Consider the following 57671-nt stretch of genomic DNA (forward strand, 5'->3'; position numbering starts at 1 on the left):
CCGGTGACCGTTGCCCGGTGCGCAGCCGGTTCCCGCAAGAGCGATGGGCGGATTATGGGAGAGACGCGGGAGGGTGGGGATAAGTAGGGTGGAGGTGTCTGCTTAGAGGCGTGATTTGTCCACCATTCAATCAGAAACCTCATGGGACCCACACCCCCCTCTGGCCTGCCGGCCATCTCCCCCTCAGGTGGGGAGATCACCCGATTGCCATGCTTTCATCCAGTACTGCGGATACGGAGGCGGCTATAAGCTTGAAGCTGCCGATCTCCCCCCTTGAGGGGGAGATGGCCGGCAGGCCAGAGGGGGGTGCCTGGCGAGGAAAGCGACCCGCAAAGCGTACCAGCCCGCCCCACATAGGAGAAGGTGGCCGAGCGCAGCGAAGTCGCGGATGAGGGGTTTCGAGTGCTCCCTCACCAGTCCATCACTACCTTGCCTGCGCTGCCGTTCCGCATCGCCTCGAAGCCGCTGATGTAGTCATCGATGCCGATGCGGTGCGTGATCAACCCGGACACATCGAGCGGGCCCTGCACAAGCGCGATCATCTTGTACCAGGTCTCGAACATCTCGCGGCCATAGATGCCCTTGAGGTGCAGCATCTTGAAGATGACCTTGTTCCAGTCGATCTCGAAGCCGGTCGGGGCAATGCCAAGGATGGCGATCTTGCCGCCATTGTTCATGGTGTCGATCATGTCCCGGAATGCAGGCGCAGCGCCCGACATTTCCAACCCGACGTCGAAGCCTTCCGTCATGCCGAGCGACGGCATGACGTCCCTCAGCTTTTCCCTGGAAGCATCCACGACATGTTGGACGCCAAGCTTGCGGGCCAGTTCGAGGCGCACCGGGTTGATGTCGGTGATCACTACCTTGCGCGCACCCACGCACTGCGCCACCAGCGCGCCCATGATGCCGATCGGGCCGGCACCCGTCACCAGCACGTCCTCGCCGACGAGGTCGAAGGAAAGCGCGGTATGGACCGCATTGCCGAGCGGATCGAAGATCGCCGCGATCTCATCGGGCACATCGTCGGGGATCGGAACGACATTGTGCTGCGGAATGGCGAGGTATTCGCCGAACGCTCCCGGCCGGTTGACGCCGACGCCGAGTGTATTGCGGCACAGATGCCCCCTGCCCGCGCGGCAGTTGCGGCAATGGCCACATACGATGTGGCCTTCGCCCGACACGCGCTGTCCGATCTTGTATTCGGTTACGGCGGCGCCGAAATCCGCCACCGTGCCGACGAACTCGTGTCCGGTCACCATCGGCACCGGCACCGTTTTCTGCGCCCACTGGTCCCAGTTGTAGATGTGCACATCGGTGCCGCAGATCGCGGTTTTCTTCACCTTGATCAGAACGTCGTTCGGTCCGATTTCCGGCACCGGAACCTGTTCCATCCAGATGCCCGGTTCGGCCTTTGCCTTCACCAGCGCCCGCATCATGTTCGACATTTTCTTGGTCCTGCAAGTTGTTGAATTGGATCAGGCAATCACGCCAAGTTCACGGCCGACCGCTGCGAACGCCTCGACGGCACGATCGATATCGGCACTCGAATGCGCGGCGGACATCTGTGTGCGGATACGTGCCTGCCCCTTCGGCACGACCGGGAACGAGAAGCCAATGACATAGATGCCGCGCTTCAGCATCCGCGCCGCCATTTCCTGCGCAAGGGCGGCGTCGCCGAGCATCACCGGGATAATGGGGTGATCTGCACCGGCCAGCGTGAAGCCAAGCTTGCCCATCGAAGAACGGAAGCGGGCAGCGTTGTCGTAGAGCTTGCGGCGCAGGCCATCGCCCTCGGCAACCAGATCCAGCACACGGATCGAAGCGGCGGCAATGGCCGGCATCAGCGTGTTCGAGAAAAGGTAAGGCCGCGAGCGTTGCCGCAACCAGTCCACCACCTGCCGCTTGCCGGATGTATAACCGCCCGATGCCCCACCAAGCGCCTTGCCTAGCGTGCCGGTGATGATGTCCACCCTGCCCTCGACGCCGCAATGCTCCGCCGATCCGCGCCCATTCCTGCCGACAAAGCCGACGGCATGGCTGTCGTCGACCACAACCATTGCGCCATACTTCTCGGCGAGGTCGCAAACGCCTTTCAGGTTGGCGATGATGCCATCCATCGAGAATACGCCGTCCGTGGCGATCAGCTTGAAGCGGCTGCCCTCGGCCTTATTCAGCTCTTCTTCAAGGGCTGCCATGTCGTTGTTGGCATAGCGGAACCGTCTGGCCTTCGACAGGCGCACGCCATCGATGATCGAGGCATGATTGAGTGCGTCGGAGATGACGGCGTCTTCTTCGCCGAGCAGCGTTTCGAACAGGCCGCCATTGGCATCGAAGCAGGAGCCGTAGAGGATCGTATCCTCCATGCCGAGAAAGCTGGAAATGCGCGCTTCCAGTTGCTTGTGTTCTTCCTGCGTGCCGCAGATGAAACGCACCGAGGCCATGCCGTATCCGTATCGATCCAGCGCCTTGGTTGCAGCCGACCGCAGTTCGGGGCTGTCAGCCAGACCCAGGTAGTTGTTCGCGCAGAAGTTCAGGACCTTCTCGGCACCTACCTCGATTTCCGCCGATTGCATCGAGGTGATGACCCGCTCGGACTTGTAGAGTCCCGCCGCTTTCAAAGCCTCAAGCTCACCATCGAGATGGGAAAGGAATGCTGCTGTCATGATCTTATCCTGATTGACGTCACGACTGTCGCGCCGCCCAAATGAAAAATCCACTCGAAATGCGCCTGCAGGAAGCGGCGAAAGCGACGTGGAACTCTGCCCTTGCAGTAGGCTTCAACGAACGATTTGGCAAACAAATGAAAAGTGAATCGACCGCGGAAAGCAGGCGATAACCATTCCGTCAGCTTCTGGTTACGTTTGGCCTGCAAACGCTGCGGTTTCTCGTCCTGTTAACCTCTTTTCTGCGAGGGTGCCGACTAGTGGAATCCGTGTGATTGAAAGCGTTCCGGAGCATGTCGCAGCAGCCAGTCCAAGCCGTCTCAGGCAGGCTCGTCTTCCTCATCAAAAGCGCATACTGGATCGCCCTGCTGATCATAGCGGCAATGGCGCTTGCTTCGTTCATCCTGCTGCAGCAGATGATGACCGCGCAGCAGCACGACAAGGCGTTGCTCGATATCGTCTCGACGCAAAAGACGCTGTCACAGCGCATCGTTTTCCTTGCTGGCGCTGCCGAGACATCGAGCCGTGACAAGCAGCCGGCGCTCGTTGCATCTCTCAAGGACGCAACCAACCTGTTCGAAGCCAACTACGATCTCCTGCTCGCCCAGACCGGGGTGAACCAGGAGGCCACGGCTCGCATCAATCCTGGCTCAATCGAAGACGTGCTGTTTTCGAAGCCGTTTCACCTCGACTACTTCACCGTCAGTCTTACCGCGAATGGCCGCCGCTTGGTCTCAGCCTTCGAGACAGTCCTGAACATCGGCCCTGCTGGCCAGGGCTACAAGGGCGGGAATGGCAACGTCCCGCTCGACGCTTCGGTCGCCAATGCCACCCTGTCCGGCTATGCGGAACTTGGCAAGCGCCTTGGCGAACAGGCCAATGTCCGTTCGCAGAACCTGCTCGACCTGCACCGCAAGCTCTTCTTCGCCACGCTCGGCGTGTTGGTCATGGTGGCGCTGTTCATCTTCCGGCCGATGTCCAACGCAATCCTGCGCAAGACGCACGAACTCGTCGATGCGCGCAATTCGATGGCGTTCATCGCCGTCCATGATGGGCTGACGGGTCTGCATAATCGCAGCTTCCTGACCGACCACTTCGATACCCTCATCAAGGGAGCCAAACGTCGGCGCGAACGCATCGCCGTTATCCAGTTCGATCTCGATCGCTTCAAGCAGATCAACGACACGCTCGGACATGCTGCGGGTGATTACGTTCTTGTGGTGACTGCGCAGCGCATGCGCGACTCCTGCCGCGCTTCCGATCTGTGCGTGCGTCTTGGTGGCGACGAGTTCGTCATGGTGCTGAATGGCGCTGGTACGACGCAGGACATCGACATGTTGGCGACGCGCATCCTCGCCAATATCAACGAGCCGGTGGTCTTCCAGGGCGTGACTATCTTCCCCGGCGCCAGCGCCGGTATTGCCGTCTACCCGGTCGACGCGGACAACGCGCAGGATCTCATGGTCCATGCCGATCTGGCGCTTTATTGTGCCAAGAAACAAGGCGGGGGCGCCTTTTCCTTCTTTTCGGAGGAATTGCGGCGTGAACTCGAAAACCGCAAGCAGCTCGAACAGGACATCCGCGTCGCCATCGCCGAAAAGGCGTTCCAGGTTTATTTCCAGCCGCAGGTTTCACTCACCGATGGCCGCATCACCGGCGTGGAAGCGCTGGTGCGCTGGCAGCACCCGACGCGCGGCATGATCTCGCCCGGCGAGTTCATCCCGATCGCCGAAAAATGCGGCTACATGTCCGGCGTCGGCCGCATCGTCATCACCAAGGCGATCAGCGAGGCCGCGGAGTGGTATCGGGCAGGCATTGCCTTTGGTCGCCTCGCCGTCAACGTGTCAGGCGGAGAGCTGCGGGAAATCGACTTCGATGCTTTCCTGTTCGACACGCTTGAACGCGCCGGGCTGCCGCCGCAAAAGCTGTCTCTGGAGATCGTAGAATCCGTCATTCTCGACGACGAAAAGACAGGTATTGCCGCAAAGCTGCGCCATATCCGTGCTGCCGGCGTGCATCTTGAACTCGATGATTTCGGTACTGGCTACGCTTCTCTCAGCCACGTCAACCCGAATGAGATCGACCGCCTCAAGATCGACCGACGGTTCGTGCAGCGCATCAACGAAAACGGCGACAACTCCAAGATCGTGCGCGCCATTACCGAACTGGCGCGCGGGCTTGGTATCTCCATCGTCGCCGAGGGTGCGGAAACGGAAGCCGAACTGAATTCACTGATGGCAATCGGTTGCGACCAGGTGCAGGGCTATTCCATCGCCTTCCCCATGCCCCAGGAGCAAGCGCGGAAATGGCTGGAATCCCGTCGGCAGGCTCCGCAAAAGCTCAAGGTCGTCCAGGGCCACATCGCATAGCGATCGGTAGGAATGAGCGTCGGGAACCTGTTGCGGTTGTCCTAGATGCGTATCCCGTAGCGAATTCCATCATAGATCGAGGCATGGATATTGCGCGATGCCACCGCGTCGCCGATGCGGAAAACGATGAAGCTGCTGTCGGGATTGCCGGTGGGGAAGATGTCTCCACCCGTGACAAGGCGCTCGTAATCGACGGCACCGAGGTTGCGCGACAAGGGCTTCAAGGCAAGATAGAGATCGTCCAACGGTGCTGTGCCGTGCTCGACAACAATCTGGTCGACGCGGCGCTCGGCACTCCAGCCTTCCGCGAAATCGGAGGCCAGCGTCGCAACCAACTGGTTTCCGTCGCGCCTCACCGCTCGCAGCCGCGTGTTGATGGTGATTGTAACGCCCTTCTCATGGAACGAGCGCATATAGGGGACATGGTTCATGCCACCCATTTCCGGCGCGAAGAAGCGTTCAGGCGATACGAGTTCCAGTTTTGAGCCCGCACCGGCGATCAGCTCGGCGGCACCCATGCCCTGGTGTCCACCATTGTCGTCGTAAAGCAGGACATTCTCCGCCGGCTTGATCGAGCCGGCCATGATATCCCAACTCGATGTGACAAGGTCATCGCCAGCGGCAAGCGGCGGATTTTGTGGCAAACCGCCGGTGGCAATCACAACGACATCCGGGGCAAGTGCCAGGACATCGTCAGCCTCAGCCCAGGTGTCGTAGCGGATTTCCACGCCGAGACGTTCAAGTTCAGCCAGCCGCCAATCGACTATTCCGATAAGCTCCTTCCGGCGCGGGTTTTGAGCGGCAAGACGTACCTGCCCCCCTGCCTGCCCGGATGCTTCCAGCACGACCACCTCGTGGCCGCGTTCGGCGGTTACACGAGCCGCTTCAAGACCGGCGGCGCCGGCCCCGACTACAACGATCTTCCGGCGTGGGCCGTCTGTCTTTAGAATGGTATGCGGGATGGATGCCTCGCGCCCCGTTGCGGCGTTGTGAACGCAAAGCGCTTCGCCACCTTCATAGATGCGATCAAGGCAATAGGTAGCGCCCACGCATGGTCTGATCTCGTGCTCGCGTCCTTCCATAACTTTGCGGATAATATGTGGGTCGGCGATATGCGCGCGGGTCATGCCGACCATATCAAGCTTGCCGTTCGCGATGGCATGCCGGGCCGTAGCGACATCAGAAATGCGAGCCGCGTGGAAGGTCGGGAACTTGGTCGCGGCCCGCACCTCCCCGGCAAAGTCGAGATGCGGCGAGGAGCGCATGCCGGTGACCGGGATAACCTTGGTCAGGGCCGCATCCGTCTCGATCGAACCACGAATAATGTTGAGGAAATCGACCTTGCCGGATTTGGCCAGTTGCTGCGCGATTTCCACGCCTTCCTGCCTCGAAAGGCCGGCTGCGAAATCTTCGTCGGCAACCAACCGGATGCCGACAACAAATTTCTCGCCGACAGCAGCGCGAACCGCATCCAGGACCATATCGGTAAAGCGCAGTCGGTTGTTCAGCGTGCCGCCGAATTGATCATCGCGGTGATTGGTGGCCGGTGACCAGAAGCCGTCCATTAAGTGGCCGTAGGCTTCGAATTCGATGCCATCGAGGCCTGCTGCCTGGCAGCGCTGAGCGGCTGAAGCATAATCCTTGACGATGCGCTCGATATCCCAATCTTCGATTGTCTTGGGGAATGCCCGATGCGCAGGCTCCCGCACTGGTGAAGCCGATAGTACGGGTAGCCAATCCGCCTTGTTCCATCCGGTGCGGCGACCAAGATGCGTGATCTGGATCATCACCTTGCAATCATGCTCGTGGCAGGCGTCGGCAAGTTCCGAGAGCCACGGGACGATTGCATCGTCGTAGACATGCAAATTGCCGAACGCGGCCGGGCTGTCGCGTGAAACGATGGCCGAGCCGGCGGTCATCGTCAGTGCCATTCCGCCCTTGGCTTTCTCTGCGTGATAGAGGCGATAGCGCTCCTTTGGCATACCGTCTTCGGAATAGGCCGGCTCGTGACTGGTCGACATGACGCGGTTCTTCAGCGTCAAGTGCTTGAGTTGATAAGGCTGGAGGAGCGGATCGTTGCTGGCCATCGTTTTCTCACTTTATGATCGATGCTGGCTGTGCCATCCCCTGCATGCCCCGAAACTTCAGAGCATCCTATGACAGAGAGCGAACACCTTACCCAACTCGGCGCCAGAGTCGTGGCGCCAGAGAACCCTGATCAGGCAGTCCTGGAAACTGTTCCATTCGCAAGAGGCGACGGCCCGCCTGCCATCGTGCGCTTCACCTGTCCGGAATTCACCTCGCTGTGCCCGGTCACCGGACAACCGGACTTCGCTCACATCGTCATCGACTACGCACCGGACACTTTGCTGGTGGAATCGAAGTCCCTGAAGCTGTTCATGGTTTCGTTTCGCAACCACGGTGCATTCCATGAGGAATGCACGGTCATGATCGGCAGGCGCATTGTCGCTGCCACCAAGCCGCTGTGGCTGCGCGTGGGCGGCTACTGGTTTCCGCGTGGCGGCATCCCTATCGATGTCTTCTGGCAGACAGGGACGCCGCCTGAAGGGGCTTGGCTGCCTGAAACGGGAGTGGCCCCGTATCGAGGCCGGGGGTAATTGAACAAGCCGGACGGAAATCGCGCCCGATGAAGCCCGGCTTACTCCGGTTGGCCCGAAACACATTCCAATTCGCTCAAGCGCCAGCCGTTGGTCTTTGAGGCGATATCGGAGATTTTCCACTTGCCGTCGATTTTCGTCAGTGACCACACCATTTCGCGGTCTGCACCCTCGCCATCCGGAAACAGGCTGAATGTGGCGGTGACCTCGGCGGCGTCTCCGTTCACGACCTCCGAAATCTTCAGTGTCTTTGTCAGTTGATCCTGATCGAAATCCTGGGCATCCAGCGCCGGATCGGCATCGATGCACGGAATTGCGTCGGCGCTTTCCAATGCCTTGTCGTTCTGCTCGAAAAGCTTCGTTACAGGTTCTATAAACCGGTCTCGATATTTGGCATCCGCCACGAACCTTTCGGAGGAATAAAAGAACTTCACTGCATCCGACGCTGGTCCGGCTACCGCTAACGCCGACATCGAAAGGAAGAAGGTGGCGGCGAGCAACGGCAGTTTCATCTTTATCCCCTCGATGATGAAGCAACTCCGTCAGTACCACGCGTCCTGCATCTCGGCTTTTTTGCGACCAATGAAATCCTTCAGCGCGTCATCAACAGCTTCATCAAGCGGTGGCGGCTCATAGTCGGCGAGAGCTTTTTTCCAGCGGCGATTGGCGCGCTTGGCTGCATCCTCCGAACCGGCCGCCTCCCATTTCTCGAATGGTTCGTTGTCGGCGATCTCCGAATCCCAGAACGCGGTCTCATAGTTCGCCAATGTGTGCGCGCTACCGAAGAAATGGCTGCCGGGCCCAACCTCGCGGAAGGCATCGAGCGCCAACTGGTTGTCATCGATCTTGACCCCATCGAGATAGGTGTGCAGCGCGCCGCAGAAATCGGCGTCCATTACGAACTTCTCGTAGGACATCGACAAAAGCCCATCGAGGAAGCCGGCCGAATGCAGGATGAAGTTGGCGCCGCAATGGACTGCTGCCAACATCGACATCGTACCCTCATTCATTGCGTGGGCATCCGGTAATTTCGATGTGGTGAAGTTGCCTGAGCACCGAAGCGGCAGGTTCAATCTACGGGCTAGTTGCCCAATCACCATCGAGCCTATTGCCGGTTCCGGGGTGCCGAATGTCGGCGAGCCCGAACGCAGCGACATCGACGACAGGAAGTTGCCGAAGATCACGGGCGCGCCGGGACGTTCCAATTGCGTCAGCGCACAGCCGGCCATTGTCTCGGCCAGGGATTGCGCGATGGCTCCTGCGTTCGTTACCGGTCCCATCGCACCACCAAGGATAAACGGGACGATCACCGCGGCCTGGTTGGAGCGCGCGTAGGCGCGCAGCGCCGTCGTCATCGTCGCGTCCCATACGAGCGGCGAGTTTACATTGACGTTGCCTAGAATGACGCAGTTACGGTCGACAAAATCGCGCCCGAAGACGATGCGCGCCATGTCGATCGAGTCTTCAGCCCGGCTTTCCGCGGTCACCGAGCCCATGAAAGCGCGGTCTGAATATTTGACATGGGCATAGACCATATCGAGATGGCGCTTGTTGACCGGTACGTCGACCGGCTCGCAGATCGTTCCCCCCGAATGATGGAGCCACGGAGACGACTGTGCCAATTTCACGAAATTTCGGAAATCCTCGATGGTGCCGTAGCGACGACCTTTGTCGATATCCATGACGAAAGGCGATCCATAGGCGGGCGAAAACACCACGTTCTTGCCGCCAATCTCGACTGAATTTGCCGGATTGCGCGCGTGCTGGGTGAAGCTGGCAGGCGCGGTCTTCAGAATTTCGCGTAGCATGCCCGGCTCGAACTTGACGAGCACACCGTCAATATCCGCCCCTGCGCGTTTCCAGTGCTCGAGCGCCGCCGGATCGTCGCGAAACTCAATGCCGATCTCAGCCAGAATACGGTCGGCGGTCTGCTCGATGCAAAGTAGATTTTCCTCCGACAGGACATCGTAAGTCGGAATGTTGCGGATTATGTAAGGCCGACCATGCCCTTGCTGGCCATGCGAGCGCATTTCCCTGCGGGCGCTGCGTCCGCTACGCTCACGTCGTGTGGGTTGTTCGGCTGTAGTTGCAGTTGAAGTGTTCATTTCGAGGCCGATCCTGAAGATACCCTCTCGTCATGCTAGTCAGATGAAAGTGGGTTGTAACGGTAGAAAATCATGATGGTTGCCATGAGCTTTTCTTATGCGAAGCCTCAGGACCCCTGCGCTGTTCGAGGTTGATGCTTCGCGAAATATCGAACCGTAGCCCGCGAAAAGCGCCATCCAAACGAAAAGGTACGGGGATTGGGCATTGGCTGTAGCCCGTACCGCTTCCATCATCCGCCAGAATCCCGCTATTGTCGCGCCATGCCAATCCATCAGCTATCCGAAACCATGATCAACCAGATCGCGGCTGGCGAGGTGATCGAGCGCCCGGCCAGCGTGGTGAAGGAACTGGTCGAGAACGCGCTTGATGCCCATGCCTCGCGTGTCGAGATCGTTACCGCCGGTGGGGGCCTGAATCTCATTCGGGTGACTGACGATGGCAACGGCATCCCGGAAAAAGAGTTGGCGTTGGCGGTGGCCAGACACTGCACGTCAAAACTGTCCGACGACATCCACGACATCCGCTCACTGGGCTTTCGGGGCGAAGCCCTCCCTTCGATCGGTTCGGTCGCAAGACTGACAATCCGCTCGCGAACCGCCAGCAGCGGCAATGCCGCCGAAATCGGCATCGAAGGTGGGCGTGTTGCAACGGTCAGGCCCGCGGCCGCCAACCGTGGCACGACGGTCGAGGTGCGGGACCTGTTCTACGCCACCCCTGCCCGGCTGAAGTTCATGAAGGGCGAGCGGGCCGAAACCGCCGCCACCAGTGACGTGATAAAGCGCATTGCCATTGCCTTTCCAGCCGTGCGCTTCACGCTGGCCGGCGCGGACCGCTCGACGCTGGAGCTTGCGGCCTCTGATAATAGCCCGGAGGGCAGTTTGCGGCGTATCGCGCAGGTGATGGGCGCCGATTTTCCTCAGAACTCGATTGTTGTCGACGCCGAACGCGAAGGGGTTCGCCTGCAAGGTCACGTTTCCATCCCGTCATTCACCCGGGCTAATGCATTGCAGCAATACGCTTATGTGAATGGGCGGCCGGTTCGCGACAAGCTGATAGCAGGCGCTATCCGGGGAGCCTTTGCCGATGTGCTGCCGCGGGACCGCCACGCCGTCACTGTGCTGTTCCTGACGCTCGATCCGGCCACCGTCGATGTCAATGTTCACCCTGCCAAGGCGGACGTGCGCTTCCGCGATCCGGGCCTGGTGCGGGGCCTGATCGTCGGCGCCATCCGCGAAGCTCTGGCGGGTGCCGGCATACGGGCCGCAACAACCGGGGCGGCCGGCATGATGGCTGCATTTCGACCAGGCGCGCCGGTGTATGATCGGGACGGTTCGACAAGTGGTCACCGAAGCTATGATCCAGCGTTTCGCTCGGGTTCGGCGAATTTCGACCCGGCCCGGTCACCCCAGCGGCCCCTGGATATGGAAATCCGAGGCGGCTTTGCGGAAAGTTCGCAAGCCAGTTTCGACGCGGGTGCACCCCTCAGTGCGGACGGTCGTGCGGGGCAAAGCGAAGCGCCGGAAGCGCTGCTCGGCACTCAGCTTGGTGCCGCTCGGGCACAGGTACACAAGAATTACATCGTGGCGCAGACCAGCGACTCGCTGGTTATCGTCGACCAGCATGCGGCGCATGAGCGGCTTGTCTATGAGGCATTGAAGAATGCGCTGCATTCGCGCCCCCTGCCCTCGCAAATGCTGCTTTTGCCCGAAATCGTCGATTTGCCGGAAGACGACGCCGAGCGGCTTGCGTTGCATAGCGAAACCCTTGCCCGTTTCGGACTAGGTATCGAGCGCTTCGGTCCGGGCGCGGTAGCTGTACGCGAGACACCCGCCATGCTGGGAGAAGTGGATACCCAGCAACTGGTGCGAGACCTTGCAGACGAGATCGCCGACAACAACACCACAGATATGCTGAAGGAACGCCTCCACTACATTGCGGCAACCATGGCCTGCCATGGCTCCGTGCGCTCGGGGCGTTTGTTGAAGCCGGACGAAATGAACGCTTTGCTGCGCCAAATGGAGGCAACGCCGGGTTCCGGTACCTGCAACCATGGCCGACCGACTTACATCGAACTCAAGCTTGCCGACATCGAGAGGTTGTTCGGCAGGCGTTGAGTCTAGCCGGTGTATTCCGGTCTGTTTCCAGCCAGCTAGCGCTTGAGGTTGACGATTGCCACTCCGCCCAAAGCAAGTACGCCACCTATGATGCCCAGCAGCGTCGGCACCTCGCCAAGCCAGAAGAAGCCGATCACCGTTGCCACCGGCGAGATGCAGTAGAGGAAGTTCGTTGCCCGGGCAGCCGGCAAGCGCGACAGCGCTGTTGCCCATGCGGCATAGGCGATCAAGCTGGGTACAATGGCGAGATAGATGACTGCGCCTAGCCCGGCGGTGTCTGCAACCCGCATCTCAGCCAGTCCATTCGGCAGGAACGGTGACAGGCACAATGCGCCAAGAACGATGTTCCATGCCGCGACGCTCAGCGGATGGTGCCGCGAAAACAAGGGCTTCTGGACAATCGTGTTGGTGGCCGAACATAGGGCCGCTCCGAGCACCAGCAGTGTACCGGTATTGAATTGGATACCGTCGCTTTCTCCCATCGCGATGATGCCAATTCCAGTAAATGAGACCAATGTGCCAGCCCAGGCGATCAGCGGAAACCGCTCGCCAAGGATCATCATTGCCATGATCGCGGTGAAGATCGGGCTGACATTGATGATGAAACTTGCCGCGCCCGCGGTTACGGTCTGCTCGCCGATGTTGAGCATGGCCGTGTAGAGCGCCACGAACACGACACCGCCGAAGGCAAATCGCCAGAACTCGTTCAACTTTGGCAGCGCGGGCCTGGCAATCGCAAGATAGGCCGCAGCCGGCACGGCAGCGATTGCAAAGCGCAGCGCGCCAAGTTCAAGCGGACCGAAGGCCTCCAGCCCTGCGCGGATCGCAGGAAATGCCGATGCCCAACCGACAACCGTGAGCGCAACGGCAATGCCCGCGATTGCATCCGTATCCCGACGGGAGTTCCGAGTTTCGGTCACCGAGTTCATCTCTTTTCCTTCCGATTCATGCTTTACAATGAGCACTGGTTTGCGCGTGTTGACAAACGAACAAATCAAGGATGAGCTGTGACTATGGATCACAGCTTGGATGCCATGTTGCCTTTGGAGACGCTACGCGCGTTCGATGCTGCGGCGCGTACCGGCAGCTTTTCGAACGCAGCCGAGAAATTGAACATCACGCACGGTGCTGTCAGCCGCCAGATCGCGAAGCTGGAGGGTTGGCTTGGCCTGAAATTGTTCGAGCGGGGTGCGCGCGGTGTTGCGCTTACCCTGGAAGGCCAGCGCCTGCATATCCGCACAAGCGAGGCCTTTGCCCTGATCGCTGACACGTCGGACCGATGGGTCGAGCCTCGTGGTGCGGCGGTCGTTCGCCTCACCTCCATCCCCTCGATCAGCGGGCTGTGGCTGATGCCTCGTCTTTCAAAGCTTGAGGACGGCGAGCCGCGTCTTCGCATCGTACTCGATGTCGATATCCGCCAGGCGGATCTGGCCGACGAAGGCATCGATCTGTCGATCCGTTGCGGGCGTGGGCGAATTCCGGGGCGCATCTCGCTGCAATTGTTCGAGGAATATTGCTTCCCCATCGCCTCGCCTGCTCTTGCAAAGGACATCGGCAGGGGCAGTGCTGCAGGGCTTCTGAAGTTTCCGATCGTGCACGATTCAGATGCCTCTGCATGGCGCGCGTGGTTTGCCTCGCAAGGCATAGACTACCGACCGCGGCCCCAAGACCGCCGTTTCGAGGACTACAATCTGGTGCTCGATGCAGCAGCGCATGGTCTCGGCATTGCGCTGGCGCGCCCTCCGCTCACCGTACAGCAACTGGAAAGCGGACGTATCGTGGCCGTGGACGAACGCTGCGCTCTCAACCCGGTATCCTATTGGCTGGATCGCCCGATTGGGCGCCCCAGAACCGCGGCTGTGGAACTGGCGCGCCGTATCGGCGTCCAGGCGGGCGTCGAACCGCAACAGATCGATGCCTTCCTTGCGGTTGACCAAACGGCCATACAAGGCGGCGACGCTTGACCTCGATCCCGATTTGTGGCGATGACATGCTCATGAATCTTGGTGCGCTCATATGATGAACCGCTTTGAAGGGCCCGGCAGCCGGGAAGCCCGCATTCGTTACCTTGATGGTGATTTCCAGGTGACAAGCCCTGGCGCGTTCGTTCGCTGCGCCGTCACCGGTGAAAACATACCGCTCGATGAACTGAAATATTGGAGCGTTGCGCGGCAGGAGCCTTACGTTAGCGCCGCAATTTCGTTCAATCGGGAGCTGGAAGTACATCCCGAGTGGCGTACCCGGCGGTAAAATCCGTCCGGAACCTTATTCCGGATCAGGCCGCTTAGCCTTTGAGCCGGCGAAGCCGCCATGCTTCAAGCGTTTCATTGATGACGCGGGTTGGCGCGTAGTCCTGCTCGAATACCGCGTCGATCTCGAGAATGTCCAGCATCTCCAGAAATTCAGCCGACGCTGCTCCATGGCGAAGCCGGGCGGCATCCTTGGCCGTCGTTATCAAGCGCATTTCATTGTCGCGCGCGGTCTTCAGCAACTCGGCAAGTTCGTCCTCGCCATAGACATGATGATCTGGAAAGGCGCGCGACAGCACCACAACTGCGCCCGTCCCGGCCACTGTATCGAAGAATTTGTCCGGATGACCTATGCCGGCAAAGGCGAGGAACCGCTTGCCTGCGAAAGCTTTCCTGCCACGCGGACGCGTTCGCGCCTCGTAGATCGGCTTGCCGGCACGAGCTGCCTGACGGATAACCCGATCGGCGGCGGTTCCCTCGCCCATTTTCAGTAATGAACTTGTATAGACGAGTTGGTCAACCACCCTGGCCCGCAACGGCCCTGCCGGAATGACCCTGCCATTGCCCAGCCCATAACGTGCATCGACCACGACAAGGGCGTAGTCGATATGGATGCGCGCACTTTGGAAGCCGTCATCCATGATGAGGAAATCGCAGCCATGCCTGTCGATCAGCAATTGTGCTCCAGCCGCACGATTGGGTGTCACCGCAACTGGTGCATGTTCGGCCAGAAGCAGAGGCTCGTCGCCGACATGCTTGGCGCTGTCGTGAGACGGATCAACGAGATGTGGGCTGGAGAAACCGCCGCCGTGCCCACGCGAGAGGATGCCGGGTTTGAGCTGCATCCGCTTGGCCTGCCGCGCCAAGGCGATGGCAACCGGGGTCTTGCCGGTTCCTCCGACCGTAAAATTTCCGACGCATAGCACTGGCGCTGCAATCTTTTCCCGCTTCGCCGTGTGCATGCGCCGACCGGCAACGAAACCATAAGTGAAAGACAGCGGCGAGAGCGCAAAGGCGCGCCAATCCGGTTTCTCCCACCAGAACGGCGGCGACTCACTCGCCATTCTACTGGCTGCCCGCGCGCCAAAGACGCGCCTTCACCACCAGCGGCTGGATGTAAGGCTCCAGCGCCTTCATTGTCGCGGCAAGCGCGCCGCGCATTTCCTCTACCGTTGCCGCTGCGGCCGCCATCATATCGTGGCGGGCGATCTCGTTGCTCAGCAGGTAGTTGACAGCTCCCGCCAGCATATTGCGGTCCTTGACCAGCTTGGCGCCACCGCTTTCAAGCAGCCGCTGGTACGAGTCGCGGAAATTCTGGACATTGCGTCCAGACAGGACAGCCGTGTCCAGCATGGCTGGTTCAAGCGGGTTCTGGCCGCCGGTCGACGTCAGCGAGCGACCGACAAAGGCAATCTCCGTCAATCGCAAATAAAGTCCCATCTCTCCTATAGTGTCGCCAAGCAAGATATCGGTGTCAGGCGAAATCTTCCCGCCCAGGCTGCGGCGAGCAACTTTCAGGCCCATACCCTCCATTTGGGCTGCTAATGCTTCACCTCGCTCCGGGTGGCGTGGGACTATGATGGTAAGCAGCCCCCGATGACGCCCGCGCAGCGTTACATGAACCTCGGCGGCCATTGCTTCTTCACCGTCGTGGGTCGAAACGGCAGCCCAAGTCGGACGCCCGTCGATCTGGCGCTTTAGCGCATGCAGTATCTTTTCGTCTGCCGGTGGCGGTGCGGTGTCGACCTTGAGGTTGCCAGATACGGTAACCGGCCTTGCACCCAGCGCCCTGAAGCGCTCTCCGTCGACTTCCGACTGCGCAATGACATGAGCCAGGTTCTCGAACAGCGCCTCAGCCAGGCTGGCGCGCTTCTTCCATGATGCAAACGACCGATCCGACATGCGGCCGTTGACCAGAACTTGCGGGACGCGGCGTGCGCCAAGCTCAAGGATCGTCATCGGCCAGATTTCAGATTCAGCGATGATTGCCAAATCCGGTTGCCAGTGATCAAGAAAACGGCTGACGGCAGGTTTCAGGTCGAGCGGCACATACTGATGAATGACGCGATCCGGCAACCGCTCCTGCACGACCTTGGCCGATGTAACGGTGCCGGTGGTCAGCACGACATTGACGCCATAGCCCAGAATATTCTGCACCATCGGCACAACTGCGATGGTCTCGCCGACGCTAGCTGCGTGCACCCAGATTACCGGTCCATCAGGGCGCTCGCGGCCCGCTACACCATAGCGTTCGCGGGCTCTGCTGCGGTCTTCCTTACCCTTCGATGCGCGCCAGGCCACGTATGGCCCAATCAGCGGATAGGCGGCCGCGCCGATATAGCGATATGCCGACAACATCATGCGCGCGCTGCGTTCGCTCATTTGCCGGCATCCGCCAGCTTGTAAGCCCGTTCCGTGGCCGCGTTGAGCGAGTCCGTGACTTCCTGACGTTTGCGCTCCATTTCCGCATCATCAGCATCCGCGGGTACGAACACCGGCTTTCCCACGACAATCGACGACCGCCCGAAGGGCAGATTGATGGTGGTCTTGTCCCAGCTACGCTCCAGTATCTTGCGCCTGCTGGTGGTGATGGCCGCAGGCAGGATCGGGCGTCCAGACAGTCTTGCCAGAAGTACAATTCCAAGACCTGCGTCGCGTGGAGTTCCGTGCGGTATGTCGGCGATCATCGCGACATTCTTGCCGGCAACGAGCGCTTTCTTCAGCGCGATCAGGGCCTTGGCTCCACCCTTGTCGAGATGGCGAGCATTTTCGCGACCGCCTGATCCTCTTACGGCTTCAATGCCGAATTTCTCGACCATCAATGCATTGAGTTCAGCATCGGCGCTGCGTGACACCATTGCAACCAGCGGACGGCCCTGCGGATAAAATACTGGCGCCAGAATATGCTGGCCATGCCATAGCGCGATGATGCCCGGCTCAAGATCGGCATACTCGCCGCCTGAAATCGAGGCGGATCCCTTCGCAGGCGGATTTGTCAGGCGGATGAAGCGCAAGGCTTGCGCAAAAAGACTGGCGATCGCGCCTTTGGCAAAACGCGACTCGGCCAATGGCTGGCGAATCTTTCTCCAAGCCTTCTTGAACGGCCTGTTGCGTTTGTGGCCAGCCAGGGTGTTTTCGGCCCGCGGCGGCGCCAATTCCTGCTCCATTGTCAAGCGTCAGCCTTGCTTTGCGGATCCAACAGGCGGTGCAGGTGTACCACGAAGTAGCGCATATGCGCATTGTCGACACTCGCCTGGGCCTTAGCCTTCCATGCCGTCGATGCCGATTGATAGTCAGGGTAGATGCCGACTATGTCGAGCGCGTCGAGGTCGCGAAATTCAGTGCCGCCCAGCTTTGTCAGCTCGCCACCGAATACCAGGTGCAAAAGCTGCTGCTTTCCTTCAGTACCGCTCATGTTTGTCCTTTGAATCTAAAATCGCCGCTTGGTCTAATGCAAACCTGCTAACATTTAAACCTATGAGTATCCTTACGGGATTTTCGTACCGGCGATGACTGCCGCCAGCATGCCAAGCAATTCACCGCTGCCGGCTGCAAGGGCGCTGTGCTTGATCTTCTCTCGGGCGAACAAGGGGGAAAATCCCTCGGTATCGACCAGCCCGCCACCGGCTTCGTTCAGGATCAGCCCCGCCGCGGCAATATCCCAATCGTGAGAATTAGGCTTTACGAAACTCGCATCGATAGTGCCTGACGCTATCATCGCCAGCCGGTAAGCGAGCGACGGGACATAGGCTACCCGCCGCACTCGTTCCAATAAGTCGGCCGGGAGTTGATCCACAAATGCCTTCGGGCCGGCGACTTCGGGTTGACTGGCGACCGGTCGGACAGCGATCTGGACGCCGTTGCAAAATGCGCCGGATCCCGGAACGGCCCAATAGACTTCTTTTTTGGCCGGGCAATCGAGGACACCTGCCAGCGATTTTCCCTGCTCGACCACGGCGACGCTGACACACCACGTACTGTTGCCTTCCAGAAAGGCGCGCGTTCCGTCTATCGGGTCCACGACAAAGGTGCGACGGGCATTCAACCGGGCGAGATCGTCGGCTGTTTCCTCAGACAGCCAGCCATAATCGGGACGAGCCTTAAGCAATGTCTCGCGAAGGTAGGCATCGGCCGCGTAGTCGGCTTCGCTGACCGGAGAGGTTCCGCCCTTCATCCACACTTCCGGGCTTTTGCCAAAGTATCGCATGGCGATTGCCCCGGCTTCACGTGCGGCGTCGCGCAGCAACTCCAGGTCTTCGTGGGCCGTGGCAAGGCCGGCTATATCAGCTACCGGCAAGGGTCATTCCTTCGATAAGCAATGTAGGCGCCGCCGTGCCGAAATTGCGGTCAAGATCGCTGGCAGGAACCATGTTGAGGAACATCGTCTTCAGATTGGAAGCGATGGTGACTTCCGAGACAGGATAGGCGAGTTCGCCATTTTCAATCCAGAACCCGGATGCGCCGCGACTATATTCCCCGGTTATCATGTTGACGCCCTGCCCGAACACCTCCGTTACGTAGAAGCCGGACTTGAGGCCTTTGACCAACTCCTCCGGCGATTGCGCGCCCGCTTCGATCGCGAGATTGGTGGATGAGGGTGAAACGGACGAACCGCCGCGTGAGCCGCGCCCGTTGGTCGTCAGACCAAGTTCGCGCGCCGCCGAGGTCGACAGGAACCAATGGTTCAACACGCCCTTTTCGACCATCGTCAATTTGCTGCCCTCGACGCCTTCGCCGTCGAATGGCCTGGAGGCCTGGCCACGTCGACGGAGTGGTTCGTCGGTAACCGTGATCGAGCTGGCAGCTACCTGCTTGCCCATCATGTCGCGCAGGAAGCTGGTCTTGCGCGCAACGGCTGCACCATTGATCGCGCCGGCCAAGTGGCCTGCAATGCCGCGCGCCACGCGCGGATCGAACACGACGACGACTGCTCCTGTCGCCGCCTTTCGCGCACCAAGGCGCTTTACGGCACGCTCGCCAGCCTTTCGACCGATGTCCTGCGCCGTGTCCAGATCGGCAAAATGCTGCCGCGACGAATAATCGTAGTCGCGTTCCATGCCTGTGCCTTCGCCCGCGATGGCGCTGGCCGAGCGCGAAAAGCGTGTGGCAACGTATTGACCGAGGAATCCGCTCGATGTCGCAAGGACCAAACCGCCAAAACCAGCGCTTGCTCCGCTACCGGATGAGTTGGTCACGCCTTTGACGGCAAGCGCGGCTTCCTCCGCAGCAAGCGCGTCTTCCTTCAATCGATCCGCCGAAACCTCTGTCGTGTCGAAAAGATCGAGATCGCGCGGTGCCTTGGTCAGGAGTGTCGGGTCAGCCAATCCCTGATATGGATCTTCCGGCGAAACCTTCGCCATGGCCACGGCCCGCTCGGCCAATGTCTTGGGGTCAGAGCCTGTCGTTGCCGAAACGCTCGCCACACGCTTTCCGACGAATACGCGCAGCGACATGTCCTCGCTCTCCGAGGCTTCCGTACTCTCGACCTTGCCCATCCGGACAGAAACGCCTTTGGAGCGGCCAACGACGACGACCGCATCCGCCGCATCCGCCCCCGCCCGGCGTGCCGCCTCGACCAGTGCGGCAACACGATCCGTCAGTTTTCCCGCGTCGATCGAATTTGCCATTTCAAAATCCCGTGAATCGACCCACCGAAGGAATGGATCCTACATGGCACCATCTATTGTTCCGGCAGTGCATGTGCAATGGGCGGAAAGATGAACGCCTGAGCCGTTTGTCCAAACGGCCTAATATGCTGGCTTAAATGTGGCCATCTGGTCCGGCGTCAGTTCTTGGAACTCGCCCAACTGGCGTGAATGCGCGCTTTAATGCTTGCGAGGCTCATAATGTGATTTCAACGCAGCTTCGACCGCGCGCTTCACTTCACTTTTCACAGACGCGGTTTCGCTCATTACGCTTTCGATCTTCATGAAATCGAGAACGCGGAAGCGTGAGACGGGCGGCCTGATCAGAATATCGGGCCGGCATTGGCTGAGCTTGTTGGCGATGATGGATTGCATCATCAGTTGGGTAGCCCCGAACATCAGATCTACGGAACTCGGCCGTTTGCTCTCAGCTTCCGTAGGCGCCCCCACGACATCGACGGCAATGATGATGTCCGCGTCATGCTCGATCAGATCGAATGGCACCGGATTATAGATACCGCCATCGATGAGCATGCGACCATCTCGAACGACCGGTCGGAACACAGCAGGGATCGCGGCGGAGGCTGCAAGTGCCGAGTGAAGATCACCATCGCTGAATACTGCAAGCTTGTGGCCGAAGAAATCGGTCGCCGTCACCTTCAGCGGTATTTTCAGGTCTGCAAAATTTTCAGGAACCGCGCCGGGAAGAAAGGCCTTCAAAATGCGCTCGACATTGAACTGGCTGACATGCAGCCCTCCCTTCATGACTTCCGCCAGGCTGCCGGGGCGCGCCTTCCACATACGGCTCGCGATTTCCGTCCGTCTTGAGAGGATCGAGCGAGCGTGTTCGTGAATTTCGTTTCCGGTCATTCCGGCCGCCATGCCGGCACCCATGATCGCACCTATTGACGAACCGGAGATGGCGACTGGGCGAATGCCCAATTCGTCGAGTGCCTCGATGACATGGATGTGCGCCAGCCCGCGCGCACCGCCACCACCGAATGCTATGCCAAATGTTGGTGTCACCCCTTGCTTCCATCAGCAAAAGCCGGGCCAACGATCATAACCGCTGGCTTCACCGAGAGCAGTTTCTTTGCCACGGCCTTCACCTCGTCCAGTGTGACGCCGTTGATCATGTCCGCTCTCCAGTCCATGTAATCAATTCCCAACTTGTTCACCTGCAGATCGATCAGCGTTCCGGCGATCGCGCTTGATGAATCCAAATTGTTGATCGCATACGCTCCCACTATGTACTTTTTCGCGGCGACGAGTTCGGCTTCCGTCGGCCCTTCATCAGCCATGCGTTTTATCGTGTCGCGCAAAACCTCAAGTGTTTCGCCTACCCTGTCGGATCGGGTAGCAGTCGTCACGACAAGCGCTGAGGCATGCTCACGGTTGGAGAGCCCGGAATCGACCGAATAAGCAAGTCCACGCTTTTCCCGTACTTCCTCGAACAGACGTGAGGTGAAGGTGCCTCCACCTAGAATCTCGTTCATCAGCGTTGCAGCGTAGAAGTCCGGTAATGACCGTTTGACGCCGGGAAAAGCCATCTGCACGGAGGTCTGCGGCAGATCATACGTTACCTGCAATTGCTGATCGAGCTTGAGCTCGGTGTCAGCTACCGGACGCAGCGTCTGTTGCGACGGAAGCCCGCCGAAGAGTTTGTCCATCTCCTGCTGCAAGGTCTTAGCGTCGATCGCCCCGACGACAGCGACATGCAGGCCGCTAAGTGCAAAGGTCGCCTTGTGAAATGCCCTGAGATCGTCTGCAGTTATGTTTTCAAGGCTGTCCTTGGTACCCTCGTCCGGACGCGAGTATGGGTGACTTCCATAAACCGCGCGCAGCCACTTGGTTTCGGCCTCTGTATTCGGATCGCGCGCTCCTGCGGCAATACCGGCCAATATCTGCCCGCGAATGCGGTCTATAGGTGCTTGATCGAAACGTGGTTCTTCAATTGCCAACCGCAACAGTTCGAACGCCTCGTCCTTTCTCTCTGCGAGCATTCGCATGGCGCCGTAAATGCTATCGCGGCCTTCGGAAAGGCCCATCTCGGCGCCAGCATCATCCAGCCGTGCCTGGAAAGCATTGCTGTCCAGATCACCCGCACCCTCGTCGAACAGGCCCGTCATTAGATTGGCGAGACCTTCCTTACCGGTAGGATCCTGAGTGCTTCCGCCGTCGAAATCGAAACGCAGTGTAATGATTGGTACCGAGTAGTCCTCTACAAGCCAGGCGGTGATCCCTTTTGAGGACTTCACCTCCTGGATAGTCATGGCGGCGCGCGCGGTAAGCGCTGGCAGGATCAGAAAAAGCGCAGACAACAAGAAAACAATTGCCGGCGAAATCAATCCTTTGCGGGAAATTCTAAGGACAGCCATCAACTCAATTTCCCGCGTGTGCTTCAGGCAACAAATATCCGGTCGTCGCGTGCTCTGGGGCCAAATAGTGTCCCGCAGCGGCCTTTACATCCAGCGCCGTAACACTGCGGATGCGATCGGGCCACTGCTCAACATCTTCAACTGTTCCACCGGTCGCAAGGGTGCTGCCGTAAATGTTCGCCATGCTCGATTGCCGGTCACGCGCGAAGATCATCGAGCGTACAAAGCGGCTCTTGGCCTGTTCCAACTCTTCCGGGGACACTCCGTCGAGTGCGATGCGCGACACTTCGGAAGTTACTGCTGCTTCAACCTCAGCAAGCGTAGCACTGCCACGCGGCGCCCCATAAACCGCAAAGCTCGTGTCGTCGAGCATGGTGCCAGAAAATGAAGCGCCGGCACTCGCGGCAATACCTTTCTTGACCACAAGTTCCTGATAGAGCCGGCTGCGCGGACCCCCACCCAGAATTTCGGCCAGAAGATCCAGCGCTTCGGCTTCGCCCGGCTTTGCGGTGTGATAGGAAGGCACCACCCATTGCGTCGAAAAGCTTGGCACACTCACGCGCGCATCGGTCAAAGTGACCGTTCGCCTGGTATTTTGCTCTGGTTCTGAAGGTCTCACGCGCGGCGGTAGATTGGGACCGCGCGCTACCTTGCCGTAAGTGCGCTCGGCCATTGCCTTGACGGTATCGGGCTCCACATCGCCGGCCACAACAAGAACAGCGTTGTTCGGGGTGTAGTAGCTGTCATAAAACGCCCTGGCATCGGCCCGGTTCAGCTTTTCTATCTCCTGCATCCAGCCGATGACCGGAATCCGGTACGGCTGGTTCTGGTAAAGTGTCGCGCTCACCTCCTCGTCCAGCAGCGCATCCGGATCGCTATCCACGCGCGAGCGGCGCTCCTCGAGCACGACATCACGCTCGGTGGCGATCACCTCGTCGTTGAGCACGAGATTGCGCATGCGATCGGCCTCAAACCCCATCATCTGCTCGAGGGCCTCGGGCGCAACGGTTTCATGGAAAACAGTGTAATCGTAGGAAGTGAAGGCGTTGTTGCTGCCGCCGATAGCCGATACCGCACGATCGAATTCGCCGGCAGGATGATTGCTGGTTGCCTTGAACATCAGATGTTCGAAGAAATGGGCTATGCCGGATTTTCCGGGTTGTTCATCGGCGCTGCCGACTTTGTACCAGACCATATGCGTCACAATCGGTGCGCGCCTGTCAGGTATGACCACCACCTCCATGCCGTTGTCGAGCAGGAAATCGGTCACTTTCCATTCGTTCGAGGCTGTTTGCGACGATGCCGGAGCGATCCAGGCGACGACCACAGTCAGAACCAAGGCGATCCGGAGCAGCCAATGGATGTCAGATTTCATTGCTGGCTCCGAAGATCATGCCATAGACGATAGGCGGGCACGTGTGACGACAAAAGTGAATTGTTCGTCATTTGGCGGTTGAAGGCGGCTAAAGTCAGGCCGTTTCGATAAAGCGGATCACCGTCTCGCCATAACTGCGCTCATCGACAATCAAAAAGCCTGCCCCCGGCTCAAATGGCACGGAAGCGGATTCCTCGACGACGCACAGTGCCCCCGGAGCGAGCCAGCCGCCTTTCCTGGCCGACTGCAAGGCTCGTTCACCCAGACCTTTTCCGTAAGGAGGGTCAGCAAAAACCAGACCGAAGGGTGCCAGCGTTCCGGCTTCTCCAAGCACTGCAGCATCACGACGAAATATCTTTGTCTTGCCGGTGAGGCCGAAGGCTTCGACATTGCTGCGGATCAAGCCGCGCCCTTCCGCCGATTCTTCGATGAACACGGCATAGCCTGCGCCGCGAGACAGCGCTTCAAGGCCAAGTGCTCCGGTTCCTGCAAAAAGATCCAGTACCCTTGCACCCTCCAGTTTGTCGGGAAATCGATGCGCCAGGACGTTGAACACGGCCTCACGTGTCCGATCCGTGGTCGGGCGGATCGCGTGAGTGCGTGGCGTGGCCAATGGGCGGCCACGAAAATCGCCTCCTACGACGCGCATCTAGCGCGCCTTCGGGCCCTTGCCCGGCCCCTTGCGGTAGGGTCCACTACCGCCCCGATCCGGACGGTCGCCGCGTGGCTTGCCATACGGGCGATCGCCCTGCGATCTTCCGCGATCCTGCGCACCGCGGGCTTTGCGGAAATCGGTCTCAGGCTTCTCCTGTTCCGCCTTGTCCTTTCCAAGCGGACGGGCGCCCGGCGCCATCCATACATTGGCCTTGCGCTGGCCCGGTGGATCAATTGGCGGGCGCTCCCGCTCACCCTTCTTGAATCCCGTCTTTCCACCAGCCCCAAACCGTTCCGGCTTGCCGCCACGCTCGCCAAAGCCTCGCTCCGGGCGCGTCGAGAGTTTTCCGAGCGCTTCGTCGCGGCTGTTCTCACGGAACTTGCGCCGCTTTATCAAACCTCCCTCGCCTATTTCGGAGCGTGCCGGTCTTGAGCGTGGGGCCGCTTCTTCCAGTTGCTCGACGCGCCGCACCGGCTTGTTCGAAAACGGCTTTACGATATCGGCGTCGAAATTCGCACCGGATTCCTCAATCAGCCTTTCGCCAAGCTGCTCGCGCAGCATGCGGCCCTTGATCTCAAGCACATGCCCTTCCGGCAACTCGTTCAATTGGAACGGCCCGTAGGAAATGCGGATCAACCGTGTCACGTCGAGACCAAGCGCGCCAAGAATGTTCTTGACCTCCCGGTTCTTGCCCTCGCGCAAGCCGATCGTCAGCCACGCATTCGAGCCCTGCTCTCTGTCCAGGCTTGCCTCTACGGCACCGTAGAAAACGCCATCCACGGCAATGCCTTCGCGCAACTTGGCCAGCGCGCTTTCCTCGACCTTGCCATGAACGCGAACCCGGTAGCGTCTCAGCCAGCCGGTGGCCGGAAGCTCCAGCACGCGCGACAGTCCGCCATCGTTGGTGAGCAGCAGCAAGCCCTCAGTGTTGATATCCAGCCGCCCTATGGTCATCAGGCGAGGCAGGTCGGCGGGCAGCACGTCAAATACGGTCTTGCGGCCCTCGGGATCACGATTGGTCGTCACTACGCCTGCCGGCTTGTGAAAGAGAAACAGCCGGGTACGCTCGATCGGCGGGATTTCCATGCCGTCAAGATGGATGATGTCGTTTGGCGACACGTTGAATGCCGGCGACGCCAAGATCTTTCCATTGACCTTGACCCGGCCAGCGGCGATCAGTTCTTCAGCGTCGCGGCGTGAAGCAATGCCAACTCTCGCCAAACGTTTGGCGATACGCTCGCCCGTCTCTTCCGATGTCTCGCTAGGTCGGGCCCGAGGCTTGAACCCACCTGTTGGCTTGCTGTCTCCACCAAACTCGCGCCTGGGCCGATCTGAGAACTTTTCGTTGCTCCTGTCACCCCCACCGCTAGATCCATCCCTGCGCACGAATGGTTTGCGCGGTCCGTCCCGCTTCTCAAAGGTGCGGCCTTCACCACGCGGCCGGTCGTCGTGTTTGAAATCGCGCTTTGGCCGCGCTTCGCCTTCGGGGCGAGCCTGCCGCTCTTCGCGCGGACGATACGGTTTCGCAAAACCTTCCCGCTTCTCGAAAGGCTTACCCTCTTTGCGTGGTCCTTTCTGGAAAGACCTATCGGCACGTGCTTCGCCTTCGCGTGGCCTGTCATTGCGTTTAAAATCACGCTTTGGCCGGTCACCATCATTTGCCCCTTCGGGTCGTTTGGCGAACGATGTTTTTTTGCCGGAAAAGGTCGGCTTGCCGGTTTTGCCCTCGGCAGCCTTGCGGCCTCGGAAGCCAGCCGGCTTTGCGCCGGGCTTGCGCTGGAATTTGTCGTCGTCGCTCATGTGGTGTTTGCTCGTTTGGGCGGCTAGATAACAGGATAGCTCTTGGGTTGCGAGGACATAATGGGGAACCGCAGTGAAGCGGCCTGACTTCATGGCTATCGCGCTGAAAGAAGCGCAGGCGGCGGCGTCACGCGAGGAAGTGCCCGTCGGCGCAGTCGTCGTGTTAAACGGCTCCGTCGTGGCAGCAGCCGGCAATCGCACGCGCGAGCTTGCCGATCCCACCGCTCATGCCGAAATCCTTGCGATTCGCGAAGCATGCGCCGAATTGTCGAGTGAACGGCTTGGCGAGTGCGATCTCTACGTGACGCTTGAACCCTGCACTATGTGCGCAGCGGCGATTTCATTCGCGCGCCTGCGCCGGCTCTATTTCGGCGCTGCCGACGAAAAAGGCGGCGCCGTGGTCAGCGGAGTGCGCTTCTTCGCTTCACCGACCTGTCACCATGTACCCGACATATATGCCGGGCTAGGTGAGATCGAATCAACCATGCTGCTCAAGGATTTTTTTGTATCCCGCCGGCAGTCGTAGAACTCGGCTGCGCGTCAGGCCGTGCGACTACCAAGGCAACCAGCTGAACAGACCGCCATCCTTTTTGCGGGCCATCTTTTTCTGCCGGAGTTCCTTCTTGTATTCATCCTCGCCGATATCGTTTTGAGGCGCGGTCGAAGCCGCAACCCGATAATCCAGCGGTGGCTCGCTCAGATAACGACGGCTCGTGGGGCTCCCTTGCCGACCTTCGGCGAGCTTGCGGTTGATGGAATCACGGCGGGCCTTGGCCCCGATCCCGGAATCACCGGGAGTCCAACGCGGAGGATGTTCCGAGCCGGACTCTGCCATTGCCTTCTTCACTGAAGCCGGGTCGGTCTGGACGTCATCAATCACTTCAGCCTTGAAATTGGGGCTGTCAAAATTGACGCTCGCGTCAGCCCGGATACGGGCCCGGCGCTGTTCGGGCGATTCCGGCCATTGTGTGCTCGCGGTCTGGACGATGTTGTCCTGAGGCGCCGGCAACACACCTTTTTGCCCTGGCGTGGGCTTAACCAAGGTGGGGCGCGGGTTGTAATCGATCTTTTCACGCTTGGGGGGAGCCAGTGAGATTGCCCCACTCACATCTCCGGCGAGCTGCTCCATCGCAGTCTTGTCAGTCCCGTAAGTCGGTGACGACATGCACCCTGAAAGAGCGAGGCTCGAAACGGCAAGCGGCGCCATCAACGCAAGGCGCACATGGCGTTTCTCGGTCATGCCTAAAAATTTCACTCTCGACGACCCCTTGATCGCTGCCAACCGAACGCCGGCACGCATCTTGCCACGCTGTTCTAACGGAAAATCCGGCGACAATTTGTCGTCCGCAGTTTCAGGTCTTTACCTCAACCGTTCGTCAAGGGCAACGCGCACCCGTTTGCGCGCTGCCTTCCTGCACAATTCCTGCGTCTACAGCCGGCCCGTGGTCTGCAATTCATGCAGAACGAGCGCATCCCGTGCCGAGACGTCCGGGAAGTCCTTGTCGTCGCCGACGTCGTTCGTGTACCGCCACGACCGCGCGCATTTGCGCAGGCCGCGATCGGCGGCTTTCTCCACCACAACAGCCACGCCCTTGACGTCATCCAGGGTAAACGCGCCCGCGGGTACACTGCCATAGGAAAAGTCGAGGCCGCTGGTGATGCTGATCTCGGCCATGTCGACGCCCGCAACTTCCTTTTCGAGCGTGGAATTGTCGAGATAAACGACTGGAACCGCTTCCAGGGACGATCCGATCACCTTGCCGGCGCGGGCAATCTCCAGTGCGCCGGTGATGACTCGCCGCATCTGCCGCACCTTGCGCCACTTTTCAGCCAGCGCCTCGTTGCGCCAGTCGGAAGGCACTTGCGGGAACTGCTCCAGATGCACGGACTTCGCTCCGGGATGCCGGTCGAGCCAGGCTTCCTCGGTCGTGAACGGCAGCATCGGCGCCAGCCACTTCACCAGACATTCGAACAGATGGCGTACCACCTGGACGGAGGCCTTCCGCTTTGCGCTGGACGGCGCATCGCAGTAGAGCGCGTCCTTGCGGATATCGAAATAGAAGGCTGAAAGCTCGACCACCATGAAATCGAGCAGAGCGCGCGTAATCCGTTTGAACTCGAACCCGTCGTAGCCGGAACGTACCACCTCATCGAGCTCAGCCAACCGGTGCAGCATGAGCCGCTCCAATTCCGGCATCTCGGCAAGCGGCACATCTTCGCCTTCGTCATGGGCGAGCGTGCCCAGCATCCAGCGGATCGTGTTCCTTAGCTTGCGGTAGGCGTCGATATTGGTTTGCAGCACGTTCTTGCCGAGGCGCTGGTCTTCCCAGTAGTCGGTCGTCATCACCCACAGGCGCAGGATATCGGCCCCGGACTGCTTCATGACGTCCTGAGGCACCACCGTGTTGCCGAGCGACTTCGACATCTTGCGGCCTTCCTCGTCCATGGTGAAACCATGGGTGACGACCGTGTCGTAGGGCGCCCTGCCCCTTGTGCCGCAGCTTTCCAGCAGCGAGGAATGGAACCAGCCACGGTGCTGGTCGGAGCCTTCCAGATAGACATCTGCCGGCCATTTCAGATCCGGCCGGTCTTCCAGCGTGAAAGTGTGCGTGGATCCGGAATCGAACCAGACATCGAGAATGTCCTTCACCATCGTCCAGGGTTCATTTGCGCGGCTGCCAAGGAAGCGCTCGCGCGCGCCTTCGGCAAACCAGGCGTCGGCGCCTTCCTTCTCAAATGCCTCGACAATGCGGGCGTTCACCGCCTCGTCTTTCAACACGTTACCGTCCGCATCAGCAAATACGGCGATGGGAACGCCCCACGCGCGCTGGCGGGACAGCACCCAGTCCGGACGTTCGGCAATCATGGCACGCAGGCGCGTCTGACCGGCCTCGGGTACGAAGCGCGTGTCGTCGATGGCTTTCAGGGCACGACTGCGCAAAGTGGTGCCGTCGTCGAGTGTTTTGTCCATATGGACGAACCACTGCGGCGTATTGCGGAAGATCACCGGCTTCTTGGAGCGCCAGCTATGCGGGTAGCTGTGCTTCAGGCGTCCACGCGCAAACAACATGTTGCGCTTGATCAGCTCGTCTATGACAACCTTGTTGGCGTCGCCTTTCTTACCGTTGTCATCGATCACGCGCGCAGGCCCGCCCTCGCGATCAGGGCCAAAGCCGGGTGCGTCCTTGGTGAAGAAGCCGGCATCGTCGACGGTAAACGGGATCGCGGTATCGATCCCGCGCTTGCGCAAATCCTTTGCCGCATCCATCCAGGCGTCGAAATCCTCGCGGCCATGACCGGGCGCGGTATGCACAAAGCCCGTACCGGCATCATCGGTCACGTGATCGCCGGACAGCATGGGTACCGTGAAGTCATAGCCACCGCCAAGGCCCTTGAACGGATGGGCAAGCGTCAGAGCGCCGAGTTCGACGCTAGAAACATCATGCAAACGCTTGTACTCGAGCTTGGCCTTGGCGAAGGATTCTTCAGCCAGTGCGTCGGCGAAGATCAACTTCTCACCCGGCCGGGGACCGAAATCGTTCTCAGCCGAGGTAACTTCGTAGAGGCCGTACGAAACGCGCGGCGAATACGCGACGGCGCGGTTACCGGGAATGGTCCATGGAGTCGTCGTCCAGATGACAACGCAAGCGTCGTCCAAACTGGCGTTGCCAACCACCGGGAACTTCACCCAAATGGTATCGCTCTCGTAGTCCTGATACTCGACTTCGGCCTCGGCCAATGCGGTGCGCTCGACGACTGACCACATCACAGGCTTGGAGCCACGATAGAGCTGGTCAGACATGGCGAACTTCAACAACTCGCCCGCGATCCGAGCTTCCGCATGGAAATTCATCGTGGTGTAGGGGTTCTTGAAATCGCCGACCACGCCAAGCCGTTGGAACTCGTCGCCCTGCACCTGGATCCAGTGTGTGGCGAACTCGCGGCATTCCTTGCGGAATTCGTTGACCGGCACTTCGTCCTTGTTCTTGCCCTTGGCGCGGTACTGTTCCTCGATTTTCCACTCAATCGGCAGGCCATGGCAGTCCCATCCGGGAACATAATTGGAATCGTAGCCGCGCATCTGGAACGAGCGGGTGATGACGTCCTTGAGGATCTTGTTCAGCGCATGGCCGATGTGGATGTTGCCGTTGGCGTAGGGCGGGCCGTCGTGCAGGACATATTTTGTGCGCCCGGCCGCGTCTTCACGCAGCCTCCTATAAAGGTCCATTTCGTGCCAGCGCTTGACCAGCAAGGGCTCCTTCTCGGGCAAACCGGCACGCATCGGAAATTCCGTCTGCGGCAGGTAGAGTGTCTTGGAATAGTCGATCGTTTCCGCTGTATCGTTCATCAGTTCGCCATATGGGTTGCCGAGCCGGAACCGGCTTTGGGCGTTGACCTATCATGTTCTGGAAAAAGCGCGAGAGATGCTCGCCATAATTCCCGGTTGTCCCGGCGACCGAGTTTCAACTCAGGCCGCCCGGAACACCGGGCTGGTAATTCGTATCGCAGACGCGATCTGGCGCGGCAGGCAGGTCATGGCAGCGCTTCTAACCGATGACCGGCCAAGAATAAAGTGCCACCTTATGTCCGCTTCGGCCAAAATAGAGCCGAAACCTCACATCGAAAAATCGAACCGATAGCTGGTCGAAACACCGATCATGAACTGATCACGCGAACCGCGCTCCCGCACCAGGCTGGAATCGGCCGCAGGCCCCATCAAACGCGAATATTCACCGAACAGGCTGGCCGTTATCGGGTCCGTGACCTTCCAGGTAATAGCGCCGCCAACGCCTGCAGACTTGATGCCGCCGCCCGGATTATATGCGCTAAGACCCGATGCAACGGATTCTGCGGCACTGACCCCATAGTAGGCATCGAAATATTTCGACGAAGCGATAGACACGCGAGGTCCGCCCGAAATGCGAACATCGGGCGTCACGTCATAGAAGGCGTCGGCCGCAATATCGGCGACAAAGCCGCTGTGAGAGCGGATGCCATGCCGCAGTTCGCCGCGCAGCCGCATCCAGTCAAAAGGATAGACTTCGACGAACCCGCCGACCTCGCCACCCCAGCGCACGGGATCAAGGCCACGAAGCTCATCGGCATCATTGTCGCGACCCCACAGGAATTTTCCGGTCAACCCCGCACGGACGCCGCCGTCATCGATCAGCGCGAGCGAGATGTTGTCGTTGCGCGAAGAAAAGCGAACCGGATTTCCGGCCTTGCCGAGAGAGATGATCGGCGAAGCGCTAAGCAGATATTTCTTGCCGCCTTCGAAATTGGGGGCCACCATTCCGGTGGCGCCGAGCGTCAGATACCAGTCGCCCGACAGCCAACCGCCTATCCCCTCGCCCGCGCTGGAAACCGTTGTGAAACCCAGCAGCATCGCTGCCGCAAATGCGGGGATCGTTCTCATCTTCGGTCTGCCTCGCCGTTACGCCGGACAATGGGAGTACGGCAACTCTTGCGCGAAGGTCGGTAAAATTTGATTTAAATGTGCAACGATCCTGCAAATACCGGTGGTGCTGGACCGGCATCGCTACACGCGATAGTTTCATACCCGTGAGTTTGAAACGTCTTTGGAGTGGCAACATGGCTTTTCAGAACGACACGCTCAAGAACGCTATCGGGCAGGCACGCGATAAATGGGGATGGTTCGTCGCGCTCGGCGTTCTACTGCTGATCCTCGGCGGCATTGCATTTGCCAACCTGTTTGTCGCCACCGTCGCGTCGGTGTTTTTCGTCGGCTGGCTGATGCTGATATCCGGCGTCATCGAGATCATCCATGCATTTGGCGTCAAAACCTGGGGCCGTTTCTTCTACTGGCTGGCCAGCGGCCTGCTCTATGCGTTCGCCGGCTTTTTCGCCTTCTACAATCCCCTGCTCGCCTCGACGGTGCTGACCTTCATGCTGGCCGTCGCGCTCGTGGCATCAGGCGCACTGAGGGCTTGGGTCGGCTACGAACACCGCGAACAGCGCGGCTCGGGCTGGATCATCACGGCAGGCATCGTCACCGTGCTTGCCGGCCTCGTCATTGCGATGGGCTGGCCGGTCAACAGCATTTGGATACTTGGCTTGTTTCTTGCCATCGACCTGATTTTCCAGGGATGGACTTTCATCGCGTTCGGCTTGGCGCTGAGGAAATAGCCGCGCGCTCAAAAGGCGACCGCAGAATCCAGTTCCGAAAGCGGTCGCACGCCGGCCAGAAGTGCCCGCGCCTCGGCTTCGTCGCGCTTCATCTGCGCGACGAGCGGATCAAGCCCGTCGAATTTCACTTCGCCGCGCAGGTACCCGAAGAACGATACGTCGCAGACCTCGCCATAAAGATCACCCGAGAAGTCGAAGAGGAATGTCTCAAGCAGCGGCGCGCCGTTGTCATCGACCGTCGGGCGGCGACCGAAACTGGCAACTGCGTCATGAAGCGTTCCGTCGGCACGTCGAAAGCGAACGGCATAGATGCCTTCCTTCAACGCGGTCTCGGCTGGCAGGCGCATGTTGGCGGTGGGGAAACCAAGCGTGCGGCCAAGCTTCTGACCACCAACCACCTCAGCTTCGACGGTAAACCGGTAGCCGAGCAGCCCCGCTGCCTGCACTGCATCGCCTTCGGACAGCAACGAACGTATCCGGCTTGACGAGACAATGCATGCGTCCTCATCGCGAAACGCATCAACCAACGTAACGCCAAATCCGTTTCGCGTGCCCGCTTCCATCAGGTAGGCCGGTCCACCTTGCCTGTCCTTGCCAAAGTGGAAGTTGAAGCCGGTTACGGCATGGCTGATGCCCAAATTGGCTTCCAGGATTGAATTTACGAAAGTTTCCGCCGAGTTTGCCGCAAACTCGCGCGTGAATGCCTGTTCGACCACAGCAGCAAATCCAAGCCTGGCGAGCAGTTTTGCCTTCATTGCCGGCGGTGTCAGCACAAACAGCGGCAAATCCGGGCGGAATACCTTGCGCGGATGCGGATCGAAGGTCAGGACCAAGGCAGGAACGCCTTGCTTTTGCGCCTGTCCCAATGCCCGACCGAGTACAGCCTGGTGACCGCGGTGAACACCATCAAAATTGCCGATCGCAACGACGCCGCCCCTCAGATTTTCGGGCAGCGGCCGGTCTCCGGGCAATCGCACGCACATGTTGAAGACGCCGTTTCAGCGAAGCCGGGGCATCACCGCCACCGGGCGGTAGCCGTATTTGGAAAGAAACGCGGCAAGCAGTTCCGGGTCTGGCGTTAGCGGATCGCCATAGTCGCGCGCATGAATGCCGCCCGAAACATAAAGCACGTCGAAACCATTGTCCGCAGCGCCCTTGATGTCGGTCATCATGCCGTCTCCGATGGCAAGCACCTCGCTGCGATCGAGCTCTCGGCCAACGATCTCCGATGCGGCCTTGAGGGCCGCCGTGTAGATAGGCGCATGGGGCTTGCCGGCGATCAGCGTGCGTCCGCCAAGCTGGCTGTAGTCGCGGGCCAGCGCGCCCGCGCACCAGATCAGCCGTTCGCCGCGTTCCACAACGATATCCGGGTTGGCGCAAATGAACGGCAGGTTGCGGGAACGGAAGCGGAAAAGCAGATCCTTGTAGTCTTCCGGCGTCTCCATCTCGTCGTCGAAAAGGCCGGTGCAGACGATCGCCTGAGCCTCGAACTCCTCGACCAGTTCGACACCAAGACCGTCATAGATGTTGGCGTCACGATCAGGTCCGAGGTGAAACACTTTCTTCGGCCCTTCCGCGATGAGATCGCGCGTTACATCGCCCGAACTCACCACCTTGTCGAAACTGCCGTCCGGCACGCCAATAAAGCGCATCTGGTCGATCACATCGCCACTCAGGCGCGGTGAATTGGTGATCATGACGACTGCCAGACCTTCGGCGCGTGCCTTTGCCAGGGCAGCCGCGGCGGCTGGGAAATGCGTCTCGCCATTGTGCACGACACCCCACACATCACACAAAATCGCAGCGTAGCGGGGTGATAGGTTGTCGAACGAGGCAATTATTCCGGGGTGGGCCGTCATGCTGTTTCTCGAACCTGTAGCTGAAGACATCGCGGTCGGAAGCCGTTTGTGAGGCTCGAATTAGCCGATGCGTCCGAAACTGTCACCAGCTTTCCTCTCGGATCTGGAAAAGCCATGGTTAACCGAAGGGAAATGCCAAACCTCATTTTGATGGGATTCCGCGAACACGAAATTTAATCATTTCTGTCATTTTGTTGCTGTGAATTGGGCTTGGCAGGGGTCACGAAGCCGATGTTCATGAAATTCAGAAAAGACACACGCGGCAACTATGCACTTGTAACGGCGCTCGCAATGGCACCCTTGATGGGCGCTTTGGCGATTGCGGTGGATTACACCGAAATGTCCCGCCAACGGCTCGATACGCGCAATGCGCTTGATGCTGCCAACATTGCCACTGCCCGCCAACTCCAATCGGGGGCTACGGAAACTCAGGCTAAAGCCTATGCGCAGGATTTCTTTCTGGCGAATCTTCGCCATGTAAAACCCGGTAAAACGACACTGAATGTCACGCTGCCCAGCAACGCCGTTGGTGGTGGCGAGATGAAAATGTGTGCGGACCTGGTATACTCCCCATATTTCCTTCCTGCGGCGGCAAAGCTGATAGGGAAAACCTCAAGCGACTTCAGCTTCACGACTTGCTCTCAAGTGCGGCTGAAGAACTCCCTTGAGGTCGCTCTCGTTCTCGATAATTCAGGATCTATGGACGACAAGGTGGCATCTTCGACGAAGAGCCGCATCGAATTGCTTAAAGCCGCGGCCAAGCAACTTGTCGACACGATCTCCAAGCAGGCCGACATGATGAAGCAGGTGGAAAAGCCTGTGCAATTCGCGGTGGTGCCGTTCGCTGCATCGGTTAACGTCGGCACGCAATTCGAGACTTCCGCCTGGATGGACACGACCGGCGCCTCACCTATCCATCATGAAAATCTTGATTGGTCAGTCATGACCCAAACGAGGGACGCGAACCAGTACGCACAGAAGGTTGGAGATATCTGGATGGCCCGCGGCTCCACTTGGGATGCCGCTCAAAAAGATAAACCGCTGACGAGGTTTTCGCTTTTCAAGCTTTTGAAAAAGCAGACCGGTTCCCACAAGGAAAACGGCAAGACGATTATTGACTATGGTTCTGTGGCATCCTGGGGCGGATGCGTGGAAGCGCGCCCGGCACCCTACAATATCAACGATACCTTGCCGACGACGTCGAAGCCGGAAAGCTATTTCGTGCCGATGTTCGCGCCCGACGAGACCGGCAATATATGGACAAAACAATCGAACAACTCGATCAAGACCTTCGGCATGAACAACAGTTGGTGGGATGACAACGGCGATACGTCAACGAGCACAACAGCCAGCGTTCAAGTCGCAAGGCAGAAAAACACCCTCAAATATATAATGCCTGGCCCGCTCAGTCTGGCTGCTCTGCCGACTCCGATCAACGGCGGGCCGAATTACATGTGCACGACAAGCGCCATCACGCCGTTGCAGGACGTGACCAAAACCGACGGCAAGACCAAGATAAATACGGCAATCGACGGAATGGCCGCTCTCGGTGCTACAAATGTCCCCGAGGGCATGGCTTGGGGCTGGCGAGTTTTGTCACATGGCGAGCCGTTCAGCGAAGGGCGTTCCGAAATAGAAAAGGGCAACGACAAGGTTGTCATCGTGCTGACCGACGGCGCGAACACCTACTATACGCCTGGCTATTTCGGCGACAACGACTACGCCGGCAACAAGTCCAGTTATTCTGCCTACGGCTACACAGGAACGAAATACCAGAATGGCGACACCCGCCTTTTCATGGGAACGAGCTCCAGCGTGGTAAAATCAGGCAACAGCGCTTATACGGAGAGCAACTACTCGACGGCTTTGAACGAGCAGTTCGCAAAGTTGTGCGACAATGCAAAGGCCAACAATCTGATCGTCATGACTGTGGCTCTGGATCTCGATTCCAAGAAAAGCGCTGAATCCGCACAGATTGCAGCACTGAAGAAATGTGCTTCCGACTCCCGCTACCGCAAGGATCCAACCGACCCCAGCAAACCCGATAAAATGTTCTGGAATGCGACGAGTTCGACCCTTGAAAATGACTTTAAGAAAATTGCAGACGAGCTTTCCAACCTGCGTATCGTAGGCTGATCATATAGTCCTTACACCGAATTGCCCCGCCACTTGGCGGGCTTTTCTTTACCTGCAGCAGCGGGTTTGGTTAACGGCCGCTGAATTGCCACCCTGCAAATCAACGCTCCGTTAATACCCGTTTTTCAGCATTTGCTGACACAATGATTGCCTGACATCTCCATCCGGCGGGGGCCGTGACTACCATGCTTGCACTCTGGCGTGCGTTCTGGAGCGACACGCGCGGTCACTACGCTCTCATGACGGTAGTCGCCATGGTCCCCATCATGGGCGCGATTGCCATTGCCGTAGACTATAGCGAAATGGTGCGACAGAAGCAGAATGTCGCCAATGCGCTCGATGCCGCCAATATCGCAACAGCCAGGCGTATTGTGGAGGGAGCGACAGACGATCAGTTGCGCGCCTATGCGCTGGACTTCTTTCATGCCAACTTGAATGGCGTCAATCCGGCCGATACGACTCTAAGTGTCAAGCTGCCAGACAGCAGCGTGGGCGGCGGCACACTCAAGCTGACTGCCAATCTGAACTACAGGCCCTATTTCTATCCTGCTTTCGCGCAAATGATGAAAGAGGATACCGAAACGGTGAACCGGAAAATTTCCGTCGGCGTCGATTCGGAAGTGCGCTTGAAAAACACGCTGGAAGTGGCTCTGGTGCTCGACAATTCCGGTTCCATGACCAGCTACGGCACGGGTTCGGGCCAGCGACGCATAGACCTGCTGAAAGATGCAGCCAAGCAATTGGTCGATACTTTGGCACTGCAGGCAAACCAGATCAAGCAAGTGGAAAAGCCGGTGCAATTCGGCTTGGTGCCCTTTGCCGCATCAGTCAATGTCGGCCCGCAAAATGACAGCAGTTCGTGGATAGACATTGCCGGCTTATCGCCTGTCCATAACGAGAATTTCGACTGGTCGACGATCTCGGCGCCGGACAAACGTGCAGCCAAAGATGGCTTCGGGGTCTGGCGCAAGACGGGTACTGGATGGGGCGCTGAAGAAGGAGAGATGCTCACGCGCTTCTCCCTTTACAAGGACATGAAGGTGGTCACCAGCCATGAGCGGGTCGACGCCAGCGAGCGCGTCGTCTGCGACGAATACCGCTCTAACAATACCTGCAAGCGCAGCCATAAAGAGTATGACTACGTAGATACTTACGGGCCGTTCGCCAGCTGGCAGGGCTGTGTCGAAGCCCGCCCCTACCCCTACAATGTAGATGATACGCCAGCGTCAGGCGGGCCGAACAACACGGGTATCGGGTTCGGCGACCCCGCTACCATGTTCGTTCCAATGTTTGCCCCTGACGAGCCCGGCAACCACTGGAAACTGACCCAGGACCCGGATGAATCTGCTCCCAAGACCTACAGCGCTGCAAACAGTTGGTGGAACGACGATCCCTCCAGCAGTACGGGCAAAACACGCCAGAGCAATATGGCCAAGTATTTCCAGGTGCGATCCTACGACGCTCCTGTGCTCAAGGCGGGTGCTGGCCCGAACTATAGTTGCACCACCAAACCGCTGACCCCGCTCACAGATGTCACCAAGCCGGAGGGCCTCGAGACGATCAAGGCCGCCATCGACGGCATGGCGGCAAACGGCAATACTGATGTGCCCGAAGGGATGGCTTGGGGATGGCGCGTTCTATCCCATAGCGAACCGTTCACGCAGGGACGCGCCGAAACGGAGAAAGGCAACGACAAGGTTATTATCGTTCTGACTGACGGTGAAAACACCTATTCTGTGCCGGGCAATGATCCTGCTGGCAACAAGTCGACCTATGCCGCCTATGGCTATGCCGGTGTTGGTTACAACGGCACGGCAACGACACGACTGTTTTCGGGAACGTCAAGCGCAATAGGTACGCTGAACTATTCGAGCAGCAACTATACCAATGCACTCAACGAGCAGATGACCAAGTTGTGCGAAAATGCCAAGGCTGGCAAGATCATCGTCATGACTGTGGCGCTTGATCTATCGACCAGCGATACTAGTGAAAACAAGGCAATAGAAGCGCTAAAGGCCTGTTCATCTGAATCGCGGTTCCGCAAGGATTCTGCCGATCCCAGCAAACCGGCGAAGCTGTTCTGGAACGCTACGGGCGCATCGCTGGCAAAGGATTTCGAGGAAATCGGCAACGAGTTGTCGAACCTTCGCATCGTCAGTTGAACCAACGCCAATCGCTGGCCGCGACGGCCGGTAGCCGCGCTAGGGCAATCATGTTCTTTTCCGCCCTGCCCGGCAAAAGCCATGATCGCTTGCCTATCAAGCGAAATGAAAATCACCTCTCTCGAGACTGAGCCCACGGATTCCGACCCGACGTTTTTCCGAGATCGCCGGATGTTTGTTGCCGGTACCGGCCTGTTTGCCCTCTCCATGCTCGCTGGCTGCGGCACGATGCCGGCAGGTTCAGGTGCTGGCGCGTCCAATTCCGCCGCCGGGACACTGGCCGGTATCCGCAGCACTGAGAATTTATCCAGGCTTGTTCCAGACAGCCAACTGGAGCGGGCTGCGCTGCAGCAGGCGGGCTATATGGCCAGCGCGAAGCGCATGACGCACACCACTGGTTGGGGCAAGGATTTCGCGTCTCGCGTCAACGGCAACCACATTGAGGGTGCCGCCGCGGAAAACATCGCCCAGGGGCGCATGGATATCCGCAGGTTGTTCGAGATGTGGATGAATTCGCCACCGCACCGCCGTAACATCCTGGACGCACGCTTTACGCGCTTCGGACTTGCTTATGTCAGCGACGCGAAAAATCCGGACTGGCGCTATTGGGCGCTGGTGCTTGGAAAGTAGGAGAGTAGAGCAACGGGGCACTGGGCAATTAATTCAGCTTCTTGCCCACTGCCCAGTGACCTACTCTGCTATTCCCTCAATCCATATGTGCGGCCTGCGCCCCCGTAGCCGGCGCGTATTGCGGCCTGCGTAGCAGAAAGACCAGCGGCAGCGCCAAAAGCGTGACTAGCATCATCAACTTGAAGTCGTCGACATAGGAGATCATCAGCGACTGCACGTTGACGAGACCGTTGAGTTGCGAAAGCGCAGCCGGATCCCCTTGGGCTGCGCCGGGTGAAGCGATCCACAGGTTCGGGTTGTAGGGATTGATCTGGGCAGACAGCTCCCCGTGGTTGATCTGGGCATTGCGGGTCAGCATCACCGTAACGATCGAGATACCAATCGACGAGCCGATGTTGCGCACGAGGCTGAACAAGGCGGTGGCATCCGTCCGGAACCGCGCATCAAGCGTGGCGAAGGCAACCGTGGACAGCGGCACGAACACCAACCCAAGCCCCAGCCCCTGAATGACGCCGGTGGTCAGGATCGGCCAGTCATCCATCTGCGGCGAGAAGCCTGACATGTCGTAAAGCGAATAGGCGGTCAGAAGCAGGCCTGTCACCACCAGCATGCGCGGATCGACGACACGGACAAGGCGGCCCACCAGCAACATCGAGATCATGGTGCCAACGCCGCGCGGCGCCATCACCATGCCCGTAGTGATGGTCGGATAGCCGAACACGACGGAAAGCATAGGCGGTAACAGAGCCAGGCTGGCAAGCAGGATGACGCCTATCACGAAGATGAAGACAAGACCGGTGGCGAAGTTGCGGTCGAGGAATATTCTCGGATCGATGAACGGATGCTCAGCCGTGACCGTGTGGATGATGAACACCCAAAAACCGGTCAAGGCGAGGCCGAATTCGATCCAGATTTCCATAGACGAGAACCAGTCGACCTCTGCTCCGCGGTCCAGCATCAACTGCAACGCACCGACGCCGAGCGAAAGCATGGCGAAACCGAAGAAATCGAACCCGCGCAGGCGCTTGGCAACGCTTGGCAGATAGGCGGCGCAACCGAGAAAGGCGACAATACCCACGGGCAGGTTGATGAAGAACACCCAGCGCCAGTTGAAGCTTTCCGTCAGCCAGCCGCCGAGTGTCGGGCCGATGATCGGCCCGACCATGATGCCCGCACCCCATATGGCCATCGCCTGACCGTGACGCTCGCGTGGATTGATGTCGAGCAGGAAGGTTTGCGACAACGGCACGATTGCCGCGCCGAACACGCCCTGCAGCAGGCGGAAGGCGACCATGCTTTCCAGGCTCCATGCGGCGCCGCACAGCATCGAACAGATGACGAAGCCTACGACCGAAACCAGGAAAAGCTCCTTGCGGCCAAGCCGGTCCGACAGCCAACCCGTGACCGGCGTCATGATGGCGGCCGCCACGATGTAGGAGGTAAGAACCCAGTTGATCGTATCCTGCGACGCGCCCAGGTCGCCCGTCATCGATGGCAGGGCGACGTTGGCGATCGTGGTGTCGAGTACCTGCATGATCGTCGCCAGCATGATCGAAATGGTGATCAGGCCGCGATGCGGCACTTCGCGATGGGTCTCGCCCTGTGACATGGGTTCGAGCTTCCGAAACTACGTGAATATGAAATCAGGCAAGCCGAACCGTGTTCAGTGCGGCCTGCCGTTGGTTATTCAGCCGCGACCGCGTGTCCAAAGACACTCGGAAGTCCGCGCGACACGCCCGTGTCGACGCTGACGGTGGCGCTCATGCCGGTTCGAAGCGCCAACTTGGCATCGTCATCCGTGAGCTTGATGCGCACTGGAATACGCTGGGTAACCTTTACCCAATTGCCGGTGGCGTTCTGGGCCGGCAGCAACGAGAACTCCGCGCCGGTGCCCGCGCCAATCGCTTCCACGGTCGCCTCGAAAGTGCGGCCGGGATAGGTGTCCAGCACAACTTCGGCCTTCTGGCCCGGCTTCATATGGGTAAGTTGCGTTTCCTTGAAATTCGCGTCGATCCAGGTGTCGCCCGTTTCTACCAGTGCAAACAACGGCGTGCCGGTGCCCACGAACTGGCCGATCTTGAACGATGACGCCTGATAGACGACGCCGTCGGCCGGCGCACGCACTGTCGTCTGGGCAAGATCGTAAGCAGCCTTGTCGCGAGAAGCGAGCGCTGCCAGCACTGTCGGGTGCTGGTCGGTCTCGATATCGGGATTTCCGCCGAGCGCGGCCTTGGCGCTGACGATACCCTGCTCGGAAGCAGACTGTTCCTGTCGCGCCTTGTCGAGGTCATTGCGCGCCTGATCAAGCGAGGACTTTGCGCTTATGCCCTTCCTCGACAAATCGGTAGCGCGGTCGAACTGCGACTGGAGGTAATCGACCTCGCTCGACGCGACGCGCTCCTGCGACATTGCCTGATTGTAAGCGGCGCGAAGCTGCTCGACGTTCAGCCGTGCACCTGCAACCGCCGCCTCGGCCTGCGCCAACGCGATACGGTAAGGTTCCGGGTCGATGGTGAACAGCTCGTCGCCCTTCTTCACCGTCTGATTGTCGCTGACATCGACCTTTACGATGCGTCCAGCGGCATCGGCCGCGATGGAAACCCGCGCCTGCCGAAGATTTGCATTTTCCGTTTCCTGATAGCGGCCGCCGGTCACCCATACATAGCCGCCGCCCACTGCCAACAGCACAGGCAACGCGAACATCAATACGAAGCGATTGGACATCCTGCGCTTGGCCTTGGCCGGAGCCGGCTGTGCCTGCACTTGTGGTGCGGCAGTCATGGAAATCTGGTCAGCCGGAGCATCCATCTCCAGCTTCGTCGCGTTCTCGTCAACTTTCGTCACAGCGTTCATTGTGCGGTGCTTTCCAGTTTGTTTGTTTGCCTGCACAACGCGGTCTCGTCGTCGGAGAGATTATCGACCAGCGTTCGCAATCCTTGGATAAGAATGCGCCTGTCTTCACCGGACATACCGGTCAGCGCTTCCTCGTAAACTTCACCTGCAAGGCTTTTCACCTGGGCATAAGCCTGGCGCGCCTTGGGTGTCGGGAAAATCATACGTACCCGGCGGTCAGATGCGTCGGCGCGGCGTTCAATCCACCCCGCCTCTTCCATGCGATCGATCAACCTCGAGACACTGATCGGCTCGATTTCCAGCAGCTCGGCCAGCCTTGCCTGGGCAACGCCTTCTTCCTTCGTGACCCTGACCATCAAGCGCCATTGTGCCGCCGACAGGCCCAAATTGCTGGCGCGCGCCTCGAATCGCTTGCGCATCAAACGCGCCGCGTCGTGGATCAAAAACCCCAGTCTGTCTGTGCCTTCGGTAACCATGAGCGCGATATATAATAAGCGTGCTTATCTTTCAAGATGCTGCGGCGCACAATTCCAAAAATAGTCGGCATTACCGGTGCGCTGTCGAGCTCGTGCGTTGCCCGACATGGAGTGACCATCGACACCGCCTGACATCTCTGGTGTGCGCAATTTTTCTGCGTAGTAACGGAATGCCGAGGACTCCATTCCTCGAAAATGCGGATTGGCAGTCAAGTTCGGCTTAAAATTCGACGCCTTCGGCTTGCCGCTCCTTGACTCTGGTCGGGGGCCTGATTATCTCACCGCCACGTTAGCACTCGACTATTGTGAGTGCTAACCAATGTCCGGCTTCGCTGGACGGAGGAAATCGTTTCTCATCACTGTCATCGAGGAAATCAAATGGCAAAGTCGAAGTTCCGCCCGCTTCATGACCGAGTGGTCGTTCGCCGGGTCGAATCCGAAGAGAAGACCGCTGGCGGCATCATCATCCCCGATACCGCCAAGGAAAAGCCGCAGGAAGGCGAAATCATCGCCGTAGGCTCCGGCGCTCGTGACGAAAACGGCAAACTCGTTCCGCTGGATGTCAAGGCCGGCGATCGCGTCCTGTTCGGCAAGTGGTCCGGCACCGAAGTCAAGCTCAATGGCGAAGACCTTCTGATCATGAAGGAATCCGACATCATGGGCATCATTGGCTGATAACGCTGCCCGTATTTGAATAGAAACTGGCAATCAGAATTTCGGGCGCAAAGCCCAGGAGTAAGACATGGCTGCTAAAGACGTAAAATTCTCCCGTGACGCCCGCGAGCGCATGCTGCGCGGTGTCAACATCCTCGCCGACGCGGTGAAGGTCACCCTCGGTCCCAAGGGCCGCAACGTCGTCATCGACAAGTCCTTCGGCGCTCCGCGCATCACCAAGGACGGCGTTTCCGTCGCCAAGGAAATCGAACTGGAAGACAAGTTCGAGAACATGGGCGCCCAGCTCGTTCGCGAAGTCGCTTCCAAGACCAACGACAAGGCCGGTGACGGCACCACGACTGCTACGGTTCTGGCCCAGGCAATCGTTCAGGAAGGCCACAAGGCAGTTGCAGCCGGCATGAACCCGATGGACCTGAAGCGCGGTATCGACCTCGCCGTGTCCGAAGTCGTGGTCGAGCTGGTCAAGAAGGCCAAGAAGATCAAGACCTCCGAGGAAGTTGCTCAGGTCGGCACGATCTCTGCCAATGGCGAGACCGAAATCGGCGAAATGATTGCCAAGGCCATGCAGAAGGTTGGCAACGAAGGCGTCATCACCGTCGAGGAAGCCAAGACTGCTGACACTGAACTCGAAGTTGTCGAAGGCATGCAGTTCGATCGCGGCTACCTGTCGCCCTACTTCGTCACCAACCCCGACAAGATGGTTGCTGAACTCGAAGACGCCTACATCCTCCTGCACGAAAAGAAGCTCTCGAACCTGCAGGCAATGCTGCCTGTGCTCGAAGCCGTTGTGCAGACCTCCAAGCCGCTCGTCATCATCTCCGAGGACGTCGAAGGCGAGGCTCTTGCCACGCTGGTCGTCAACAAGCTGCGCGGCGGCCTGAAGATCGCTGCCGTCAAGGCTCCTGGTTTCGGCGATCGCCGCAAGGCCATGCTGGAAGACATCGCCATCCTGACCGGTGGCCAGGTCATCTCCGAAGATCTCGGCATCAAGCTCGAGAACGTCGGCCTGAACATGCTCGGCCGCGCCAAGAAGGTGTCGATCTCCAAGGAGAACACCACAATCGTCGACGGCGCCGGCAAGAAGGGCGAGATCCAGGGTCGCGTTGCGCAGATCAAGCAGCAGATCGAGGAAACCACTTCCGACTACGACAAGGAGAAGCTGCAGGAGCGTCTGGCCAAGCTCGCCGGTGGCGTTGCTGTGGTCCGCGTCGGCGGCTCGACCGAAGTGGAAGTCAAGGAGAAGAAGGACCGCGTTGACGATGCGCTCAATGCGACCCGCGCTGCGGTTGAAGAGGGCATTGTCCCCGGTGGTGGCGTTGCTCTTCTGCGCGCTTCTTCCGCGATCAAGGCCACCGGCGCCAACGCCGACCAGGCTGCTGGCATCGCCATCGTTCGCCGCGCCCTGCAGGCCCCTGCCCGCCAGATCGCGGCCAACGCCGGTGCGGAAGCCTCGATCGTTGTCGGCAAGATCCTTGAGAACAAGGGCGCGACCTTCGGCTACAACGCAGCCAAGGACGAGTACGGCGATCTGATCGCACTCGGCATCGTCGACCCGGTCAAGGTCGTGCGCACGGCCCTCCAGGACGCTGCTTCGGTAGCTGGCCTGCTGGTCACGACCGAGGCCATGATTGCTGATGCGCCGAAGAAGGAAGCTGCCGGCGGCATGCCTGGCGGTATGCCCGGCGGCATGGGTGGCATGGGCGGTATGGACTTCTAAGAAGTCCGCTCCATTAGCCAAGATTGTTAAGCTCAAGCCCGCTTCGGCGGGCTTGAGTTTTTTTATGACCCGCCGATGTCAAATGGCCACTTTGGTAAGCCGCCAACACCTGGATACATGCAGGCTGGCATCAGGCCCGCGAAGGCTTGGGGCCAGCTATTCCTACTTTCTGGAAATGATGCAGGGGGCCGGTCGGCGGTTGGCAGCGGTACGAGGAGGCCACTATGTGCCAGCGCCGGCCGGCCGACCCCACGGACCCAGGAGATGCGGCGGACCTGAGCATCATGGGGTATTCTTTGAACAGCTCCGGAATTTACCTCGCCTCGGAGCAGTCTTCCCAATGGCATCGACAGTTGCGCAAGAGCTTAGGAAAATCAACAGTTTCTTAACCAAGCTTCCAGGGTCGCTTGGATTAAGGTAAATTCATAACCATTCCGAATTGACGAGCTAAATCTGTCGGTTGACTTGGCTTAAGTCTTTAAGCTGCCTTTGCAACCACACGATTGCGACCGCCGCTCTTGGCTTCGTAAAGCGCCAGATCCGCGCGCTTCATCAGAGCCTCGACGCTATCCGCGCCTTTCAGGATCGACGAAACGCCGACACTCACTGTCACGTTGATCGACTTTCCATCCTTGCCCACCGAAAAAGGCAGATGGGCAACCTCCGCACGTATCCGCTCGGCTACCTTCTCGGCGACGGGACCATCCGTGTCGGGCATGACGATGACGAACTCCTCGCCTCCGAAGCGACACGCAAGATCGATACCGCGTACGTTCTGGCGCAAGCGACGAGCGAACTCCTTCAACACGTCGTCGCCGCCATCGTGACCATAGGTGTCATTGACCGACTTGAAGCGGTCGAGATCGGTGATCATGACGGAAAGCGGCCGCCGCCGCGCAACGGCACGGTCGAACAATGTCTGCAGGTGGCTATCCAGGTAGCGCCTGTTGTGCAGGCCGGTTAGCGGATCAGTCACCGCCATTTCGATAGTCTGCGTAACGCTGGCGCGTAGCTGGTCGTTATAGCGCTTGCGGCGAACCTGAGTGCGCAGCCGCGCCGTCAGTTCATGTGGGTCGATAGGCCTGACAAGATAGTCGTTGATGCCAAGCTCCAGGCCACGAATGACCCTGTCTTCCTCACCGGCATCGGCGACAAGGATAATTGGCAGGAAACGGGTTCTATCGAGCGAGCGCAACTGCGAGCAAAGTCGCAACGGATCGAAGTCGGCAAAGCCGGTCGAAATCATAACGCATTCGTAATTGGAGTCCGCCGCCTGGAAGAAACCGGCATGCGGATCAGTTGCCACATCGAGATCGACGGAGCCGCGGAGCATCGCCTGGATACGTTCGAAAGAATTCTGGCGCTCGTCTACCAGAAGCACCTTCGGGGATTCTTCCTGCGAAGGGAAGTTGCGCCCGAGCAGTTCCTCGATCCCGATATTGCGCGTGGTTGCCGCCCGGAGACGCAGTTCATCGGTCAGCATCTTGAGCCTGACCAGGCTCTTGACCCGGGTCATCAATTGCAGGTCGTTGACGGGCTTGGTCAGGAAATCGTCGGCCCCCGCTTCCAATCCCCGCACCCTATCGGTCACTTGGTCGAGCGCCGTGATCATGACGATCGGGATATGGGATGTGGCAGGATCGCTCTTCAGGCGACGGCAAACTTCGAAGCCGTCCATGTCCGGCATCATGACGTCGAGAAGAATGACGTCGATCTTGCTCGTTTCGCAGGTTTCGATTGCCTCAGGCCCGGAGCTTGCCTTCAAGACTTCGAAATACTCGGCGAGGAGGCGAACCTCGAGCAGCTTTACGTTTGCCGGAATATCGTCAACCACAAGAATTCGGGCAGTCATCTGAAGCGCCCTTCGCGTATGAAACATGCAATCATCAGGCGTCGCCCAGATAGGATTTGATGGTCTCGATGAAACGCGGCACGGAGATAGGCTTGGAGATGTAAGCCTCGCACCCTCCCTGACGAATGCGCTCTTCGTCGCCTTTCATGGCGAACGCGGTCACGGCAATGACCGGGATGACATGAAGGTCATCGTCTTCCTTCAGCCATTTGGTTACTTCCAGTCCGGAAACCTCAGGCAACTGAATGTCCATCAGGATAAGGTCAGGCCGATGGGTGCGCGCCAGTTCCAGCGCCTCAAGACCGTTGCGTGTGCGCACGGTCTCGTACCCGCTGGCCTCGATGAGGTCGCGAAAGAGCTTCATATTGAGCTCGTTGTCTTCGACGATCATAACTTTTTTCGGCATCGACTTCCCGTCCCGGACGCTGTCCGTAAAAACAGCAACCGCCATGCGCTCAGCCGGAACGCACCAAACCCGCCGCTACACTACCGCAAGATGATTGACGAAACGGAAATCAACCGTTCGAAAAACATCCGCATCCGGCTGGCCGCTGATTTGCTTCTTGCTGCAACTTGCCGCGGGCGGCAGATGCGACTACTTGCCGGGAGACTCAAGAATCCCAATCCCGACCATGGGAAAGGTAACGATGCCAGACAACGCGTCAATACGTCAGGAAGCGGAAGCCGTTGCCATCAAGGCACTGGGCTTCATTGCCGCTGACCCCGAACTTCTGCCGCGTTTCCTTGCCATCACCGGCATCGAGGCGTCCTCGATAAGGCGCGCGGCTGCCGAACCCGGTTTTCTAGCCGGCGTATTGCAGTTCGTTCTGGCACACGAACCGACGCTGCTGCGGTTTGCAGAGCAAACCGGAATTCCACCTGCTTCGGTCGGCGCAGCGCAAAAACACCTGCCGGCAGGCGACGACAGATATGAAAGTTCGACATGAGCGATGATCCCGAGACAGCACGCCAGATCGAAGAACTGGCTTCCGATGACAGGCCCTTGCTCATTCTGGACGTCGACGATGTCGTCCTGGAATTCATCCGCCCATTTCCGATTTTCCTCGAAGAACGCGGCTTCGGGCTGACCTTTTCCTCCTTCCGCCTCACCGGCAACATTGCAGAGCGGGCGAGCGGACGGCTTGTCGACCAAACCGAGGTCTGGTCACTTCTCGATGAATTTTTCGAGGCCCAGGCCGCATGGCAAGGCATCACCGACGGCGCTGCCGAAACCTTGTCGAGCTTTGCCGGCCAGGCCGAGATTGTCCTCCTGACGGCAATGCCGCACCGGCATCGCGCCACGCGCCGCGCGCATCTTGACGCACTCGGTCTGCCCTACCCGCTTCTCACCACCGAGATGGCCAAGGGGCCTGCCGTGGCCAAGCTGCGCGGCCCGCGCGGTCGCCCGATTGCCTTTGTCGACGACCAGCCGCCAAACCTAGTCTCAGCGCGGGAATCCGTGGCAGATGCTCATCTCTTCCATCTGATGGCAGACAACAGCCTGCGCGAATTCCTGCCGCCGCTGCCGGGCGACATTACCGTCGTGCAGGACTGGCACGACGCAGCGCCCAAAATCGCCAGAGTGCTGGGCCTGTGATGGCACAGGGTTCCCCACCGCTCGATGCAAACCTGAAGCGAGAGTTGACCGGTCTTTATCGAGATGGGAACCGCCACTACCACGGCATCGCACACATCGAGGCGCTACTGGCGCTGGCCGAAGAACACCGGCCCCTGTTGTCAGATCCGCAAGCCGTGGAAGCCGCGATCTGGTTTCACGATGCAATCTACGACAGCACCGCAAAAGACAACGAGGAACGAAGTGCCGACCTCGCCCGGCGTCGCCTTGCAGGCAGATTGGGGCCGGCGCGCCTGGAGCGAGTTGCGACAATGATCCTTGCGACCGCAAAACATGAGTTGCCAAAGCTCGAAAGCGCGGGCGCTGTGCGCGATGCCGAACTTTTTCTCGATATGGATATGTCCATACTGGGCGCTGCACCGGATGTGTTTGACGGCTACGAGGCTGCGGTCCGGAAAGAATATACCTGGGTGCCAGAGGCCGCATGGATTGCCGGGCGAAGCGCTGTCCTGCGCTCTTTCCTGGATCGGCCGTTTATCTATCTGAGTGAAGAGTTTCGGGACCGGTTCGAGGCGCAGGCACGCGAAAACATCCGCCGTTCCCTAGCCGCGCTTGAGAAGATAAATCTTTGAATTCCAAGCTTTTGTTTAAATCTATTCCAGCGGATTTTCGGCGTAGAATTCCAACACGCGCTGCTTGAAGCTCTTGTCTCCAACCGCAAGCATATGGTCGCGGCCTTCGATATGAAACGCCGTTGCACGCGGCATCAAGGCGGCCAGTTCCTCTGGAGAACCGCCGATATCGTCCTTGGTGCCGACCGCAATCAATGTCGGCTGGGTGATGCGCGCAACCTGGTCCTCGGTCAGCAGTTCACGCGACGTCGTGATGCAGGCAGCCAAGGCGCGCCGGTCGCTGCGGGTCTGGTCGGCAAATGCGCGGAACGAGCGCCCGCGCGGATGTGTGGTTTTCGATGGATCGTCGGCCAAAAGGGCAGCGGCAATTGAGTCCCATTCGCCCACACCATCTACTATGCCGATGCCGAGTCCACCGAACACCAACGTCGCTACCTTTTCCGGTTCCGCAAGAGCGAGAAATGCCGAGATGCGCGCGCCCATCGAATAGCCCATCACATGTGCGCGCTCGATTTTCAGATGTTCAAGCAGCGCTGCCGCATCGGAGGCCATTTTGTCAGGCGTGTAGTCGGCTTCTTCATAGCTTTTCGATGATGAGCCATGGCCGCGATTGTCTAGGGCAATTGCGCGATATCCTGCGTCATTGAGCGTCTTGAACCAACCGGGCGAAACCCAGTTTACATAGTGGCTCGACGCAAATCCGTGGATGAGCAGGATCGCATCGCCCTTCCCCTTCGCCGGCTGGCGATCGAGAAATGCGAAATCGAAACCGTCATGATTGAAGAACTGCATCGAAATATTCCGTCGGCATCAATTTTGGGTCGGTGCTTCGCTCGGCGTCGGCACATCCACTATCCTGGGGTGTTTTATCAGAACGCCGTTAGAAATACCCTGTTTTGCTGCGGTGCCGGCCTTGAGCTCAAGCACATAACGCACCGGCTCGCCGGGCGATATGGCGACCTCCGAGTAAGGTTCTCCCGGCAGTATGGCCTTTACCTTGCCGTCTGGCCCGATGAAGAGCAGGTCGAGCGGCATCGGAGTATTCTTCATCCAGAATGCGAGTTGGCGCGTTTCCTCGAACACGAAAAGCATGCCGCGATCATCAGGCATGGCTTCGCGAAACATCAAGCCTGCCGCCCGTTCCCCCGGTTCATCGGCCACCTCGACGGTGAACAGCCGCTCTCCATTCGCAGTTGCCGCCACAAGCGAAACAGGATCGACGGGAAGCGCCATCGCTCGCCCGTCGGCTGTGCTAGGTTGTTGCGTAAACAGGAAAAACAGGGCGATCAGCATGGCAGCGCATACCGACACAGCTTTGCCGGACATTGACCAGCGCATCGTTGTCATCAATCGGTCCTCGGCCCGGTTCTCTAGTGAGAGACCGGCAAGGTACCCATATCGGGATGAATTTCGGCGGCCATAAGGCCTTTGTCACCGCGACCGAAGCGCACCAGGACAACCTGTCCGGGCCTCAGCTCAGTCACGCCATAGCGGCGCAGGGTTTCCATGTGCACGAAAATATCTTCCGTGCCCTCGCCGCGCGTCAAAAATCCAAAGCCCTTGGTACGGTTGAACCACTTGACCAAGGCTCGCTCGAGACCGCTTTCGGGCGTCACCGCGACATGGGTGCGCTGCTCTTGCATCTCAGCCGGATGAACAGCCGTCGTAATATCCATGGACAGGACGCGGAACGCCTGCAGGCCGCGCTCCCCCTGCTTCACAAGGCAAACCACCCGGGAGCCCTCAAGAGCAGTCTGGAAGCCGTCCCGCCTGAGGCAGGTCACGTGGAGAAGGATATCGCCGGACGCGCCATCGTCGGGCAGGATAAAACCGTAGCCCTTTGCAACGTCAAACCACTTGATCGCGCCCGAAACCTCAACGAGGTCAACGGAATCAACGCTCTCGTCGCGCTTGGCGGCATCGCCAAGGATGTCATCCCGCCCCGCGAAAGAGGCCTTTTCCCCCATAAGAATGCCCCCTCTTGCCGAAAACACCGCTACTGATTCTTGGCAGAAGAATAACATTGCCACTTCGATAGTGCGCAAGACCTGACGTGCCTTTTTTCACGGCTCATCCGATCATCCCCGCATTTCCGCTCGCTTTGCTCCCGACCGTTCAGATTGCAGCAGGCGGACGCACTGCCTATGCTGGACGACCCGCAAGGAGAACCAAATGCGTTATCTGCACACCATGATCCGTATCACTGACATCGACGCCTCGCTCGACTTTTTCTGCAACAAGCTCGGCCTTAAGGAAGTACGCCGCTTCGAGAGCGAACAAGGGCGCTATACGCTGATTTTCCTTGCCGCCTCGGCTGACGAGACAGCCGGTACAAACAGCCGGGCGCCACTCATAGAGCTTACCTACAATTGGGACCCGGAGGAATACAAAGGCGGTCGCAATTTCGGCCATCTTGCCTATGAAGTCGATGACATTTACGCAACATGCCAACAGTTGCTCGACAAAGGCGTCACCATCAACCGCCCGCCCCGCGACGGCAACATGGCATTCATCAAGTCGCCGGACGGCATCTCGATAGAGCTTTTGCAAAAGGGGCCTGCCAAGTCCAAGGCAGAGCCGTGGGCCTCGATGGCCAATACCGGAACCTGGTGAGACGCGATACCTAGCCGATCTCTTCAGCCATTTTCCCTAACGCCTCCATCGTGCGCCAGTTGCGTGCGGTGGAAACCGTGCCGAGAATACGGTCCATGACTGGCGGCAGCTTGGAGGCGCTGAAGCTTTCGGGCACGTGCAGATAGAGAACCTTGTCACGAACCACCAAGCGTTCCCCACCGACAGCGCGGGCGAGCAAGGCATCGATCGCAGCCGGTTCGGGCTTCTTGGCCAGAATGAACACGTGCAACGTGGTGGGACGATCAACAGCATCGGGGAAAGGATTTCCCTTCAGGATGCGTTTCCAGTCGCCGCGCTCGACCAGCATGATGTCCTTTTCGAAGCCAAATTCGCGCGCAACGATTGTAGCTATCTCCGCCTGTGTTTGCTTGGGCGTCAGTGTCGAGGAGAGCATGGCATTGCCGCTGTTGATGTACGTCGAAACATCGCCAAATCCGGCCTCAGCCAGCGCCTTTCTCAGCGGTGCCGTCGGCAGTTGCGTCGCCCCGCCAACGCCGCGGAACAGCACGATGAAGACGTTGCGCGTCGACTTGCCGCTCATATTATGAAGGCCGCCAGCGTCTCGTTGTCGGTTATGTCCTGATACTGCACGCCCTCGACATCGAATTTTGCTTCGAGCAGGTCGAAGTTTCGCCGATCCTTGGTTTCAATGCCGATCAGCACCGACCCGAAATTCCTGGCTGATTTCTTCAGATATTCGAAACGTGCGATGTCGTCTTCCGGGCCGAGCATTTCAAGAAAATCCCTCAATGCTCCGGGACGTTGCGGAAAGCGAATGATGAAGTATTTCTTCAATCCTTCAAACCGCAGCGCTCGTTCCTTGACGTCCGGCAGTCGTTCAAAATCGAAATTGCCGCCGGAGATAACGGCGACGATCGTCTTGCCCTTGATTTCCTTTTTTGGAAAATCCTTCAGCGCATCGATGGCCAGCGCACCAGCCGGCTCCAGCACTACGCCCTCCACGTTCAGCATCTCGATCATCGTTGCACACAGCCTGTTTTCTGGCACCAACCGTATCGTGTCGGCGGGGAAATCCTTGAGCAGGCGGAAATTCTCGCGGCCAATCTCGGCGACAGCCGCGCCGTCGACAAAATTGTCGACCTTCGAAAGCTTGATGCGCTTGCCTTCATCCAGGCTGCTCCTGAGGCTTGGCGCACCTGCCGGTTCGCAAAAAACGAATCGAGGATGTCGATCCAAATCTTTGAAATAATGGGTAATACCGGCTGCAAGGCCGCCACCGCCGACCGGCAGCGCAACAATATCAGCTTCCTTGGCGCCGGCCATCTGCGCCACGATCTCGTGGGCAACGGTTGCCTGTCCCTCGATGATGTCACAGTGGTCGAAGGGCGGCACCATATGGGCGCCGGCGCTTTCGGTGAAATCGAGAGCGGCACGGTAGCAATCGTCGAAGAAATCCCCAACCAGCCGGATTTCAACGAAATCGCCGCCGAACAGCCGGGTCTTGTCGATCTTCTGCTGCGGTGTCGTCACCGGCATGAAAACCACGCCCTTTCGACCAAAATGGCGGCAGACAAAGGCGAACCCTTGCGCATGGTTGCCGGCAGATGCACAGACAAACAGTTCCGCCTTGTTGCCTGCGCCAAGCGTCTTGCGGAAGAAATTGAAAGCGCCCCGGATTTTATAGGAACGCACCGGGGTAAGATCTTCCCGCTTCAGCAGGATGCGCGCACCGAACTTGCGCGACAGGTAGTCATTCTGTTGCAATGGCGTTTCGGGAAAAATCCCGCGTATGGCCGTCGCTGCTGTGGCAACCCTGTCGGCGAAACTGGTCATGGTTTGGGTCCCGATTGGTGGTGCACCGTTCCTGCCGCCATTTTGGCATTTGCGCAACACCAGGGCAGTCCTCTAACTCTCCCGGTGCAGTTTCAAGGCAACTCGACTTACTTCCGCCGCACTCTCCAAGTGGTGAGGCATTGTCTGGTGCGATCTACATCGCCCAAGCCCGTCGCCGAACTGGAATTTGCCGTGCCTTTCAAGACCATCATCGCCCTCGTTCTCTCGCTTCTCGTTGCCGGCTGCGCCGGTCGCCAGCCGCAGCAAATTCTTGGCAGCGCCATGGTCACGGCATCGGTCGCCGATATATCCGGCAATCATTCGATCTTCATTGCGACGACCCGCAAGCGTGCGAGCGACCCGAGCCAGGTGTTCGACGGTGAGCGTTCGGCTACGCTGAATTATGCACGCGTGAATGTCACTGTGCCGAAGGTCCACGAAGTTGGGCAGATAGAGCGGCGCAAGCGCGGCAAGTCTGACGATCCCTCGAAGTATTTCATGGCCTCGGAAGCAATCGGCTACGACACCGCTCCTGAATTTTCGGCTGCGCTCAATGCCGATATCGCTGCACGTGGCGGCCGCGTCATGGTGTTCGTCCATGGCTACAACACCAGTTTCGACGCAGCCGTCTATCGCCTGACGCAAATTACCCATGATTCCGGCTACCCGGGGACCCCAGTGCTGTTTTCCTGGGCTTCCGGCGGTTCGACCACCAGCTACGTCTACGACAAGGAAAGCGCCAGCGCGGCCCGTGACCAGCTCGAGGTGACGCTGCGGCTGCTCGCCCAATCCGGTGCGCGGCGCATCGACATCGTCGCTCACTCGATGGGCACCTGGGTAACCATGGAAACCTTGCGCCAACTGGCCATCACCGGCGACCGCGACCTCAGCGGCAAGCTTGGGGACGTTGTGCTGGCTTCACCCGACATTGATGTCGACGTGTTCAAGAGCCAGATGCGGCGCTACGGCAAGCCGGACAAGCCGTTCATCCTGCTCCTGTCCGAAGATGACCGGGCGCTGCGTTTGTCCGGCATCCTTGCCGGATCGCGTCCGCGTGTCGGCGACTACAAGAATGCCGCCGACCTCGCCGACTACGGGGTAACGGTGATCGACCTTTCCAAGGCCAAGGCGACCGACAGCTTCAACCACACCAAGTTTGCCGATAATCCCGTGCTCGTTAAGATGCTCGGCCAGCGGCTTCGCGAAGACGACGGGTTTGCCAGCGATCGCGACGTGACCGACCGCATCAACCAGCTAAGCCAACAGGTTCAGGCTGGCCTGCTCTAGGGGCCTCCCCTCGGGCCGGGCGAACACTTTGATCTGGACCGGGATCGGTTCTGCCGTTATTCGGTTTGCAACGCGCTGAGCACGCGCGCCGCGACCAGGGAGCGACGTACCGTGCGCCTAAAGGCATTGCCCATCCTGCTCATTGCCTTGTCCGTCGCCGGTTGCGTCGGATCGCACTCGCACGACCTCCTCGGCAAGACGACGACGACTACTCCCTCCGGCGAGATCGCCGCCACCCATGAAATCTTCGTTGCCACGACACGCCGCAAGGCAACGAAGGAACCGCGACAGGTGTTCGACGGCGATCGTTCGCTGACGACTACCTTCGCCAGCGTCGAAATCACCGTTCCCAAAATCCACAAGGTTGGAAATATCGAGCGGGTAAAGGGCTCTGCTTCGCCCGATCCGGCCAAGCATTTCACCGCGCATAGCGTTACCGTGTATGACGGCGCACCCCAGTTTACCCAGGCAGTTGGCGCCGACATCCAGCGCCGCGGCGATCGCGTACTCGTCTTCGTACACGGCTTCAACAATGGCTTTGACGACGGCATCTACCGCATCACGCAGATAGCGCAGGACACCAACTATTCTGGTACGCCGGTGCTGTTTTCCTGGGCGTCCAGCGGCAAGACGACTGGCTACATCTACGACAAGGAGAGCGCGAACGCCGCCCGCGACGACCTCGAAGCAACCTTGCGCATGCTTGCCAGGACGAAGGCAAAAACCATCGACATCATTGCCCATTCAATGGGAACGTGGGTGACGATGGAGGCCTTGCGGCAGTTGGCGATAACCGGCGACAGGGATCTCGGCGACAAGCTTGGCTATGTCATTCTCGCCTCACCCGATATCGATGTCGATGTCTTCAAGAAGCAGATGATCCGCTACGGCAAGCCGGACAAGCCGTTCGCTATCCTTCTCTCCGACGATGACAAGGCCCTTAAGTTATCCAGCCTGATTTCCGGCGATAAGCCACGCGTGGGCGACTACGGGGATGCGGCGGATCTGGCGAGCTATGGGGTAGTCGTCGTCGACCTGACGAAGGCGAAATCGGGCAACAGCCTGAATCATGCCAAGTTCGCGGACAATCCGATACTGGTGCAACTGCTCGGGAACAGGCTGCAGACGCCGGCCGGGCTGGCTTCGGCCGAAAACGACTTCGAACAGCCCGCCAGCAATCTTGGCCGAGGCATCGGCCAAGCCGTTGGTTCCGTTGCCGATATCATCATAACCACGCCATTCAAGGTGTTGAACGTGGTCGTAGAGGGCAACTAGCCATGGTCCCTACTTGCGCTGATTGTGCGCAGGCCCTGCCCCGGTATAGTACGTTTCAAACGAGGATGGTCGGGGTCGGACTTCCCGATGGTAGAAGTCATGAGGCCAGTTTCAAAACCGCGCGCAATGCTGCTCGTGCTTGGGTTTGCAGTAGTCGCCACGGCAGTCGCCGTGTTCGGCAACGTCTTTGCCACGCGCGCTTACCTCGACCAGGCCGCGACGCGCGGCGAGACGACGCTGCGGCTGGCCGTTGCGGCGTTGACAGGTCATATGAGCCGCTTCGAACCGTTGCCGGCCCTGATCGCGGATCACGATGACATAGTGGCGTTGGTTGCCGATCCCGACAATGCGTCGCTACGCATCCGCGCCAACGCATATCTCAAGGAAATCAACCAGCTCCTGAAGTCGTCCGACATCTATGTGATGCTGATTGGCGGCGATACGATCGCAGCCAGCAACTACGACGCGCCGCTAAGTTTCGTTGGCCAGAACTTCAGCTACCGGCCCTACTACCAGGATGCCGCCGAGGGCAAGCAGGGCCGCTTCTTCGCGCTTGGGACGACGTCGCTCAAGCGCGGCTACTATTTTTCCTCGCCGGTCCATGTCGGCGGCCAAATTCGTGGCGTCGTCGTGTTCAAGGTGGATATCGAGCCAATCGAGGCGTCGTGGAAGTCGGACGAATACGAAATCGTCGTTACCGATCCGGAAGGCATCATATTCATGTCGGGCCGCCCGGAATGGCTGTATGCGGGCCTTCTGCCGCTCACCAGGGAACGGCTGGACAGGACGGCGGCGTCCCGCCGCTACGCCAACGCGACATTGCGCGAATTGCCGGTGCGTGCCGGTCTCCAGGGCGTGCATCGAATGATGAACCTCATGGCAGACAAATCGGAACGGGAATACCTTGTCGTCGAAGAGCCGATGCCGGAAGCCGGGTGGACCGTCAGTGTGCTCCTCGACACGAGTTCCGCGCGCTCCCAGGCAATGACCAGCGTTCTGGCCGCCCTGCTCCTGCTCGGTCTTGCCGGCCTGCTGGGCGCGGTCGTGCTGCAACGCCGTGCGCGCCTGGCCGAACGCATGGAAATGCAGCGGACCGCGCGGGAAGAGCTCGAACATCGTGTGGAGGAGCGAACCGCCGACCTCGCTTCGGTAAACAGCCAGCTCGAGCTTGAGGTTGCGGAGCGGCGCGCCACGGAAGTGCAACTTCGCCAGACACAAGCGGACCTGATCCAGGCCGGAAAACTTGCCGCCCTTGGCCAGATGTCGGCAGCGCTGTCGCACGAGTTCAACCAGCCGCTCGCCGCGGTGAAGACATACGCCGACAACGCCGCGATCCTGATCGACCGCAAGCGAACTGGTGAGGCACGCGACAATGTCGCCCGCATCCTCGCGCTGACGGACCGCATGGCTTCGATAAGCCGGCATTTGCGAAATTTCGCCCGCAAACCCAATGAGCGACTGGGGCCAGTCGAGCTCGATGAAGTCGTTCGCGATACGCTGGAAATCGTGGCATGGCGGCTCAAGGCGGCTGATGCGGACGTCAGGATCGACCTGGGCACGGAGCCGCTCATCGTACGGGCCGGCAGCGTCCGTCTTCAACAGGTGCTCGTCAACATCCTGTCCAATGCAGCCGACGCGGTTGAGGGCTTGGAGAACCGCACAATCGAGCTGACAGCGCGGCAGGCCGACGCGTGCATCGAGATCATTGTTCGCGATCATGGGTCAGGTGTTCCAGAGGCGATATCTTCGCGAATTTTCGATCCGTTCTTTTCCACCAAGGGCGTCGGCAAGGGCCTCGGCCTTGGCTTGTCGATTTCCTATAATATTATCAAGGATTTCGGTGGAAACCTTTCTGTGCAGAATCACGCCGGGGGTGGAGCTGTGTTCCGTATCCAGCTGACGGCCATGAAAGCCGTTGCCTCCGAGGCAGCGGAATGACGCAACCGCAAGTCCTTTTGGTGGATGACGAAGACGAGCTTCGCCGATCAACCGCA

General features: G+C 59.2%; 52 protein-coding genes (1 of these 52 only partly in view). 20 read left to right on the plus strand and 32 right to left on the minus strand.

The features are described 5' to 3' along the window. Positions 1-410: 410 nt before the first annotated feature. Positions 411-1445 (minus strand): L-threonine 3-dehydrogenase, encoded by a 1035-nt coding sequence (tdh, locus tag ASD50_RS17855; protein ID WP_056244063.1) that lies wholly within the window; start codon positions 1443-1445, stop codon positions 411-413. 30 nt (positions 1446-1475) lie between these two features. Further along, positions 1476-2663 carry a glycine C-acetyltransferase gene (locus ASD50_RS17860; RefSeq protein ID WP_056244745.1) on the minus strand — a complete coding sequence of 396 codons (1188 nt, stop codon included), beginning with the start codon at positions 2661-2663 and terminating at the stop codon, positions 1476-1478. Positions 2664-2956: 293 nt separating this feature from the next. On the opposite strand from ASD50_RS17860, the gene ASD50_RS17865 reads away from it, so the two are divergent. Beyond that, positions 2957-5032 carry a putative bifunctional diguanylate cyclase/phosphodiesterase gene (locus tag ASD50_RS17865; RefSeq protein WP_056244064.1) on the plus strand — a complete coding sequence of 692 codons (2076 nt, stop codon included), beginning with the start codon at positions 2957-2959 and terminating at the stop codon, positions 5030-5032. Between the two features lie 41 nt (positions 5033-5073). Here ASD50_RS17865 and ASD50_RS17870 read toward each other — a convergent pair whose 3' ends face one another. After that, a complete protein-coding gene (locus tag ASD50_RS17870; protein WP_056244067.1) occupies positions 5074-7119 on the minus strand; it encodes an FAD-dependent oxidoreductase in 2046 nt (681 codons plus the stop codon). Positions 7120-7188: 69 nt separating this feature from the next. Here ASD50_RS17870 and queF point away from each other — a divergent pair, with 69 nt between their 5' ends. Continuing rightward, the gene (queF, locus tag ASD50_RS17875; RefSeq protein ID WP_056244071.1) at positions 7189-7650 is read left to right on the plus strand and encodes a preQ(1) synthase; all 462 of its coding nucleotides are present in this window, start codon (positions 7189-7191) and stop codon (positions 7648-7650) included. A gap of 41 nt (positions 7651-7691) precedes the next feature. Here the strand turns inward: queF and ASD50_RS17880 are convergent, their stop codons facing one another. Both ASD50_RS17880 and ASD50_RS17885 read right to left on the minus strand, forming a co-directional pair. After that, positions 7692-8162 carry a DUF3828 domain-containing protein gene (locus ASD50_RS17880; RefSeq protein ID WP_056244074.1) on the minus strand — a complete coding sequence of 157 codons (471 nt, stop codon included), beginning with the start codon at positions 8160-8162 and terminating at the stop codon, positions 7692-7694. A gap of 30 nt (positions 8163-8192) precedes the next feature. Then, positions 8193-9755 (minus strand): trimethylamine methyltransferase family protein, encoded by a 1563-nt coding sequence (locus ASD50_RS17885; protein WP_056244077.1) that lies wholly within the window; start codon positions 9753-9755, stop codon positions 8193-8195. Between the two features lie 261 nt (positions 9756-10016). Here ASD50_RS17885 and mutL point away from each other — a divergent pair, with 261 nt between their 5' ends. Next, the gene (gene mutL, locus ASD50_RS17890; protein ID WP_056244078.1) at positions 10017-11870 is read left to right on the plus strand and encodes a DNA mismatch repair endonuclease MutL; all 1854 of its coding nucleotides are present in this window, start codon (positions 10017-10019) and stop codon (positions 11868-11870) included. Between the two features lie 35 nt (positions 11871-11905). On the opposite strand, the gene ASD50_RS17895 is transcribed toward mutL, so the two are convergent. Next, entirely contained in the window at positions 11906-12799 is an 894-nt protein-coding gene (locus ASD50_RS17895) for a DMT family transporter (RefSeq protein WP_056244749.1), read from the minus strand. An 84-nt stretch (positions 12800-12883) separates the two neighbouring features. Between ASD50_RS17895 and ASD50_RS17900 the strand changes: the two genes are divergently transcribed. Next, the gene (locus ASD50_RS17900; protein WP_156465165.1) at positions 12884-13834 is read left to right on the plus strand and encodes a LysR family transcriptional regulator; all 951 of its coding nucleotides are present in this window, start codon (positions 12884-12886) and stop codon (positions 13832-13834) included. A gap of 52 nt (positions 13835-13886) precedes the next feature. Beyond that, positions 13887-14120: a DUF2093 domain-containing protein gene (locus ASD50_RS22745; protein ID WP_082549732.1), complete on the plus strand. Its 234-nt coding sequence runs from the start codon at positions 13887-13889 to the stop codon at positions 14118-14120. Positions 14121-14154: 34 nt separating this feature from the next. Here ASD50_RS22745 and lpxK read toward each other — a convergent pair whose 3' ends face one another. The 11 genes from lpxK to ASD50_RS17955 all read right to left on the minus strand — a co-directional run bounded on the left by lpxK (position 14155) and on the right by ASD50_RS17955 (position 25972). Beyond that, entirely contained in the window at positions 14155-15183 is a 1029-nt protein-coding gene (gene lpxK / locus ASD50_RS17905; RefSeq protein WP_056244081.1) for a tetraacyldisaccharide 4'-kinase, read from the minus strand. Between the two features lies 1 nt (position 15184). Beyond that, on the minus strand, positions 15185-16501 hold the full coding sequence (gene waaA / locus ASD50_RS17910; RefSeq protein ID WP_056244084.1) for a lipid IV(A) 3-deoxy-D-manno-octulosonic acid transferase: 1317 nt from the start codon (positions 16499-16501) through the stop codon (positions 15185-15187). Continuing rightward, a complete protein-coding gene (locus tag ASD50_RS17915) occupies positions 16498-17286 on the minus strand; it encodes a lysophospholipid acyltransferase family protein (RefSeq protein ID WP_056244087.1) in 789 nt (262 codons plus the stop codon). The genes waaA and ASD50_RS17915 overlap by 4 nt, the downstream gene beginning before the upstream one ends. Before the next feature lie 2 nt (positions 17287-17288). Next, positions 17289-17534 carry a DUF4170 domain-containing protein gene (locus ASD50_RS17920; protein WP_056244091.1) on the minus strand — a complete coding sequence of 82 codons (246 nt, stop codon included), beginning with the start codon at positions 17532-17534 and terminating at the stop codon, positions 17289-17291. A gap of 72 nt (positions 17535-17606) precedes the next feature. Next, positions 17607-18416, minus strand: a complete 810-nt coding sequence (locus tag ASD50_RS17925) for a 3'(2'),5'-bisphosphate nucleotidase CysQ (RefSeq protein WP_056244094.1) — start codon at positions 18414-18416, stop codon at positions 17607-17609. Further along, on the minus strand, positions 18403-19746 hold the full coding sequence (locus ASD50_RS17930; protein WP_056244097.1) for a TldD/PmbA family protein: 1344 nt from the start codon (positions 19744-19746) through the stop codon (positions 18403-18405). The genes ASD50_RS17925 and ASD50_RS17930 overlap by 14 nt, the downstream gene beginning before the upstream one ends. A 198-nt stretch (positions 19747-19944) precedes the next feature. Next, positions 19945-20790, minus strand: a complete 846-nt coding sequence (locus tag ASD50_RS17935) for a patatin-like phospholipase family protein (protein ID WP_056244100.1) — start codon at positions 20788-20790, stop codon at positions 19945-19947. Further along, positions 20787-22142, minus strand: coding sequence for a M16 family metallopeptidase (locus ASD50_RS17940; RefSeq protein WP_056244755.1), 1356 nt, complete (start codon positions 22140-22142; stop codon positions 20787-20789). The genes ASD50_RS17935 and ASD50_RS17940 overlap by 4 nt, the downstream gene beginning before the upstream one ends. A gap of 4 nt (positions 22143-22146) precedes the next feature. Further along, positions 22147-23517, minus strand: a complete 1371-nt coding sequence (locus tag ASD50_RS17945) for a M16 family metallopeptidase (RefSeq protein ID WP_082549733.1) — start codon at positions 23515-23517, stop codon at positions 22147-22149. 94 nt (positions 23518-23611) lie between these two features. Next, on the minus strand, positions 23612-24166 hold the full coding sequence (rsmD, locus tag ASD50_RS17950) for a 16S rRNA (guanine(966)-N(2))-methyltransferase RsmD (protein ID WP_056244102.1): 555 nt from the start codon (positions 24164-24166) through the stop codon (positions 23612-23614). Next, positions 24167-25972 (minus strand): pseudouridine synthase, encoded by a 1806-nt coding sequence (locus ASD50_RS17955; RefSeq protein WP_056244105.1) that lies wholly within the window; start codon positions 25970-25972, stop codon positions 24167-24169. Positions 25973-26045: 73 nt separating this feature from the next. Here ASD50_RS17955 and ASD50_RS17960 point away from each other — a divergent pair, with 73 nt between their 5' ends. After that, a complete protein-coding gene (locus tag ASD50_RS17960; protein WP_056244108.1) occupies positions 26046-26498 on the plus strand; it encodes a nucleoside deaminase in 453 nt (150 codons plus the stop codon). A 27-nt stretch (positions 26499-26525) separates the two neighbouring features. Here ASD50_RS17960 and ASD50_RS17965 read toward each other — a convergent pair whose 3' ends face one another. The 3 genes from ASD50_RS17965 to ASD50_RS17975 form a co-directional block, all read right to left on the minus strand. Then, the gene (locus ASD50_RS17965; RefSeq protein WP_413813902.1) at positions 26526-27308 is read right to left on the minus strand and encodes a hypothetical protein; all 783 of its coding nucleotides are present in this window, start codon (positions 27306-27308) and stop codon (positions 26526-26528) included. Between the two features lie 93 nt (positions 27309-27401). Beyond that, a complete protein-coding gene (gene ileS / locus ASD50_RS17970; RefSeq protein ID WP_056244113.1) occupies positions 27402-30320 on the minus strand; it encodes an isoleucine--tRNA ligase in 2919 nt (972 codons plus the stop codon). Positions 30321-30587: 267 nt separating this feature from the next. Beyond that, positions 30588-31388, minus strand: coding sequence for a MipA/OmpV family protein (locus tag ASD50_RS17975; protein ID WP_056244117.1), 801 nt, complete (start codon positions 31386-31388; stop codon positions 30588-30590). A gap of 176 nt (positions 31389-31564) precedes the next feature. On the opposite strand from ASD50_RS17975, the gene ASD50_RS17980 reads away from it, so the two are divergent. After that, the gene (locus ASD50_RS17980; protein WP_056244121.1) at positions 31565-32119 is read left to right on the plus strand and encodes an HdeD family acid-resistance protein; all 555 of its coding nucleotides are present in this window, start codon (positions 31565-31567) and stop codon (positions 32117-32119) included. Positions 32120-32127: 8 nt separating this feature from the next. Here the strand turns inward: ASD50_RS17980 and ASD50_RS17985 are convergent, their stop codons facing one another. Together ASD50_RS17985 and ASD50_RS17990 are read right to left on the minus strand one after the other, a co-directional pair. Next, entirely contained in the window at positions 32128-33102 is a 975-nt protein-coding gene (locus tag ASD50_RS17985) for a bifunctional riboflavin kinase/FAD synthetase (protein ID WP_056244122.1), read from the minus strand. Between the two features lie 15 nt (positions 33103-33117). Beyond that, a complete protein-coding gene (locus ASD50_RS17990; protein ID WP_056244125.1) occupies positions 33118-33978 on the minus strand; it encodes a TIGR01459 family HAD-type hydrolase in 861 nt (286 codons plus the stop codon). Positions 33979-34215: 237 nt separating this feature from the next. On the opposite strand from ASD50_RS17990, the gene ASD50_RS17995 reads away from it, so the two are divergent. The 3 genes from ASD50_RS17995 to ASD50_RS18005 all read left to right on the plus strand — a co-directional run bounded on the left by ASD50_RS17995 (position 34216) and on the right by ASD50_RS18005 (position 38906). After that, positions 34216-36114, plus strand: a complete 1899-nt coding sequence (locus ASD50_RS17995; protein ID WP_320410627.1) for a pilus assembly protein — start codon at positions 34216-34218, stop codon at positions 36112-36114. Positions 36115-36299: 185 nt separating this feature from the next. Further along, positions 36300-38276: a TadE/TadG family type IV pilus assembly protein gene (locus ASD50_RS18000; protein WP_056244129.1), complete on the plus strand. Its 1977-nt coding sequence runs from the start codon at positions 36300-36302 to the stop codon at positions 38274-38276. Positions 38277-38447: 171 nt separating this feature from the next. Beyond that, a complete protein-coding gene (locus ASD50_RS18005) occupies positions 38448-38906 on the plus strand; it encodes a CAP domain-containing protein (protein ID WP_162252037.1) in 459 nt (152 codons plus the stop codon). 76 nt (positions 38907-38982) lie between these two features. Here ASD50_RS18005 and ASD50_RS18010 read toward each other — a convergent pair whose 3' ends face one another. The 3 genes from ASD50_RS18010 to ASD50_RS18020 form a co-directional block, all read right to left on the minus strand. Next, complete coding sequence (locus ASD50_RS18010) at positions 38983-40515, minus strand: DHA2 family efflux MFS transporter permease subunit (protein ID WP_056244133.1); 1533 nt, start codon at positions 40513-40515, stop codon at positions 38983-38985. 74 nt (positions 40516-40589) lie between these two features. Further along, positions 40590-41759 (minus strand): HlyD family secretion protein, encoded by a 1170-nt coding sequence (locus ASD50_RS18015; RefSeq protein WP_056244135.1) that lies wholly within the window; start codon positions 41757-41759, stop codon positions 40590-40592. Beyond that, positions 41756-42235 (minus strand): MarR family winged helix-turn-helix transcriptional regulator, encoded by a 480-nt coding sequence (locus tag ASD50_RS18020; protein WP_056244138.1) that lies wholly within the window; start codon positions 42233-42235, stop codon positions 41756-41758. Before ASD50_RS18020 ends, ASD50_RS18015 begins: the two co-directional genes overlap by 4 nt. A 378-nt stretch (positions 42236-42613) precedes the next feature. On the opposite strand from ASD50_RS18020, the gene groES reads away from it, so the two are divergent. After that, the gene (gene groES, locus ASD50_RS18025) at positions 42614-42910 is read left to right on the plus strand and encodes a co-chaperone GroES (RefSeq protein ID WP_056244141.1); all 297 of its coding nucleotides are present in this window, start codon (positions 42614-42616) and stop codon (positions 42908-42910) included. A 67-nt stretch (positions 42911-42977) separates the two neighbouring features. Further along, positions 42978-44627 carry a chaperonin GroEL gene (groL, locus tag ASD50_RS18030; RefSeq protein ID WP_056244144.1) on the plus strand — a complete coding sequence of 550 codons (1650 nt, stop codon included), beginning with the start codon at positions 42978-42980 and terminating at the stop codon, positions 44625-44627. 478 nt (positions 44628-45105) lie between these two features. Here the strand turns inward: groL and ASD50_RS18035 are convergent, their stop codons facing one another. Together ASD50_RS18035 and ASD50_RS18040 are read right to left on the minus strand one after the other, a co-directional pair. Then, positions 45106-46479, minus strand: coding sequence for a PleD family two-component system response regulator (locus tag ASD50_RS18035; RefSeq protein ID WP_056244148.1), 1374 nt, complete (start codon positions 46477-46479; stop codon positions 45106-45108). A 34-nt stretch (positions 46480-46513) separates the two neighbouring features. Continuing rightward, positions 46514-46870 carry a response regulator gene (locus ASD50_RS18040; RefSeq protein ID WP_082549745.1) on the minus strand — a complete coding sequence of 119 codons (357 nt, stop codon included), beginning with the start codon at positions 46868-46870 and terminating at the stop codon, positions 46514-46516. A gap of 256 nt (positions 46871-47126) precedes the next feature. On the opposite strand from ASD50_RS18040, the gene ASD50_RS18045 reads away from it, so the two are divergent. The 3 genes from ASD50_RS18045 to ASD50_RS18055 are packed head-to-tail and all read left to right on the plus strand — an operon-like array spanning position 47127 to position 48687. Next, positions 47127-47426, plus strand: coding sequence for a DUF3572 domain-containing protein (locus ASD50_RS18045; RefSeq protein WP_056244766.1), 300 nt, complete (start codon positions 47127-47129; stop codon positions 47424-47426). Next, a complete protein-coding gene (locus tag ASD50_RS18050; protein WP_056244151.1) occupies positions 47423-48076 on the plus strand; it encodes a hypothetical protein in 654 nt (217 codons plus the stop codon). Before ASD50_RS18045 ends, ASD50_RS18050 begins: the two co-directional genes overlap by 4 nt. After that, positions 48076-48687, plus strand: coding sequence for a hypothetical protein (locus ASD50_RS18055; RefSeq protein WP_056244154.1), 612 nt, complete (start codon positions 48076-48078; stop codon positions 48685-48687). Before ASD50_RS18050 ends, ASD50_RS18055 begins: the two co-directional genes overlap by 1 nt. Positions 48688-48708: 21 nt before the next feature. Here ASD50_RS18055 and ASD50_RS18060 read toward each other — a convergent pair whose 3' ends face one another. Genes ASD50_RS18060 through ASD50_RS18070 form a run of 3 tightly spaced genes read right to left on the minus strand, consistent with a single transcriptional unit; the run spans position 48709 to position 50654 of the window. Next, positions 48709-49479, minus strand: coding sequence for an alpha/beta fold hydrolase (locus ASD50_RS18060; RefSeq protein ID WP_056244159.1), 771 nt, complete (start codon positions 49477-49479; stop codon positions 48709-48711). An 18-nt stretch (positions 49480-49497) separates the two neighbouring features. Then, complete coding sequence (locus ASD50_RS18065; RefSeq protein WP_056244162.1) at positions 49498-50034, minus strand: DUF192 domain-containing protein; 537 nt, start codon at positions 50032-50034, stop codon at positions 49498-49500. Positions 50035-50057: 23 nt separating this feature from the next. Continuing rightward, positions 50058-50654, minus strand: coding sequence for a cold-shock protein (locus ASD50_RS18070; RefSeq protein WP_056244166.1), 597 nt, complete (start codon positions 50652-50654; stop codon positions 50058-50060). Positions 50655-50859: 205 nt separating this feature from the next. On the opposite strand from ASD50_RS18070, the gene ASD50_RS18075 reads away from it, so the two are divergent. After that, positions 50860-51300, plus strand: a complete 441-nt coding sequence (locus tag ASD50_RS18075; protein WP_056244170.1) for a VOC family protein — start codon at positions 50860-50862, stop codon at positions 51298-51300. A gap of 10 nt (positions 51301-51310) precedes the next feature. Here the strand turns inward: ASD50_RS18075 and ASD50_RS18080 are convergent, their stop codons facing one another. Both ASD50_RS18080 and ilvA read right to left on the minus strand, forming a co-directional pair. Then, positions 51311-51862: a DUF1697 domain-containing protein gene (locus tag ASD50_RS18080; protein WP_056244173.1), complete on the minus strand. Its 552-nt coding sequence runs from the start codon at positions 51860-51862 to the stop codon at positions 51311-51313. Beyond that, positions 51859-53115 (minus strand): threonine ammonia-lyase IlvA, encoded by a 1257-nt coding sequence (ilvA, locus tag ASD50_RS18085; protein ID WP_056244175.1) that lies wholly within the window; start codon positions 53113-53115, stop codon positions 51859-51861. The genes ASD50_RS18080 and ilvA overlap by 4 nt, the downstream gene beginning before the upstream one ends. Positions 53116-53262: 147 nt before the next feature. Between ilvA and ASD50_RS18090 the strand changes: the two genes are divergently transcribed. The 4 genes from ASD50_RS18090 to ASD50_RS18105 all read left to right on the plus strand — a co-directional run. Then, a complete protein-coding gene (locus tag ASD50_RS18090; RefSeq protein ID WP_413813903.1) occupies positions 53263-54402 on the plus strand; it encodes an alpha/beta hydrolase in 1140 nt (379 codons plus the stop codon). 111 nt (positions 54403-54513) lie between these two features. Next, positions 54514-55677, plus strand: a complete 1164-nt coding sequence (locus tag ASD50_RS18095) for an alpha/beta hydrolase (protein ID WP_056244178.1) — start codon at positions 54514-54516, stop codon at positions 55675-55677. 99 nt (positions 55678-55776) lie between these two features. Next, positions 55777-57615, plus strand: coding sequence for a sensor histidine kinase (locus ASD50_RS18100; protein ID WP_413813904.1), 1839 nt, complete (start codon positions 55777-55779; stop codon positions 57613-57615). Continuing rightward, positions 57612-57671 carry the 5' portion of a sigma-54-dependent transcriptional regulator gene (locus ASD50_RS18105; RefSeq protein ID WP_056244184.1) on the plus strand. The gene runs 1296 nt beyond the window's last position, so the window shows 60 of its 1356 coding nt (coding positions 1-60); the start codon lies at positions 57612-57614; the stop codon falls past the right edge of the window. Before ASD50_RS18100 ends, ASD50_RS18105 begins: the two co-directional genes overlap by 4 nt.

Source organism: Mesorhizobium sp. Root552 (assembly GCF_001427285.1).
Classification (GTDB): Bacteria; Pseudomonadota; Alphaproteobacteria; order Rhizobiales; family Rhizobiaceae; genus Mesorhizobium.

What these genes read in the sequence shown, in the direction of transcription:
- ASD50_RS17885 (WP_056244077.1), bottom strand. Translation starts at nt 9,755, where the DNA reads ATGAACACTTCAACTGCAACTACAGCCGAACAACCCACACGACGTGAG.
- ASD50_RS18100 (WP_413813904.1), top strand. Translation starts at nt 55,777, where the DNA reads ATGAGGCCAGTTTCAAAACCGCGCGCAATGCTGCTCGTGCTTGGGTTT.
- ASD50_RS17920 (WP_056244091.1), bottom strand. Translation starts at nt 17,534, where the DNA reads ATGAGCGGTACTGAAGGAAAGCAGCAGCTTTTGCACCTGGTATTCGGT.
- ileS (WP_056244113.1), bottom strand. Translation starts at nt 30,320, where the DNA reads ATGAACGATACAGCGGAAACGATCGACTATTCCAAGACACTCTACCTG.
- ASD50_RS18035 (WP_056244148.1), bottom strand. Translation starts at nt 46,479, where the DNA reads ATGACTGCCCGAATTCTTGTGGTTGACGATATTCCGGCAAACGTAAAG.
- ASD50_RS18040 (WP_082549745.1), bottom strand. Translation starts at nt 46,870, where the DNA reads ATGATCGTCGAAGACAACGAGCTCAATATGAAGCTCTTTCGCGACCTC.
- queF (WP_056244071.1), top strand. Translation starts at nt 7,189, where the DNA reads ATGACAGAGAGCGAACACCTTACCCAACTCGGCGCCAGAGTCGTGGCG.
- ASD50_RS17930 (WP_056244097.1), bottom strand. Translation starts at nt 19,746, where the DNA reads ATGGCAAATTCGATCGACGCGGGAAAACTGACGGATCGTGTTGCCGCA.
- ASD50_RS18010 (WP_056244133.1), bottom strand. Translation starts at nt 40,515, where the DNA reads ATGTCACAGGGCGAGACCCATCGCGAAGTGCCGCATCGCGGCCTGATC.
- ASD50_RS18045 (WP_056244766.1), top strand. Translation starts at nt 47,127, where the DNA reads ATGCCAGACAACGCGTCAATACGTCAGGAAGCGGAAGCCGTTGCCATC.
- ASD50_RS17975 (WP_056244117.1), bottom strand. Translation starts at nt 31,388, where the DNA reads ATGAGAACGATCCCCGCATTTGCGGCAGCGATGCTGCTGGGTTTCACA.
- ASD50_RS18060 (WP_056244159.1), bottom strand. Translation starts at nt 49,479, where the DNA reads ATGCAGTTCTTCAATCATGACGGTTTCGATTTCGCATTTCTCGATCGC.
- ASD50_RS18015 (WP_056244135.1), bottom strand. Translation starts at nt 41,759, where the DNA reads ATGAACGCTGTGACGAAAGTTGACGAGAACGCGACGAAGCTGGAGATG.
- ASD50_RS18080 (WP_056244173.1), bottom strand. Translation starts at nt 51,862, where the DNA reads ATGAGCGGCAAGTCGACGCGCAACGTCTTCATCGTGCTGTTCCGCGGC.
- waaA (WP_056244084.1), bottom strand. Translation starts at nt 16,501, where the DNA reads ATGAGCGAACGCAGCGCGCGCATGATGTTGTCGGCATATCGCTATATC.
- ASD50_RS18005 (WP_162252037.1), top strand. Translation starts at nt 38,448, where the DNA reads ATGTTTGTTGCCGGTACCGGCCTGTTTGCCCTCTCCATGCTCGCTGGC.
- ASD50_RS18055 (WP_056244154.1), top strand. Translation starts at nt 48,076, where the DNA reads ATGGCACAGGGTTCCCCACCGCTCGATGCAAACCTGAAGCGAGAGTTG.
- ASD50_RS17955 (WP_056244105.1), bottom strand. Translation starts at nt 25,972, where the DNA reads ATGAGCGACGACGACAAATTCCAGCGCAAGCCCGGCGCAAAGCCGGCT.
- ASD50_RS17940 (WP_056244755.1), bottom strand. Translation starts at nt 22,142, where the DNA reads ATGGCTGTCCTTAGAATTTCCCGCAAAGGATTGATTTCGCCGGCAATT.
- ASD50_RS17900 (WP_156465165.1), top strand. Translation starts at nt 12,884, where the DNA reads ATGGATCACAGCTTGGATGCCATGTTGCCTTTGGAGACGCTACGCGCG.
- ASD50_RS17880 (WP_056244074.1), bottom strand. Translation starts at nt 8,162, where the DNA reads ATGAAACTGCCGTTGCTCGCCGCCACCTTCTTCCTTTCGATGTCGGCG.
- groES (WP_056244141.1), top strand. Translation starts at nt 42,614, where the DNA reads ATGGCAAAGTCGAAGTTCCGCCCGCTTCATGACCGAGTGGTCGTTCGC.
- ASD50_RS17865 (WP_056244064.1), top strand. Translation starts at nt 2,957, where the DNA reads ATGTCGCAGCAGCCAGTCCAAGCCGTCTCAGGCAGGCTCGTCTTCCTC.
- ASD50_RS18000 (WP_056244129.1), top strand. Translation starts at nt 36,300, where the DNA reads ATGCTTGCACTCTGGCGTGCGTTCTGGAGCGACACGCGCGGTCACTAC.
- ASD50_RS17895 (WP_056244749.1), bottom strand. Translation starts at nt 12,799, where the DNA reads ATGAACTCGGTGACCGAAACTCGGAACTCCCGTCGGGATACGGATGCA.
- ASD50_RS18075 (WP_056244170.1), top strand. Translation starts at nt 50,860, where the DNA reads ATGCGTTATCTGCACACCATGATCCGTATCACTGACATCGACGCCTCG.
- ASD50_RS18065 (WP_056244162.1), bottom strand. Translation starts at nt 50,034, where the DNA reads ATGACAACGATGCGCTGGTCAATGTCCGGCAAAGCTGTGTCGGTATGC.
- ilvA (WP_056244175.1), bottom strand. Translation starts at nt 53,115, where the DNA reads ATGACCAGTTTCGCCGACAGGGTTGCCACAGCAGCGACGGCCATACGC.
- ASD50_RS17915 (WP_056244087.1), bottom strand. Translation starts at nt 17,286, where the DNA reads ATGGAGCAGGAATTGGCGCCGCCGCGGGCCGAAAACACCCTGGCTGGC.
- ASD50_RS17990 (WP_056244125.1), bottom strand. Translation starts at nt 33,978, where the DNA reads ATGACGGCCCACCCCGGAATAATTGCCTCGTTCGACAACCTATCACCC.
- tdh (WP_056244063.1), bottom strand. Translation starts at nt 1,445, where the DNA reads ATGTCGAACATGATGCGGGCGCTGGTGAAGGCAAAGGCCGAACCGGGC.
- ASD50_RS17860 (WP_056244745.1), bottom strand. Translation starts at nt 2,663, where the DNA reads ATGACAGCAGCATTCCTTTCCCATCTCGATGGTGAGCTTGAGGCTTTG.
- ASD50_RS18020 (WP_056244138.1), bottom strand. Translation starts at nt 42,235, where the DNA reads ATGGTTACCGAAGGCACAGACAGACTGGGGTTTTTGATCCACGACGCG.
- rsmD (WP_056244102.1), bottom strand. Translation starts at nt 24,166, where the DNA reads ATGCGCGTCGTAGGAGGCGATTTTCGTGGCCGCCCATTGGCCACGCCA.
- lpxK (WP_056244081.1), bottom strand. Translation starts at nt 15,183, where the DNA reads ATGGCGAGTGAGTCGCCGCCGTTCTGGTGGGAGAAACCGGATTGGCGC.
- ASD50_RS17985 (WP_056244122.1), bottom strand. Translation starts at nt 33,102, where the DNA reads ATGTGCGTGCGATTGCCCGGAGACCGGCCGCTGCCCGAAAATCTGAGG.
- groL (WP_056244144.1), top strand. Translation starts at nt 42,978, where the DNA reads ATGGCTGCTAAAGACGTAAAATTCTCCCGTGACGCCCGCGAGCGCATG.
- ASD50_RS18070 (WP_056244166.1), bottom strand. Translation starts at nt 50,654, where the DNA reads ATGGGGGAAAAGGCCTCTTTCGCGGGGCGGGATGACATCCTTGGCGAT.
- ASD50_RS17980 (WP_056244121.1), top strand. Translation starts at nt 31,565, where the DNA reads ATGGCTTTTCAGAACGACACGCTCAAGAACGCTATCGGGCAGGCACGC.
- ASD50_RS17945 (WP_082549733.1), bottom strand. Translation starts at nt 23,517, where the DNA reads ATGAAATCTGACATCCATTGGCTGCTCCGGATCGCCTTGGTTCTGACT.
- ASD50_RS17995 (WP_320410627.1), top strand. Translation starts at nt 34,216, where the DNA reads ATGAAATTCAGAAAAGACACACGCGGCAACTATGCACTTGTAACGGCG.
- ASD50_RS18050 (WP_056244151.1), top strand. Translation starts at nt 47,423, where the DNA reads ATGAGCGATGATCCCGAGACAGCACGCCAGATCGAAGAACTGGCTTCC.
- ASD50_RS22745 (WP_082549732.1), top strand. Translation starts at nt 13,887, where the DNA reads ATGATGAACCGCTTTGAAGGGCCCGGCAGCCGGGAAGCCCGCATTCGT.
- ASD50_RS17870 (WP_056244067.1), bottom strand. Translation starts at nt 7,119, where the DNA reads ATGGCCAGCAACGATCCGCTCCTCCAGCCTTATCAACTCAAGCACTTG.
- mutL (WP_056244078.1), top strand. Translation starts at nt 10,017, where the DNA reads ATGCCAATCCATCAGCTATCCGAAACCATGATCAACCAGATCGCGGCT.